Raw genomic sequence first — 53,600 nt, forward strand, 5'->3', positions numbered from 1 at the left:
CAGCAGATGATGAATATCTGCGCCGATGCCGACTACCAGGCGGCCGACGCCAAGCTCAATGCAACCTACAAGGGTCTTGTCGGCGATGGCGACGAGAAGTCCAACAAATTGCTGCAGGCGGCGCAGCGCGCCTGGATCACGTTCCGCGACGCGGAATGCGCCTATTCCGCCGCGGACAGCGAGGGCGGCTCCATCTACCCGATGGAGGTCTCGCAATGCCTGACGGAGCTGACCAATGAGCGCGTCAAACAGCTCACGTCCGGCCGCAACTGCCAGGAAGGCGACGCGAGCTGCGCCAGCCCGGACGAGGACGAAGACCAGGACATGCAGTAAGCCGGTGCTCAGCTTCGACGGCTGATCCGCGTGAAATGGCCCATCTTGCGGCCGGCGCGCGCCTCGGCCTTGCCGTAGAGATGCAACATCAGGTCGGGCTCGGCGAGCAAGGCCGGAACGCGGCTGACATCTTCGCCGATCAGGTTTTCCATGACGCAGTCCGAGTGGCGGCCGGGCGTGCCCAGCGGCAGGCCGGCAACGGCGCGGATATGCTGCTCGAACTGCGAGACCGTCGCGGCGGCCTCCGTCCAGTGGCCGGAATTGTGGACGCGCGGCGCCATCTCGTTGGCGATCAGCGAGCCGTCGGCGAGCACGAAGAACTCGACGCCGATGACGCCGACATAGTCGAGCGCCGCCAGCACCTTTGCCACCGCGGCCTGGGCGGCGGCCGCCGTTTCATGGCTGATCCCGGCCGGCAAGGTCGAAGTGTGCAGGATGCCGTCGCGATGGACATTCTCGGCCGGATCGTAGGCGGCGATGCTGCCGTCAAGGCCGCGCCCGGCGATCACCGATATCTCGCGCTCGAAGGCGACGAAGGATTCGAGGATCAGCGGCACATTGCCCATCGCCTCGCAGGTGCCGGAAAAGCCGCCGGTGTCCATGTTGCGGAAGACGCGCTGGCCCTTGCCGTCATAGCCCAGGCGCCGGGTCTTCAGGATGCCGCTGCCGCCGAATTCCTTCAGCGCGGCCGTCAGTTCGGCATCGTTGTCGATCGCGCGGAAATCGGCGGTCGAAATGCCGACGCCGTTGAGAAACTTCTTCTCGGCCAGCCGGTCCTGCGCCACTTCGAGGGCGCGCGCCGGCGGGTAGACCGGCACCTTGGCGGCCAGCGTGCTGGCGGCGGCCACCGGCACGTTCTCGAATTCGTAGGTGACGACGGCGCTGGCCGCGGCGAGTTCGGCGAGGGCCGCTGCATCGTCATAGGCGGCTGTTATCTGGCGGTTGGCGACCTGGGCCGCCGGGCAATCGGCCTGCGGTTCGAGCACCACGGTGCGATAGCCGAGACGGGCCGCGGCCATCGCCAGCATGCGGCCGAGCTGGCCGCCGCCGATGATGCCGATGGTCGATCCCGCAGGCAGGCTCATGGCGCGTCCGTCGGTTCGGCGGCAACCTTGGCGGTCTGGGCGGCGCGCCACGCGTCCAGCCGGGCGGCGAGCCGGTCGTCGTTCAGCGCCAGCACGGCGGCGGCGAGAAGAGCGGCATTCGCGGCACCCGCCTTGCCGATGGCGAGCGTGCCGACCGGAATGCCGGCCGGCATCTGGACGATGGAGAGCAGCGAATCCTGGCCGGACAGCGCCTTCGATTCCACCGGCACGCCGAAGACGGGAAGCGGCGTCATCGCCGCCGTCATGCCGGGCAGGTGCGCGGCGCCGCCGGCGCCGGCGATGATCACCTTGTAGCCGGCCGCCTTGGCGCCCTTGGCGAAATCATAGAGCCGGTCGGGCGTGCGGTGGGCGGAGACGATCAGCCGCTTGTGCGGAATGCCCAACGCCTCCAGTGTTTCGGCGGCGTGACGCATCGTCGCCCAGTCGGACTGGCTGCCCATGATGATGGCGACGTCGGCACGCTGATCGGTCAAAGTTTTCGCTCCCGGCGGCAAAGGCGCGCCTTAGCGGAATTCGCCGGCAACGGCAAGGACGCGCCAGCATCGCGAGGCCGGCGGCCATAAATCGGCTTACACGGCCGCCTTGCGGAAGCGGGCGACGAAGTCGTCGAGTTCGGGCCGCTCCATGTCCGAGATCGCCCAGTAGGAGAAGGCCCCGTCGCTCCAGTGGACCAGCGAGAAGCCGCCGGACGATAGGTCCTCGGGCTGGCTGACACTGCCACCCTGCTGCGGTTCGGCGACCAGCGTGATCAGGTGTTCGCGATGGCGATAGACCAATGCCGGCACGGGCCGGTCGGCGATCACTTCGACCCGGCCGCCGATCAGCGCATAGCCGTCCTGCGCGAGGTCGGGCGCCGGGGGCGACACGCCGATGCGGGCGTCGAGCCACGGCTTCACGGTGTGGCGGTCGGACGAAACGATGTCGATCGGGCTGGCGGCGAGCAGGCTGCGGCGATGGCCGCTGGCGACCGCCGCGGCAAAGCTGTCGGACGCGCCGTTGAACATCAGCCATTGCGTTGCGCCGCTGGCCAGCACCGCGCTGATCACAATCGACGCCGCCAGCGCCCGCCAATCGAACGAGCCAAAAAGGCGTGTCTTTGACGATGGCCGAGTCTGGAAGGGACGCGTCCCGGTTTCTCGCCTCTGGCCTCCGCCAGCGCCCGCAATCAATCTTGGTAGCGCCGGCGACGCACCCCGCTGCGGCTCCGCCGACTCGGCGGGCGCCTGCTGTTCGATGCCCGCCATGCCGATCGCCGCGATGCGGGCCCGAAAGGCATCGCTGACATCGGGACGCGGCAAGCGGCTGACCGCCGCTTGCAACGCGACGATGCGGGCATGCTCGGCGGCAAGCGCCGGGTCGGCGGCGATGCGCCGCTCCACGGCCAACGCCGCTGCCGCATCAAGTTCGCCATCCACCAGGGCATGGATCATCAGCCTGATACCTTCCGGATCGTTGGGCAGTCCGTCGTCATGTCCGGTCATGGCGCTCTCCCCAGTTCAGACACAAGCAGGCCGCGGGCGCGCGCCAGCCGCGACATCACGGTGCCGATCGGCACGCCGAGCATGGCCGCTATCTCGCGGTAGCTCAGGCCATTGATGTCGCGCAGCACCAGCGTCTCGCGGAACGGCTGCGCCAGTGCCGCTATCGCCGCCCCAAGTGCCGCCGTATCGGCCTTGGCGATGAGGCTCGCCTCGAGACCATTGTCATCCGGCAGGCCGGCGCCATGCGCCGCCGCCATCTCGTCGAGATCGCCGAGGTCGCCGACGGCGATCGTGCCGCGCGGCCGGTTGCGCGACATCCAGCTGTAGGCGGTGTTGCGCACGATTGTCAGCAGCCAGGCGCGGGCGTTGCCGCCGGCGTAGCCGGCAATGCCGGCATGCGCCTTGAGGCAGGCTTCCTGCACCACATCCTCGGCGTCTGCGGCGTTGCCGGTCAGCCAGCGGGCGAGCGCAAGCGCGTCGCCGAGATGGGGCAGCACCACCGCGCCGAAGCGCTCGGCCAGGGCCTTTTCGCTCAACACCGCACCATTGTCCGGCACTCTGGGCTGGGTCCGCCGCGCGCCTTCAGGGGGCGACGGTGATCCTGCCCTGCATGTGCGGGTGAAGCCCGCAGAAATAGGCAAAGTCGCCTGCTTTGGTGAAGGTGAATTCATATGTGTCACCGGTGTCAAGCGCCTTGGAGCGGAAGGAGGAATCGTTGGCGACGACCAGATGCGGGATGTCGTCGTCGTTGCGGAAGGTCACAGTGGTGCCGGGCTTGATCGTCAGCACCGGCGGCGTGAAGGCGAAGTTCTCGATCTTGACCATCGGCGCGTCCGCCGCGCTGAGCGGCTGGGAGGTCGCCGCGGTCAGGGCGAAGGCGGTCAGCATAGCGGCCATGTGCCGGGCCGGAAGGCGTATGCAGATCATGGTGGGCTCCTTTGCCGTTCAGGCGTCGGCCAGCGTCGAATCGATGATGGCGAGGTCCTGGCCGCCTTGCTTGACCATGACCCGGCTGGTGCCGAGCAGGCTGCGCAACTGGCCGGCCGGCACCGTCATCGGTCCGGGCGAGGCAGCGGTGCCGGGCGCCGGCTGCGGAAAAGCGGTCGAGCGCGCGGTGTGGAAGGTGACGTTGCCTTCCACCTTCTGCATGATCTGATGGATGTGGCCGTTGAGCACGGTGACCGAGCCGAAGCGCTTGAGCAGGCCGAGTGCTTGCGCCGCGTCGTCGGTGCCCCAGCCCCATTCTGGATAGACCGCCCACAGCGGAATATGGGCGAAGACGACGACCGGCGTCGAGGCGCTGACGGCCTTCAAATCGTCCGCCAGCCAGGCGAGTTGCTCGGCACCGAGGTTGCCGAGCCCGCCGGCTTTCAAGTTGACGACATTGACGAGGGCCACGAAATGCACGCCGTTCTGGTCGAACGAGTACCAGCCGGCACCTTTCGTGCCCTTGCCGTAGCGTTCGAGATAGGCCTGGCCGTTGCCCTCGTCGATCAGGTCATGCTCACCCGGGACGTAGTGCACGTCGAAGCCGGCGCCGCCGATGATCTGGGCGGCATTGTCGAACTGCGCCGGCTTGGAAAGATGGGTGATGTCGCCGGTGTGGATCAGGAAGGCGGGCTTTTGCGGCAACGCCTGGATCTTGCCCATCGCTTCCTTCAGCGTGTCGATGGCATGAGGATTGGCCGCTTTGTCGAAGCCGATATGGCTGTCGGAGATCTGCAGGAAGGTGAAGCCGGTGGCCATGGCCTCGGCGGCTTGAGCAGCCCCGAGCAGGTTGAGCGATACGGGCACGCCGCCCGAAATCGTCCACAGCACGCCGGTGCCGGCCCAGATCATGCATTCCAGCGCATGGCGGCGGCTGATGCCGTCGCCGCCGTCGTCATCGTGGTGATGGGTCATGTCGGTCTCCTCAACGCCCGAAGCGGCGTATGTCGAGGAGACCCATCATGCCGGCGGTTTATTCCCGCCCGGCGAAAACCCGGCCGTTCACACTGTCGTGATCGCGAATGCTAGTCCGGCCAGCGCAAGGCACCGGCTGAATCCTTGCGCGCCACCTTCATGGCGTCCGCCGGGCGGTCCTTGGCGGCCAGCACGGCGCGCAGGCGCTCGGCGACGATCTCGGCCTCGCCCGGATGGAGATTGCACGGATCGAGGAAGAAATGGCCGCGCTCGACCTCGTGGTTGCGCACGATGATCGGCGGTGAGCCGACGGCCAGCGCCGAGGCGAGGCCGGCGGCGGTGAAGCGGCTTTCGGGCGCGACGAATATCTGCAGGCGATCGAGCGGATTGGCGGTCGGATCGGGGATGATGCGCGCGACGATGCCGGGCAGGCCCTGCAGCGCGTCCTTCCACAGGTTGAGCGCCGCTTCCTCGCGCTTGCGGATGCCGGCATGGTCGCGCTTCTCCCACGCTTCCAGCGCGGCAATGGTGCCGGCGATGCTTTCCTTGCCGACCTTCATGGCGCGCGCCACGCCACGGTTCTGCAGATAGGCGGCGCGCACCAGGTCCTTGCGGCCGGTGACGATGCCGCTGGTCGGGCCGGAGAGGAATTTGTGGCCGCTGTAGACGACGATGTCGGCGCCGCGGGCGAGGAAGCTGCGCAGATCATATTCCGAGGCGGCGTCGACGATCACCGGCACGCCCTTGGCATGGCAGATCTCGCAGAACTCCTCCAGCGACAGCATGCCGTACTGCACGGTGTGATGGGCGACGACGTAGAGGGCGGCCGCCGTGCGCTCGTTGATCGCCTCGCGCACATGATAGTCCTGCGTGACGCTGACGGTGCCGGCCGGCACGACCCTGGCGCCGGCCAGCCGGATCGACTGGTCGATCGGCGCGCCGTAGTTGACGATGTGGCCGAGCTGGATGACGACCTCCGACTTCAGCCCTTCCGTATCGTCTGGCAGCCGCTCGATCGCCAGAAGGTTGGTGCCGGTCATCGCGCCGGCGATCGCCATGGTGATGCCTGAGGCGCAGCAGGCGGTGATGAATCCGGCCTCGCCGCCCGTCAGCCGCGCGACGACCGTGCTGGCAGCGCGCTGCAGGTCGTCCATCTCCACCCATTGCGAGGCGATCTCCGCCATTGCCGCGATCGCTTCCGGAACGATGATCGAGGCACCGAGCGTCGTCATCGTGCCGGAGACGTTGATGATCGGTCGCAGGCCGAGCCGTTCGCGGATTGTCATGTTGGAGATCGTCATCTTCTGGAATCCCGTATTGAAAAGACCTCAGGCGGCGATTTCGACCACCGCCTCGATTTCGACCGTGATGTTGCCCGGCAGCGAGCCGACGCCGATCGCAGAGCGGGCATGTCCGCCGATCTTATCAAAGACGTCGGCGAAAAGATCGGAGCAGCCATTGACCACCTTGGGGTGGTCGCTGAAGGTCGGCGTGGCGTTGACGAAGCCGAGCAGTTTCACCACGCGCACGATGCGGCCGAGGTCGCCGGCAGCGGCATGCATGACGGCAAGCAGGTTGAGGCCGGTGAGGCGGGCGTGCTCGTAGGCTTCCTCCACCGTCACGTCCTCGCCCACCTTGCCGGTGCACAGCGTGCCGTCGGCGCGCAACGGCCCCTGGCCGGAGAGGAAGATCAGCCGGCCGCTCTCGGCATGGGTGACGAAGTTGGCGATGGGCGTCGGCGGCTCGGGCAGCTTCAGGCCGAGTTCGGCGAGCCGGATATAGGGCGTCATGTAGTCTCCTTGCGGCTTCTCTTTGTTCTACGCAACTCCGGACGGAAAACCGCTTGCACTTTTCCTGGAGTTGCTTGGGTCGCCGCCCGATGTCAGAAATGCGAGGCGCGGAACCGCGCCAGGAAGCTGCGGAGACGCTCGTTGGTGGTCTCCGCCGCCAGGATCTCCTTCGGCGGGCCGACGGCACTGACCCCGCCATCGGCCATGAAGACGATGCGGCTGGACGCATCGCGGGCGAAAGCCATTTCATGCGTCACCATCAGCATGGTCATGCCGTCCTCGGCGAGGCTGCGCACGACGGCCAAGACCTCGCCGACCAGTTCCGGATCGAGCGCCGAGGTGATCTCGTCGAGAAGCAGGATCTTCGGCTCCATGGCGACCGCTCGCGCGATACCGACGCGCTGCTGCTGGCCGCCGGACAGCTCGGCCGGCAGGCTGTCGGCCTTGTGCGCAAGGCCAACGCGGCCGAGCCAGTGTTCGGCGATCGAGCGCGCCTCGGCCGCGCTCTTGCCGCGCACCTTGGTGAGGCCGAGCATGATGTTGCCGGCCGCCGTCAGATGCGGGAACAGGTTGAAGCCCTGGAACACCATGCCGGTCTCGGCGCGCATGCTGGCCAAGTCGCGCTCGCTGCGGCGCTGGCGCGTTGCGGCGTCGCGGTAGCCGACCTCCCTGCCGTCGATGCGGATCGAGCCGCTGTCGTAGCTTTCGAGGAAGTTGACGCAGCGCAGCAGCGTGGTCTTGCCGCTGCCTGACGGCCCGATGACCGTCACCACCTCGCCGCGCGTTACCTCGAGGCTGACGGAGCGCAGCACCGCGACGGCGCCGAAGGCCTTGGACACATCGCGGACTTCGAGCAGCGCGGGACGGGCGTTTGAGGCGTCGGACATCATGCTATTCCCGAATGAAGGAGAAGCGTCGCTCCAGCCGACGGCTGGCCAGCGAAAGCGCGTAATTGACGGCGAAGTAGACCAGCGCGCCGAGGATATAGAGCGGCATCGCCTCGTAGGTGCGGCCGATGACCTGGTTGATCGCCTGCATCAGGTCGGTGATGCCGAGCAGCGAGACCAGCGCGCTGCCCTTGACCGCGTCGGTGACGCCATTGATCCAGGGCGGCAGGAAGCGCCTGAAGGCCTGCGGAAAGATGACGTAGGTCAGCCGCTGGCGAAAGGTCAGCCCGATCGCCATCGCTGCTTCGGACTGGCCCTTGGGGATCGAGCCGACGGCGCCGCGCACATACTCGACCACCTGCGCCGTCTTGAACAGCGTCAGCGCCAGCACCGCGGCCCAGAAGGACTGCAGATGAAGCCCGACCGCCGGCATGCCGTAATAGACGAAGAACATCAGCACCAGGATCGGGATGCCACGGATGGTGTCGCTGAAGATGCGCACCGCCCAGCGCAGTGGGGCGGGGCCATAGACCAGGCCGACGCCCAACAGGACACCGGCGATGAGCGAAAGCACCACGACCAGCAGCGACACCCACAGGGTGATGGCGAAGCCTTGGGCGAGGAACGGGACGGCGTAGAGGATCTGGCTCAACATGTCAGCGCGCCGCCCTGAACCGGCGCTCGACGAGCCTGAGCGCGAAAAGCAGCGCATAGCCGGTGACCAGGTACATCGCGGTGGTGACCAGGTAGACCTCGACGATGCGGAAGGTGTTGAAGTTGATCCACTGCGCGCCGTAGGTGAGTTCGGGCACCGAGATGACCGAGGCGATCGAGGTGTCCTTGAACAACGAGATGAAGGTGTTGGAGAGCGCCGGCAGCGTGATGCGCAGCATCGTCGGCAGGCGCACATGGAGCAGCCGCTGCCAGGGCGTGAGGCCGATCGCCTTGCCGGCATCCAACTGGCCGCGCGGCACGGCCTCGAGGCCGGAGCGGAACACCTCGACCAGATAGGCGCCGCTATAGACCGACAGCGTGAGCACGAACGAGGTCGGCGCGCTGTAGGCGATGTCGATCACCGTCGGCAGGCCGTAGAAGACCAGATAGACGAGCAGGATCAGCGGTACGTTGCGGATGAACTCGACATAGGCGGCGATGATTGCCCGCACCGTGCGTCCGGCCGAAACGTACCAGACCGCCAGCACCAGCCCGATGACGATGCCGATGGCGATCGAGATCACGGCAAGCTCGAGGCTGAGCAGCAGCCCGCCCCAGAGCTTGTCGAAATGGCGCCAGATCAGGTTGAAGTTGAGCGCGTAGCCCATTTGCTGCAGCCCTCAAGACTTCCGCCGCGGCGCGAACAGGTCGCGCCGCGCTGGAAGAGAATGGAAGGGCGCGCCAGGCGCCCTTTCTGCGAACGGCATCAGATGACCGGGAAGCCCGGATGACGCGCCGGCGGCTCCAGCCCGAAATAGTCCTTAAACGCCGCGTCGTAGAGCGCGGTTTCGTGGCCGAACATGGCGATGGTGAAGGTCTGGTTGACGTAGGTCAGCCAGTCGAGATCGCCTTGCCGGAGTGCCGCGCCGTAGAGCATCGAGTACCAGCTCTTGCCGGCGTCGAAATATTTGTCGGGATTGCGCGAGGCGAGCCAGCGCACCGTGGAAAGATCGACGGCGGCGGCGTCGACGCGCTTGGATTCCAGCGCCTGCAGCACATTGGCCTGGGTGTCGATCTGCATCACCTGAGCATCTGGCAGGGCGAAATGGACCGAGGTCTCGGCATCGACGTTCTGCAGGATGGAAATGCGGGTCGCCGAGCCGGCGGCGAGCAGCTTGTCGAAGGTCTTGTTCTCGGCCGAAGGAAGCGTCAGCAGGGCGACGCCTTCGACGTAGTAGGGCCGCGAGAAGTTGATCAGCTGCGAGCGCTGCGCCGTCATGGTCATGAACTGGATTGTGATGTCGACCTTGTTGGTGGTCACGTTGGGAATGCGCTGCGCCGGGTCCTGCATGACGAACTCGACCTTGGTCGGGTCGTCGAACAGGCCCTTGGCCAGGATCCGGCCCATGGTGATGTCCATGCCGACAAGCTCGCCGGCATCGTTCTCGAAGTGCCAGGGCGCGTTGGTGCTGCCGGTGCCGACGATCAGCTTGCCGCGATCGAGCACGGTGCGCAGCAGGCTGTCGGGCGCCGCCTGAGCCGCCGCCTTCTTGGCGTCGACCGTTGCGGCCGCGGCTACCACGCCGGCCGTTGCCAACCCCGCCATTCCCAGTTTCAGAAAATCACGTCTTTTGGATGTGTCGTTCACGGCGACCTCCTTTCGTGTTGTGTTCCCCAGTGGACGAGCGATACACGCGTCGGTGATCGACAAGGCGATTGTCTCTTACAAGAGACGCGTGTATCCTGTACAAGACAATACTAACACCAGGAATCGACAATGCAAGATGGCGAAACTCTCGCGGAGTGGCAGACCGGAACGGACGAAGAGAAGCCCGCGAACTCACGCGAGAAGGGCCTCAACCGGGTGCTGCACATTCTGGACTTCCTGCACGCCACCCAGCGCGCGATCGGCATAGGCGAGCTGGCCAAGGGGGTGAATGCGCCGCGATCGACGACCTACACGCTGGTGCGCGAGCTGGTCGACGCCGGGCTGCTGGAGCTGGCCGGCGACGGCAACCGGGTCTATTTCGGCAAGAAGCTCTACCTCTATGGAATGGCCTACATGCGCGGCAACGACATGCTGCGGCGCGGGCGGCAGGAGGTCGACACGCTTTCGCACGAGACCGGCGAGACGTCCGAATTGTGCATGCTGCAGAGCGGCCGCTACACGATCATCCATTCCAGTCCCGGCACGAGGCCGTTCCGCATCAGCTCGGCCACCGGCCTGCAGATACCGCTCCCCTGGACCGCTTCCGGCAGGCTGCTGCTTGCGGGCTTCGACCGGGACCGGATCGAAGCCATGGTATCCGAGGCCGACCTCATCCTGCCGGATGGCCGCAAGCTCAAGCTCGACGATTTCATCGACGACATCGGCAAGGCGCGGGCCACCGGCTATTGCGTGACCTCCGGGCTCGTCGACGCCTACACCAAGTGCCTGGCAGCGCCGGTTTTTTCGGCGCCGGGCAAGGTCGAGGCAACGATGTGCCTTGTCGTTCCGATAGACACATCCGAGGAGCGGACAGCCGAACTCATCGCTCTGCTGCGCGAGCGCGCGGCACGGCTGTCGATCGCGGCGTGAGCCTATCGGGCTGGGACGCCCGGTCGCGCGTCAGGCGATGATGTCGGGGATGATGCGGTCTTCCAGCGCCATCAGCCGGTCCTTGAGGAAGAGTTTCTTCTTCTTCATGCGCTGAATCTGCAGGGGGTCGCAGCCGGTGGCGATCATCGCATTGATGGCGGCGTCGAAATCGGCGTGTTCCTGCTTCAGGCGGGAAAATTCGAGCCGGATCTCGGCCTGTTCCTGTTCGGACATTCTCTACCGTCTGCACGTCTGCGGCGCCCAAGAGATGGGCCTGATTGGGCGGGGCCGGTGGGATTTTGCAACCGGCGGGCCGCTCATATCACATTTCACATTGTCGTGGAATGCTACCACGCGGCATTCGACATCGAGATCGGTTGGTGGCAGAGTGTCATCGTGCTGTCACAGATGCGGACTGGCGGTGGGCGCATTTTGGCGGCTGCAATCGAGGAAAATCATGAAAGGGAGAACCAATCATGTCTCTTGCATCCCATCTTGATGAGTTGCAGCGGAAACACGGTGACATCGAGCGCGAGATCACCGATGCGATGAACCATCCGTCGGTCGACGACCTCGAAATCGTGAATCTCAAGCGGCGCAAGCTGGCAATCAAGGACGAGATTGAAAAGCTGAAGGCGAAACCGACGACGCACTGACGCTCCTTTAACAAAGCCGCGCCGCCTTCGGTGCGATCATCTCTCCGGTGGCAGCCTGTCGCCGGAGATGTTTCCTTCTTTAGCCCAATAAAGGTTCCCACGGCTTCAGGCATGCGGATCGCGTGCCTCGGGTGCCGTATATCGGACCGTTCTCGCCATTCATCTCGGCATGCGGGTGGCCGGCAGTCGGCCAACGCGGTGCGCGACGGCCGCATCGCCGCCCCGCCAATTTGCCGCTTCCGCTTGGACGTTGCCATTGACAAGCCATCTTTGCTCCTCCACCTCATGCCCGGACCCTTGAGCACGCTTTGCTCTGAGCAAAAGGCAGCCGGCATGACCGGATATTTTTCCTCTCCCTTCCCGCGCCGGACATCGGTCGGCGTTTCCGTCGGCGGCGTGGTCGTCGGTGGCGGCGCGCCGGTCGTCGTGCAGTCGATGACCAACACCGACACCGCCGACATCGACCAGACCGTCGCCCAGGTCGCGGCGCTGCACCGCGCCGGCTCCGAGATCGTGCGCATCACCGTCGATCGCGACGAAAGTGCCGCCGCCGTGCCGGCCATCCGCGACCGGCTGGCGCGGCTCGGCATCAATGTGCCGCTGGTCGGCGATTTCCACTATATCGGCCACAAGCTGCTCGCCGATCATCCCGCCTGCGCCGAGGCGCTGGCCAAATACCGCATCAATCCCGGCAATGTCGGCTTCAAAGACAAGAAGGACAGGCAGTTCGCGGCGATCGTCGAAATGGCGATCAAATACGACAAGCCGGTGCGCATCGGCGTCAACTGGGGCTCGCTCGACCAGGAGCTGCTGACGCGACTGATGGACGAGAACCAGACCCGGGGCTTTCCGCTGACCGCGCAGGAGGTGACGCGCGAGGCGATCGTGCAGTCGGCGATCCTGTCGGCCGAAATGGCCGAGGAGATCGGCCTTGGCCGCGACAAGATCATCCTGTCGGCCAAGGTCAGCGGCGTGCAGGACCTGATCGCCGTCTACGCCGAGCTTGCCACCCGCTCCAACCATGCGCTGCATCTCGGCCTGACCGAGGCCGGCATGGGCACCAAGGGCATCGTTGCCTCGTCCGCCGCCATGGGCATCCTTCTGCAGCAAGGCATCGGCGACACCATCCGCATCTCGCTGACGCCGGAGCCGAACGGCGACCGCACCCGCGAGGTGCAGGTGTCGCAGGAACTGCTGCAGACGATGGGCTTTCGCCAGTTCGTGCCGATCGTCGCGGCCTGCCCCGGCTGCGGCCGCACGACGTCCACCGTATTCCAGGAACTGGCCCAGAACATTCAGGCCGACCTGCGCAAGAACATGCCGGTGTGGCGCGAAAAGTATCCCGGCGTGGAAAACCTCAAGGTCGCGGTGATGGGCTGCATCGTCAACGGTCCGGGCGAATCCAAGCATGCCGATATCGGCATTTCGCTGCCCGGCACCGGCGAGACGCCGACGGCGCCGATATTCGTCGACGGCAAGAAGGCGGCGACCTTGCGCGGCCCGTCGATCGCCCAGGATTTCGAGAAGATGGTCGCCGACTATATCGAGCAGCGCTACGGACGCGGCAAGGCAGCGGCAGAGTAGATCCGATGCGGCGTTTCCTCAGGGCGACGCTGATCCTGTTGTGCGGGGCAGGCTGGGTGACCATCGCTCAAGCCGATCCGCCGCCGTCGGCCAAGCAGCGACTCATCGGCAAGGTCTGCAATCTGATCGAGGCGCATGCCGTCGGCAACGGCCTGCCCAAGGACTTCTTCGCCCGGCTGATCTGGAAGGAAAGCCGCTTCGATCCCAATGCGGTGAGCCCCGTCGGCGCCGAGGGCATTGCCCAGTTCATGCCGGGCACGGCCAAGATGCGGGGACTGGCCAACCCCTTCGACATCGAGCAGGCGATTCCCGCCTCCGCGAAATACCTCGCCGAGATGAAGGTCAGCTATGGCAATCTCGGCCTTGCGGCCGCCGCCTACAATGCCGGCGAGAACCGTGTGTCGCGCTGGCTCGGCTCCGGCGGTTTCCTGCCGATGGAGACCGAGAGCTATGTCTTCGACGTCATGGGCGAGCCGGTCGACAAATTCTCGGATGGTTCCTATGCCGGCAATATCGAGCCGCTCGACGCCAAGGCAAGCTTCGCCGTCGCCTGCCGCAAGCTGCCGGTGATCATGTCGCAGACCGTTGCCATGGCCTCGATCAACGTGAAGCCCTGGGGCGTGCAGGTGGCCGGCAATTTCCGCCGCAGCGCCGCGGTCGGCCAATGGCTTAGGGTCAGGAGCCGTTTCCCGGCCCTGCTTTCCAACCACGATCCGGTGGTCAGCCGGGTGCGTACGCCGATCGGCCGGCGCGGCATCTACGCGGTCCGGATCGGCGCCGACAGCCGGGGCGAGGCGAATGGCATCTGCCAGAAACTGCACGGCGTCGGCGGCGCCTGCCTGGTGGTGCGCAACCGATAGCCGGCCTTCAAAGAAGATATGAGACGCTAGCGGGAAGGAATTCGACGGGCGATCGTTGCGACCAGTTCCTCAACGGCGATCACGCCGTCTTCACCGCCACCGTCTCGCTGAGCCAGGTGCCGATCTTGCTGCCGAGGCGGTCGGGCGAGATCGGCTTCGGCAGATAGTCGTCCATGCCGGCCTCGATGCACTTTTCGCGGTCGCCCTTCAGCGCGTGCGCGGTGACGCCGATGATCGGCGTGTGGTTGCCGCTCTGCCGTTCGATCTGGCGGATGGCGCCGGTCGCCTCGTAGCCGTTCATCTCGGGCATGGAGACATCCATCAGGATCAGCCTTGGCCGCAGCGCCTTGTACATCTCGACGGCCGTGCGGCCATTGCCGGCGATGCGGTAGCTGAGGCCGAGACCGTTGAGGATCTGGCCGAAGACCAGCTGGTTCACGTCATTGTCCTCGGCGATCAGGATGTCGATCGGGCCGTTCGCGGCGGCAGCCGGTTCCGGTGCGGCGGGCGCCGGCATGGCCGGACCGCGGATGACGGTGAAGGCGGGTGCGGGCGCTGCTTGCGGGGCGACCGCCTCGCGGACGAAGCGTGCCTTGCCGACCTGCGAGCGCGCCTTCTGGATGACCGAGATGACGGTGCCGAGCAGGACGGCCGAGCGCGCCGGCTTGGTCAGATGCGCGGCAATGCCGAAATCGATGACCATCTTGCCGAAATCGACCTGGTCGACCGAGGTCAGGATGACCACCGGGATTGCGGACATGCGGCTGTCGGCGGCAATCGCCTTGGCGACGTCGGCGCCGTTCATGCCCGGCATTTGATAGTCGAGGATGATGCAGTCTACGGCGGCGCCGAGCTGGCTGGCGCGATCGAGGAAGGCAAGGCCGACGGCGCCGCTTTCGGCGGCGGCGCAGTCGAAGCTCCAGCTTCGCAACTGCTCCAGCAGAATCTCGCGGTTGACCGGGTTGTCGTCGATGACCAGCACGCGGGCGCCGGTGACGTCGACCGGCACGATCTCGTCGCGCGAGTCCTGGCTGTGCGCCGGCAGCGGCACGGCGAACCAGAACACCGAGCCGCGTCCGATCTCGCTCTCGACGCCGATCTTGCCGCCCATCAGGTCGACAAGGCGGGCGGCGATCGCCAGGCCGAGGCCGGTGCCCTCATGACGGCGCGTCGAGGAGCCGTCGACCTGCGCGAACTTCTCGAACACGTTCTGCAGCTTCTCGGCCGGAATGCCGATGCCAGTGTCCTCGACACGCACCTTGAGCTGGACGACGCCGTCCGTCACCTCGCCGCCGACATCGACCAGCACGTGGCCCTTCTCGGTGAACTTCACCGCGTTGCCGACCAGGTTGGTGACGATCTGGCGGAAGCGCCCGGCATCGCCGACGACGAAGGACGGCAGGCGCGGATCGACACGGACGATGAGCTCGATGTTCTTCTCGGCGACCCGCGCCGACACCAGCGTGGCCACATCCTCGACCGCTTCCGCCAGGCGGAAGGGCGCCGGGTCGAGCATCATCTGCCCGGCATTGATCTTGGAGAAGTCGAGGATGTCGTTGATGATGGTGAGTAGCGCGTTGCCGGATTTGACGATGACGTCGGTGAAGGTCTTCTGGCGCGTCGTCAGTTCGGTCTTGGCCAGAAGCTCGGCCATGCCGAGCACGCCGTTCATCGGCGTGCGGATCTCGTGGCTCATATTGGCCAGGAATTCCGACTTGGCGCGGTCGGCCGCCTCGGCCTTGAACAGCGAGGCGGCGGTCTCGGCGAAGGCGCGGCGGATCGCCTTTTCCATCGGCCTGAAGACCCAGAAGGCGACGATGGCGAGCACGGCGAACAACAGCCCGCTCGCCCACAGAAGCAGCCTGTCGCTGGCGGCGTCGGCCAGATGGCGCTCATTGTCCATCGCGGTGCGGACGCGAACCAGCATCGGCTGGGCAAACAGGTCGTTCTGGTTGCGGATCTCGCGGTAGCTCCATTCATCGACCTTCTGCGCCACCGACATCAGATTGAAGTTGCGCACCATGTCGCGTGCCGACCAGAACAGGTCGCCGTTGACGGACGTGGAATCGAGGTCGTTGAGGGTGCTCTTCGACAGGCGCGGTCTGATGGCGGCTAGCTGGGCGGTCAAGGCCTCGATCTCGCCGGAGAGCCGCTCGGAATGGCCGCGCGCCGACGCCACCAGCCCATCGCGCGTCTCGGCGCGCCAGGCGGTGCCGGTGGTCTCGGCGAAATTGGTGGCGTTGCGCAGATCGCGGCCGAAAATGACCAGATTGCTGCTCAGCGCGTCCACGTTGTGACGGAAAGAATTGACCCGGTTGAGCGCGAACATGACCGCGGTGGAGGCCAGCGCGAAAATCAGCAATCCCGAGAGATAACGGACCCGGATCGACCGGATGAAGGAAGAATATTCCGGCATGCGCAACCCCAACACATACGCATAATTTTAATTGTCGGGATTACGCTTGATTTACATTAAGATTTCGTTCGCGCGGCAGTCGCCGCGCAGTTTGCTGAGGACGTCAAAATGCGGGCATTGCGCTTTTCGGCGATCGGCTTCGCTTCTGTGCTGCTGTCGACCTTCGCCTGGTGGGTCGCCGCCCCAAGTGGCGCGGCGGCAGCCACGACCACGAACCTCCATGAATTGTGCCGACAGGTGAAGAACGACGACACGATCCGCCCCTATTCGCACGATCTCTACGACGGCACGGCCAAGGCTTTCAAAAAGCTGTTTCCGGACGCCAAAGCCGCGCCGCAGGAGTCCGAATTGCAGGCACAGGCCAGCTATCGCTGCATGAACGGCAAGGTGCTGGTCTGCTTCGTCGGCGCCACCTGCCTTGCGCCAGGATGAACGCCGCGCGCGACAATCCCGGCGCGGATGGATTCTGCAACGCCAACCCGAATGACGACGTCGTGCCGGCCTTCGCGACCGGCCACGACGCCGCCTATTCCTACAAATGCCGGAACGGCAAGGCGGAGGTCACCGGCAATCCGTGGCAGCTCGACAAGCGCGGTTTTGCCGCCAAGCTGTGGACCGTGCTTCCCGGCAACTGAAGCCGGCTAAACGGAAAGCATCACCTTGATCGCGCGGCGCTCGTCCATGGCGCGGTAGCCTTCGGCGACGTCCGCCAGCGGGAGCTGCAGGTCGAAGACCTTGCCGGGCTTGATCCTGCCCTTGAGCACGCGATCCATCAGGTCGGGCAGGAAGCGGCGGACCGGCGCCGGGCCGCCGAGCATGCGCTTCTGGCCGAAGAACAGGCGCTGTCCGTCCAGGGAAACGTCATGCGGCACGCCGACATAGCCGATGGTGCCGCCGGGTCGCGAGACGGCCAACGCCTGGTCGAAGGATTCGGCCGTGCCGACGCATTCCAGCACCGAGTCGGCGCCGACGCCTCTGGTAAGGTCCTTGATGCGCGCCACGCCTTCCTCGCCGCGCTCGGCCACGATGTCGGTGGCGCCGAACTCGCGTGCGAGTCTCTGGCGGCTTGCGTGGCGGCTCATGGCGATGATGCGCTCCGCGCCCATCTCCCTCGCCGCAAGAACGCCCATCAGGCCGACGGCGCCGTCACCGACCACGACCACGGTCGATCCTTGCCGCACCTCGGCCGCGTCGGCCGCATACCAGCCGGTGCCGAGCACGTCCGAGACGGCCAAGAGGTCAGGCACCAGTTCGGCCGGTGGAACCTCCGCGGTAGCCACCAGCGTGCCGTCGGCCTGCGCCACGCGGGCGTAAGGCGCTTGCGCGCCCGACATGAACTCGCGCTGCACGCAGGAAGACTGGAAGCCGAAGCGGCAATGCGGGCAGGTGTTGTCGGAGAGGCAGAACGAGCCGACGACGAACTGGCCGGGGCGGACGTTACGCACCTCTGCGCCGACCTCGACGACGATGCCGCAATATTCGTGGCCCATGTGCATCGGGCCGTCCACCGGCTGCAGCCCGCGATAGGGCCACAGATCCGAACCGCAGATGCAACTCGCCGACAGCTTGATAATGGCGTCCGTCGGGTGAAGGATTTTCGGATCGGCGACCTCCTCGCAGCGGATGTCGCCGGGCTTGTGGAGAACGGTTGCGAGCATTTTTCTTCCTTTCGTTCGATCGGGATCAGGCGCCGTAATCGGCGTCGCTGACATGTTCCAGCCAGTCCACGGTCTTGCCGTCCCTGGGCTCCTGGACCGCGATGTGGACCATCGCGGTGTTGGGCGACGCGCCGTGCCAGTGTTTTTCGTCGGGCGCGAACCAGACGACATCGCCCGGCCGGATCTCTTCGACCGGACCGCCTTCGCGCTGCACACGGCCGAAGCCGGAGACGACGATCAGCGTCTGTCCCAGCGGATGCGTGTGCCATGCGGTGCGGGCGCCCGGCTCGAAGGTCACCTGAGCGCCCTGCACCCGCGCGGCATCGAAGGGATTGAAGAGCGAATCGATACGGACCGTGCCGGTGAACCAGTCCGAGGGGCCGTTGGCGGAGGGTCTCGTGCCGGCGCGAATAATGTCCATGGTGATCTCTCGTCTGATGCGTTCAATGTGGGCGGCCGCAGGGCGGTTGAGGGATCTTCGACCCAGTCGGCCGAGCCCGACCGGCGCGCCGGAGAGCCTCCTGCGCCGACTTGCGGGGAACATATTGCGGTCGACCTCGTTCGAATAGGCGATATAATCCGCATGGACTTATCGAGATCTGATATAAATCTGGTACAAGGAAGCGATGCAGCGCGACGGCATGAAGGATCTGCTCTGGTTCGTGGCGGTTGCGCGCGAGCGCAGCTTCACCAGGGCGGCGGCGAAGCTCGGAACCTCGCAGTCGACGCTCAGCCACACGATCAAGGAGCTGGAAGCGCGGCTGGGTGTTCGGCTGCTGACGCGCACGACGCGAAGCGTCGCGCCGACCGATGCGGGCGAGCGGCTCTACCAGTCGCTCGTGCCGCGTTTCGAAGAGATCGAAGCTGACCTCGCAAGCCTGGTGGCCTTTCGCGACAAGCCGTCGGGAACGGTCCGCATCACGCTCTCCGACCATGCGCTGCAGTCGACCGTCTGGCCAAAGCTCGAGCCGATGCTGCGCGACTATCCCGACCTCAATGTCGAGCTCTATAGCGACAACGGCATGCGCAACATCGTCGAGGAGCGCTTCGATGCCGGCGTGCGGCTCGGCGAGAGCATCGACAAGGACATGATCGCGGTGCGGATCGGCCCGGACTGGCGGCTGGTGGCCGTCGCCTCGCCAGACTATTTCGCTCGCCGCCCGGTGCCCAGGACGCCGCAGGATCTGGTCGCGCACGACTGCATCAACCTGCGGCTGACGACGTTCGGGGGCCTCTATACGTGGGAATTCGCCAAGGACGGCCGCGACCTCAGGGTCCGGGTGGAGGGCCAACTCACCTTCAACTCGACCATCCCGATGGTCGACGCCGCGATCAGCGGCTCAGGCATCGCCTATGTGCCGGAAAGCCTTGTCAGCCGCCACATCGCCGAGGGACGGCTGACGCTGGTGCTCGGCGACTGGAGCCCGCCCTTCGCCGGCTATCATCTCTACTATCCGAGTCGGCGGCAGCTCTCGCCGGCATTGGCGGTGATCGTCGAGGCGCTGCGGCACCGGAGCTGAGGGGCAGGAGCGCTTGTTGGCCAAATCAGCCGCTGCCCGCCGTCGATGGTCTCGCCGGTCATGAACTCGCGCGGTCGACCCTTTCGGGTCATTGCCGCTCAGATCCGCGAGCGCACTTCGCCAGGGGACAGGCCGGCGAGGGTCTCCGCCGGTCAGCCGTCGCGGGTCGCCATCAATGCAGAGGCGATCCGCCAAGGTGCGCGCGTTTCGGGACTGGCTGTTAGCGAGATAGCGCCGTAGCGGGAGCGGGGCCGCGGCGATCGGCAGGATATCCGGCCGGAATTGTCGCATATGTCTCGGGCCGCGCTTTTGTTTGCGATTGCACCGCATCCGTGCAAGATTCACACCATGCCGGGAACGCAGACGGTCCCCGCTGGGTGATCCCCGGCCATGCATTTTTGACGGGCGACATGGCCAAAGAACCAAGCAAGAAGCCAGGCAGTTCGGGAAGCGGCACGCGGGCAAACCGAACGCACGCCGCCGAGGAAGACGGCATTGAACGCCGCCCGAACGACGCGATTCCCGTCGTCGGGATCGGCGCCTCGGCAGGCGGCATCGAGGCGCTGGGCAGCTTCTTCGATGCCATGTCGGCCGACAGTGGTTGCGCCTTCGTCGTGGTGCTGCATCTCGACCCAAAGCGCGAAAGCGAGATGGCCCGGATTTTGAGCGGCCGCACCAGGATGCCGGTGGTGCAGGTCGAGGACGGCATGGCGATCGCCCCCGACCATGTCTATGTGATCGCCCCCGATACCGACCTCAAACTGGTGAAGGGCGGTTTGAAGGTATCGAAGCCGTCGCAGCCTCGCGGCCAGCGGCATCCGGTCGATGTCTTGTTTGCCTCGATCGCCACCGAGCAGCGCGAGCGTTCGGTGGCGATCGTGCTTTCCGGCACCGGCAGCAATGGCACGGAAGGATTGAAGGAGATCCGGGCCGAAGGCGGCATGAGCCTGGTCCAGGCGCCGGAGACGGCCAAGTTCGACGGCATGCCACGCAGCGCGATCGCCGCCGGCCTTGCCGACCACGTGCTGGCCCCGGAAAAGATGCCGGCGACGCTGCTCGCCTATGTCCATCATGGCTATGTCTCCGCCCCGGCCGAGGTCGAGCCGGTCGTCCCGAGGGGCGAAGCAACGATCGAGGACGTTCTGGAGATCCTGCGCGCCCGCGACGGACACGATTTCAGCAGCTACAAGCGCAACACGCTCAGGCGGCGCGTCCATCGTCGCATGGGACTGCGGAACATCGAGAAACTTGCCGATTACCTCGACGACCTGCGAACCAGTTCGGAAGAGGTGACCATGGTGGTCGCCGATCTGATGATCAGCGTCACCGGCTTCTTCCGCGACGCCGAGGCATGGAAGGCGCTGGGCGAGCTGGTGATCGCGCCTCTCGTAGCTGAGCGGGCGAGTGGCGAGTCGGTGCGTGTCTGGGTGCCCGCCTGCGCTACGGGCGAGGAAGCCTATTCGGTAGCCATGCTGATTGCCGAGCATGCGGAAGCCGCCGGCAAGCGCTTCGACCTGAAGGTGTTCGCCACGGACGCCCAGGAAGGCAATTTGCGCAAGGCGCGCGACGGCATCTACCCGACGGCGGCGCTGGCGGGTTTTCCGCCAGAGCGGGTCCGCCGCTTCTTCGAAAGGCTCGAAGGGTCCTTTCAGGTCAGCAAGGACCTTCGCGACATGGTGGTGTTCGCCGCGCAGAACCTGCTGCGCGATCCGCCGTTCTCGCGATTGGACATCATTTCGTGCCGCAATTTCCTGATTTACCTGGAACCGGAGGCGCAGCAACGCGTCCTCGGCCAGTTTCATTTCGCCTTGCGTCCCGATGGGCACCTGTTTCTCGGCAATGCCGAGACAATCGGGCGGCATGACGATCTGTTCGAAACAGTTTCGAAGAAGTGGCGGATATACCGCCGGCTCGGGCCTACGCGGCACGACCTCATCGACTATCGGCTGCCGCGCGGAGCGATCGGAACCGGCGCAGGGGCCGCCGCGCCGCCGCCCATGCCAGCGGAAAATGCCTCCGCACCTGTCGTCGACATTGCGCGCCGCGCCTTGCTGGAACGCTACGCTCCGGCCTCGGTGCTGATCGACCAGAAGGGGCGTGTCGTCTACTTCCACGGAACGACGCGCGACTATCTGGAACAGCCATCCGGGGAGCCGACCAGGGACATTCTGGCCATGGCGCGGGACGGGCTGGCGATCAACCTTCGCAGCGCGATACGCGACGCCTTGAAGAGCGACAAGAGCGTCACCGTCCAGGGCCGCCTGCACAGGAGCGGGTCGACGGATGTCGCCATGACAGTGGTGCCGCTGGCGGCTCAACCGCATGGCGGCAGATTCGCCCTGGTGAGCTTCGAGCCGGCTGCGCCAGCTGGCGAGTCCAGGCAGCCGCCCGTTCGCGAAGATGCCAGCGAAACATCCTCCGGCGAGCGCGCGCTCCAGGAGGAGCTGGTTTCGATGCGCGCCGAGTTGCGCAACACCATCGAACATCTGGAGACCGCCAACGAGGAATTGAAGGCCTCGAACGAGGAAGCGACCTCGATGAACGAGGAGCTTCAGTCCACCAACGAAGAACTGGAAACCTCCAAGGAGGAGCTGCAGTCCTTCAACGAGGAACTGAACACCGTCAACAGCCAGCTCCAGCACAAGATCGCGGAGCTGGAGCGCAGTTCGAACGACCTCAACAATCTGCTGGCAGGGTCGGAGACGGCGACGTTGTTCCTCGACAACAAGCTGGCGATCAACTGGTTCGCGCCGGCGACAAAGGAACTTTTCGATCTGGTGACATCGGACGTCGGCCGGCCGATCGCCCACTTCGCCCGGAAATTCTCCGACGACAAGCTTTTGTCGGACGCCGAGACGGTGCTGAGGAAACTCACCACCATCGAGGCCGAGGTCCCGAGCGATGCGGGGCGCTGGTATCTGCGGCGCATGCTTCCCTACCGGACGCGCGACAATCACATCGCCGGCGTCGTGATCACCTTCAACGACATCACCGAACAGGGCAGCCGCCGAGGCGGTCAACGAGGCGAGGATCTATGCCGAGGCGATCGTCGGCACGGTGCGGCAGCCCTTGCTGGTCCTGAACGCCGAACTTCACGTCCAGTCGGCCAATGCGGCTTTCTATGAGCTGTTCAGGGTTGCGGCGAAGGACACCCTAGGCAGCCTGCTGTACGGTCTCGGCAATGGACAATGGGACATCCCCGCGCTGCGAACGCTTCTCGACGAGGTGCTGTCGAAAAATCAGGAGGTGACTGACTACGAGGTAGAGCATGAATTTCGCGATATCGGGCGGCGCTCCATGCTGCTCAATGCCCGCAAACTGTCCCAGGCAGCCGGACGCGAGGAGCTTATCCTGCTCGCCATCGAGGACATTACCGAGCGCAGGCAGTCGGAAAGACATCGCAAAACGCTCATGTCCGAACTCAACCACCGCGTCAAAAATACGCTGGCGGTGGTCCAGTCCATCGCTTCCCAGACCCTCGGCCACGCCTCGACGCTGGACGAAGCGCGGGAAGCGTTCGGCGCGCGGCTCATCAATCTCGCAAACGCGCAGAACATCTTGACGCGCGAAAACTGGCAGAGCGCGGATCTCGGCGACATCGTCTCCGATACGGTCAAGCCGCATGCGGGCGGAGAAAACCGCTTCCGGATCGAAGGTCCCCCCGTCCGGCTGGCGCCAGGCGCGGCGCTTGCAGTCTCCATGGCACTGCACGAACTCACCACCAACGCCGCCAAGTACGGCGCATTGTCGTCCGAGGAAGGCGATGTCGTGATCGTGTGGCAGGTAGAAGGCGAGAATGCCGATCGCCGGCTCGTCCTGCATTGGCAAGAGAGCGGCGGCCCTCCGGTTGCCAAACCGAAGAACAAGGGCTTCGGTTCGCGCCTGATAGAACGCGCCCTGGCGTCGGAACTCGGCGGCGAAGTGCGCGTTGACTACGCGTCGACTGGAATTGTGTGTACAATGATTGCCCCGCTACCCGCCGGGCAGATGCTTGGAGCACAGGGTGACCGGGCAGGCGAAACGGGTTCTGATTCTCGAGGATGAATTCCTCGTCGCCATGCTTTTGGAAGATCTTCTGCTCGAAATGGGACACCAGGTGGTAGGATCGCTTGCCCAGGTGGGCGAGGCCATGACGTTCGCCGACCAGGCGGATATCGACCTGGCCATCCTCGACATAAACCTCGCCGGCACAAAGTCGTTTCCCGTGGCTGAAGTCCTGCGTCGGCGCGGCATCCCGTTCGTGTTCGCCACCGGCTACGGCTCCGACGGACTGACGGGCGATTTCGAAAACGAACTCACGCTCCAGAAGCCATACGACCCTGACGAGCTGATGCGGACGATCGAGGAAGCGTCAGCGCGGGCCGGACACCGGCAACACATCGAACCCTAGGGCCGTTCACCGTTTCACGGAAACGGCCGGCCAGTTGCCAGGTCAATCGCCCGCCAGGGGAAACTCATTGGCGATAGTGACATGGTGGTGGATGCGGCCCTCGAAATATCGCGACAGCACCGCTTCGGTCGCGGCGCGCGATTCGGCGCGGGCGGGGCTGGCGAGGGCCGCGTCGACCGCCGCCATGTCGCGGTAGTTGATCGCCAGGATCATCGGGTATTCCGGCGCGCCGTCGTCGCGCTTCTCGGCGAAGGAGACGCGGACATCGAGCGCGCCCGGGAAGGCTTTCCATTTGGGCAGGACGGTCTCGATCACGTCCCTGCGGAACGCTTCCGTCTGGCCGTCCTTCACCTTGCCTTCGAACAGTGCGTAGCGCGTGATCATTTGCCGTCCTCTTTGCGTTGGAAGAATTCCATCAGTGCGGCCTGGTCCTCGCCGCCCAGTCCGGCGGCGGTCAGCAGCCGGTGCACCTCGGCGCAGAGCGCCGTCAGCGGCATCGCCGTATGCGTGCGCCGCGCCAAGTCCTGGGCGGCGTTGAGGTCTTTGACCATGTTGTCGATGCGGCCGGTGCGGCGGTAGTCGCGGGTGGCGAAGCGCGGCAGGTATTCCTGCAGGATGGCGCTGTCGGCGCGACCGCCCTTGAGCGCTTGCGGGATCTTGAGCGCATCCACGCCGGCGTCGAGCGCCAGCCGGGTCGCCTCCGCCACAGCCATGAAATTCAGCGCGCACAGCACCTGGTTGATGAGCTTGGTCGTCTGGCCGGCGCCGGCTGGGCCCATATGCGTGTAATTGGCAGCGACGTCGCGCAGCACGGTATGGGCATCCGCGACATCCTTCTCCTCGCCGCCGGCCATCAGCGTCAATGCGCCGATCAGCGCCTTCGGCGCACCGCCGGAGAGTGGGCTGTCGACCCAGCGCAGACCTCTATCGCTGGCGTCGGCGGCGAGCTGGCGCGTCGCGTCGGGATCGATTGACGACATGTCGATGATCAGCGTGCCGGGCTTCGCGCCGGCGGCCACACCGGCATCGCCGAACACGGCGCGGCGCACGATCGCCGCTGAATTGAGGCTGAGGATGACGTAGTCGGCGGCGCCGGCAGCCTCGGCCGCGCTCGCCATCGCGGTCGCGCCCTTGGCGACCAGCACTTCCACCTTGGTCTTGTCGAGGTCGAACACGGCGAGGCGATTGCCGGTGGCGAGCAGGCGCTCGCCGATCGCTCCACCCATGGCGCCGGCGCCAATCAGTGCCACTTTGTTGGTCATGTCGGTCCTCCCGCGAACCTGGCTGCTATGTCGGCGACGATCTCATCGAGCTCCGCGTCGATTGTCACCGCGATCGCATTCTCGTCCTTGCCCGGCACCTCCAACGTCGCGAACTGGCTGTCGAGCAGGCTGGTGGGCATGAAGTGGCCGGTACGCTCATGCATGCGCTGCGAGATCAGCGCGCGCGACCCGTCGAGATAGATGAACAGCACCGGCGCGCCCGCCTGCTCGGTGATGAAATCGCGATAGGCGCGTTTCAGCGCCGAGCAGCCGACAATGACCGGCGTGGGCCGTTGCCGCAGCGTTGCGCCGACCTTGGCCAACCAGGGCCACCTGTCGGCATCGTCGAGCGGAATGCCGGCGCTCATCTTGGCGATGTTGGCCTGCGGGTGCAGCTTGTCGCCATCCACATATGTCGCCGAGATCGCATCGGCGAGCGCCTCGCCGACCGTCGTCTTGCCGGAACCGGTGACGCCCATGACCACCATGCGCGGTGGGGGATCAGATCGAAGCCGTGATGCCGCCATCGACATAGAGAATGTGTCCGTTGACAAAGGATGACGCCTCGGAGGCCAGGAAGACGCAGGCGCCGACCAGTTCCTCGACCTTGCCCCAGCGGCCGGCCGGCGTGCGTTTTTCGAGCCAGGCGCTGAATGCCGGGTCGGCGACGAGGGCTGCATTGAGCGGCGTGTCGAAATAGCCGGGCGCAATGGCATTGCATTGCAACCCGTGCTTGGCCCAGTCGGTCGCCATGCCCTTGGTCAAATTGCCGACCGCGCCCTTGGTCGCGGTGTAGGGCGCGATGCCGGGGCGGGCGAGCGCGGTCTGGACGCTGGCGATGTTGATGATCTTGCCGCGGCCGCGCCCGATCATGTGCCGCGCCACGGCCTGGCCGACATGGAAGACGCTGGCGACATTGGTCTGCAGCAGGCGCTCGAAGGCGTCGGCGGGAAAGTCCTCGAGCGGCGTGCGGAACTGCATGCCGGCATTGTTGACCAGGATGTCGATCGACCCGCCGGCAAGCTCGAAAGCGTCGATGGCGGCACGGACCGCATCATGGTCGGTCGCGTCGAAGGCGAGCGTCGCGGCGCCCGGAATGTCCGCTGCCGCGGCACGCAGCTTAGCTTCGTCGCGGCCATTGAGGACCACTTTGGCGCCAGCTTCGGCGAGGCCCTTGGCCAAGGCAAAGCCGATGCCTTGCGACGAGCCGGTTACGAGCGCGGTGCGCCCGCTGAGATCGAACAGTTTGGACGACATTTTCCTGATTGCCTCTCGTCGCTGAGCGTCTTATGTTATCGATAACATCATCTGTCAAGTCAAGTGGAGCGAATACGATGCAGCGGCCTCACATCCTTCAGGTTGGACCCTATCCCGCATGGGACGAGGAGCCGCTCAACGAAGCCTTCACGGTGCACCGCTATTTCGCGGCCGACGACAAGCCGGCCTTTCTCGCCGAGGTCGGACCGCTCGTGCGCGGCATTGCCACGCGCGGCGAGCTTGGCGCCAACCGCGCCATGATCGAGGCCTGCCCGTCGCTCGAACTCGTTTCCGTCTATGGCGTCGGTTTCGACGCGGTCGATCTCGTGGCCTGCCGGGAGCGCGGCGTGCGCGTCACCAACACGCCGGACGTGCTGACCAATGACGTCGCCGATCTCGGCATCGCCATGATGCTGTGCCTGTCGCGCGGCATGATCGGCGCGGAGCGCTGGGTGCGCGACGGCAGCTGGGCGGCGAAGGGGCTCTATCCGCTCAAGCGCCGGGTCTGGGGACGGCGGGCCGGCGTGCTCGGCCTCGGCCGCATCGGCTATGAGGTGGCCAAGCGCCTTGCCGGCTTCGGCATGGAGATCGCCTACAGCGACGTGGCGCCAAAGGACTTTGCCGCCGATTGGGAGTTCCTCGCCGATCCCGTCGCGCTGGCCAGGCGTTCGGACTTCCTGTTCGTGACGCTTGCCGCTTCCGCCGCGACGCGCCACATCGTGAACAGCGAGGTGATCGCGGCGCTCGGCGAGGAAGGCATGCTGATCAACATCTCGCGCGCCTCCAACATCGACGAGGACGCGCTGCTCGACGCGCTCGAGAAGAAGGGGCTCGGCTCGGCCGCGCTCGACGTCTTCGAAGGCGAGCCGAAGCTCAATCCACGCTTCCTGGAGCTCGACAACGTGCTTTTGCAGCCGCACCATGCCTCGGGCACGGTCGAAACGCGCAAGGCGATGGGCAGACTGGTGCGCGACAACCTCGCCGCTCATTTCGCCGGCCAGCCACTCATCTCGCCGGTGCTTTAGCTTACGCAATCCCGGACGGAAAACCGTCATCCACTTTTCCTGGTATTGCTCGAGGAGTTCGCCCACCATGAAGTCGATCGTCATCCACGCCGCCAAGGACCTGCGCATCGAGGACCGTCCCGTCGAGGAGCCGGGACCGGGCCAGGTGCTGTTGCGTCTTGCCGCCGGCGGTATCTGCGGCAGCGACCTGCACTACTACAATCATGGCGGCTTCGGAACGGTGCGTCTGAAGGAGCCGATGATCCTCGGCCACGAGGTCTCCGGCGTGATCGAGAAGCTTGGTCCCGGCGTCAGCGGGCTGGAGCCTGGCCAACTGGTCGCTGTCTCGCCGTCGCGGCCCTGCTACAGCTGCCGCTACTGCCGCGAGGGGATGCACAACCAGTGCCTCAACATGCGATTCTACGGCAGCGCCATGCCGTTCCCGCACATCCAGGGCGCGTTCCGCGAAATGCTGGTGGCCGACGCGCCGCAATGCGTGCCGGCCGACGGCTTGAGCGCCGGCGAAGCGGCGATGGCCGAACCGCTGGCGGTCTGCCTCCACGCCACGCGCCGGGCCGGCGAGATGCTGGGCAAGCGCGTGCTGGTGACCGGCTGCGGGCCGATCGGCCTGTTGTCGATCCTCAGTGCCCGGCGCGCGGGCGCGGCCGAGATCGTCGCCGTCGACCTCGCCGATTTCACCCTGTCGATGGCGCTGCGCGCCGGCGCCGACAAAGCGATCAACACGCGGACAGATCCGGAGGGGCTGGCGCCCTATCTCGCCGACAAGGGGACGTTCGACATCCTCTACGAATGCTCGGGCGCGGCGGCGGCGCTGGCGCAAGGCATCGCGGCGACGCGTCCGCGCGGCACGATCGTGCAGCTCGGCCTCGGCGGCGCCGAGATGGCGCTGCCGATGTCGACGGTCACCGCCAAGGAACTGTCGATCAACGGCTCGTTCCGCTTCCATCCGGAATTCGCCGTCGGCGTCGGCCTGATGCGCAAGAGGCTGATCGACGTCAAGCCGCTGATCACCCACACGGTGGCCTTCGACGAGGCGCTTGCCGGCTTCGAGCTTGCCAACGACCGAAGCCGGGCGATGAAGGTCCAGATCGCCTTTGCATAAGCGTCGGCGGCGCGTTGCATTCCGTTGTGATATCGATAACGTACGGCCATGCAGTCCTCGCCCAAACGCCCGACCATGGCCGATGTCGCGCATCGCGCCAACGTCTCGACGATGACCGTCTCGCGCGCCTTCAAGCGCGACGCCTCGGTCAGCGCCGACACGCGAGACCGCATCCTGCAGGCGGCCGAAGAGCTCGGCTATGTCTTCGACAGCATCGCCGCCAACCTTTCCTCGCGGCGCTCCGGCTTCGTCGCGGTGACGATACCATCGATCAACAATGCCAACTTCGCCGACACGGTGCGCGGCATGACCGAGGGCCTGCGCGACAGCGGGCTGGAAATCCTGCTCGGCTTCACCGACTACAATGTCCAGGAGGAAGAGCGCCTGGTCGGGCAGTTGCTGCAGCGGCGGCCGGAAGCGATCATCGTCACCGGCGGCAGGCACACGCCGCGCTGCCGCAAGATGCTGGCCAATGCCGGCGTGCCGGTGGTGGAGACCTGGGATCTGCCGAGCGATCCGATCGGCCACGTCGTCGGCTTCTCCAACGCCGAGGCCGGGCGGCTGATGGTCGATCATCTCGTCGCGCGCGGTTATTCGCGGCTCGGCTTCATCGGCGGCGACACTTCGCGCGACACGCGCGGCCTCGACCGCCGGCGCGGCTTCGTGGCGGCGCTGCAGGACCGCGGCCTCGACGCCTCGCGCGTCATCGCCTCCGGCGTGCCGCCGATCTCGATGCGCGAGGGCGCTGCCGCCATGGTCGAGATGATCTCGCGCTGGCCGGACACCCAGGCGGTGATGTGCGTGTCGGACCTTTCCGCCTTCGGCGCGCTGATGGAATGCCTGCGGCGCGGCATCCGCGTTCCCGACGACGTCGCAATCGCCGGCTTCGGCGCCTATGACCTTGCCGAGCAGTCGGTGCCGTCGATCACCACGATCGACGTCGGCGCGCATGAGATCGGCATCCGCGTCGCGGAACTGGTGCTTGACCTGCTCAATGGGCGGCGGGAACCCGACGACCGGGTCGTGGTCGGCATGACGCCCAAGGTGATCGCACGCCACACGGCTTGATTGGAAAGAGCAACGGCCGGCGGGATCCCGCCGGCCGTTGGCTTTTCCGACAGAGATGCTGGCGAAGCTTATTTGCCCCAGATCTTCTTGTATTCGTCGCGGTAGCCGTTGCCGGGGTCGAAGCGGTTGTCCGGACCGCCGTCGAACTCGACATTGTCCGAGGTCACCACATGCAGCGGCGAGATGTAACCCGACCATTTCTCGCCGGCCATGGCGCGGTTGAGCTCGTCCACCAGCTGCCAGCCCTGCAGGTTCAGCGGCTCGGCCACCGTCACCTTCTGGAACTGGCTGGAGCGGATGCGCTGATAGGCCGATTCCGAGCCATCGCCGGCCGCGACGTTGATCGGCGCGTCGGTGCCCGACTTGCCTGCGGCCGCCAGCGACGGACCCATGAAGTCGAAATAGAGATCGTTGATGGCCAGCGAATGGGTCCAGGCGTCGCCGTATTTCTGCAGCAGCGAGGTGGTGAGCTGCGGCATGCGCTGCGAGGTCTCGGCGATCGGCGTGTCGACATATTCGAGCACCTTGCCGCCGAGATCCTCGATCTCCTTCTTCATCCGATCCGCCTTGGCAATGGCGATCTGGTAGGTGGAATCGGTGAAGATGATGACGCCGGGCTTGCCCTTGGCGTCGACGAAGGCCCAGTCGGCGGCCGCCTTCGACACTTCCATCGGATCGGTCGAGACGTTGGCGATGATGCCGAGGTCGTCGATCGGGCCTACCGTCGGTGCCGCGTGCCATGCCGCCATCGGGATCTTGGCCGCCTTGGCCTGCTCCATCGCCGGCTTCTGCTCGACGGCGTCAAAGCCGTTGATGATGATGCCGTCCGGGTTGAGCGCCAGCGCCTGGCCGAAGGCGGCGGTGCGGCCGCCTATGGAGCCGGCGCCGTCAAGCGTCTTGACCGTCCAGCCGAGCGCCGCCGCAGCCTCTTCGACGCCCTTGGTGACGCCGAGAATGCCGCCGTTCTTCATGTCGGCGCCGAGCACGACGATGGTCTTGCCCGCGGCCCCCTTCGGCCCCGACGTCGGTCCGTCCCATTTCTCGACCTTGCTGGCGTATTTGTCGACGACCGCCTTGGCGTCGGCCATCGGATCGGCGAGCGCGGTCGAGGCGATGCCGAGCGCCAGGCAGGCGACGCCAAGCTGAAGGACTGTTCTGCGATGCATATTGTTTCTCCCATTAAGCATTGTTGGTTGTCTTTGTTGGTTGGCTGGTGGCTGGTTGATTGGTGGCGGGCGGCACGACCGCGCCGCGGCGCCGCTGCGCGTAGCCGGCAATGCCGATCGCGACGAGCAGGGTGACGCCGTTGAACAGCGGCTCGACCCAGAACGAGCCGCCGAACTGCTGGATGCCTGAAATGCCGACAGCGAGGATGACGACGCCGATGATGGTGCCCCACACATTGACGCGGCCGGGCTTGATGGTGGTCGATCCGAGGAAGGCGCCGACCAGCGCCGGCAGCAGATATTCGAGGCCGACGCTGGCCTGGCCGATGCGGAGCTTCGAGGCGAGCAGCACCCCGCCCAGCGCGGTCAGCGCACCGGAGGCGACGAAGGCGCCCATGACGAATTTCTGCACCGGGATGCCGTTGAGCGCAGCGGCCTTCGGATTGGCGCCGATGGCGTAGAGGTAGCGGCCGATCGGCAGGTATTCGAGCACGAGCCACATCGCCAGCGCCAGGACGACCACGTAGTAGCCGGTGATCGGCAAGCCGAACAGCATCGTGCCGTTGAGGGAGAGGAAGCCCTCGGGCAGCACGCCGACGACCTGGCGGCCGCCGGTGTACCACATGGCCAAAGCGTACAGCACGGTGCCGGTGCCGAGCGTGGCGATGAAGGAATCGATGCGCGCCACCTCGACCAGCCAGCCATTGATGAAGCCGGTAAGCACGCCGAGCAGGATGACGATCAGCACCGCGATCGGCCACGGGATGCCGAAGGCCGTCTGCAGGCTGATGGCCAGGATGTGCCACAGCACGATGCCGTAGCCCACCGTCAGGTCGATGCGGCCCGAGGCCATCGGGATCATCGCCGCCAGCGACAGCATCGCGATGATCGCCTTGTCGGAGATGATCGAGCGCAAATTGAGCAGCGTCGGGAACGTCCGCGGCAACAGCAGCGAGAACAGCAGGATGAGCAGCAGCGTCAGGATCGGCAGGCCGTAGACCGGCAGGTAGCGCGAAGCCTTCTGGCCGAGGCTCAGCCCGGAAAGTTCCGACCGGGTCGGCTCAAGCGCCGTCGATTTGATCGAATTCATGGGGTCCTCCTAGAGCATGATGCCGAAAAGTGTGAGGCGGATTTCGGACGACATCATGCTCTATCTCTTTGATTTAGAACCGGATTCAGATTTCAGGTCGATTCGACCTGAAATCATCCGGCTCTAGGCGGCTTCGGACACGGAGGCGGCACGAATGAGCGCAGCCGTCGTCAAGGCATCGCCGGCCAGCTCGCGCACGATGCGGTTATGCGAGAAGACGAGGGCGCGATGGCAGATATGGGCGACCTCCTCGAAATCGGTGGAGACGACGATGACCGCCAGCCCTGCCTCGACGGCCGCCGCGATCAGCCGGTAGATCTCGGCCTTGGCGCCGACATCGACGCCGGCCGTCGGGTCCTCGGCGATCAGAAGCTTGCGGCCCGTCGCCAGCCAGCGGCCGACGACCACCTTCTGCTGGTTGCCGCCTGAAAGCGCTTCGATCGGCAGATGCGGATCGTTGGGCCTCAGCCCCAGCCGCGCGCCGAGTTCCTGCGTGAGCTCGCTCTCGTGCGCCGGCTTCATGAAGGAGAACAGCCCGCGACCGACCGCCGACGGATTGAGATACATGTTCTCGCGCACGGAAAGCGACAGCGCGACCGATTCCTCGGTGCGGTCGCGCGCGATGAGGCCGACGCCGGCGGCAAGGGCGGCGCCGACCGATGACAGGTCGAGGCGCTTGCCGTCGAGCGAGACCGTTCCCTCGAAACGCTCGGCGCCGAACAGCGCGCGGCCTACAGCCTCCTGTCCGGCGCCGCGCAGGCCGACCAGCCCGAGCAATTCGCCGGAGCGCGCCTCGAAGGTGACTGGGCCGACGTTGCCGCAAGTGAGGTTTTCGACCTTGAGCCGCTCCGGCCCGTCCTGCCATTGCGACTTGGCGAACATCTGGTGCGCCGGCCGGCCGACGATCAGGTCGACCAGTTCCTGCGGCGTGGTCTCGACCACCGGCTTCACCGCGACCATGCGGCCGTCGCGCATGACGGCGACGCGATCGGCGATGCGGAACACCTCGTCCAGCCGGTGCGAGACATAGATCATGCCGACGCCGCGCTCGCGCAACGGCCGCAGCGCCTCGAACAGGCGCTCGACCTCGTCCGCCGGCAGGCTCGCCGTCGGCTCGTCGAGCACCAGCACGTCGGCCTCAGTCGCCAGCGCGCGGGCGATCGCCACCAGCGACTTTTCGGTGCGGGAAAGATCCTGGACGCGCGTCGCCGGATCGAAGGCGCAGCCGACCAGCGCCAGCGCGCGCTCGGCGCGGCGCTCGGTGTCGCGCCAGTCGATCAGGCCGGAGCGGCGCGAAAAACCTTGCGCCATGCCGACATTCTCGGCCACCGTCATCCATTCGATGAGGCCGAGGTCCTGATGGATGAAGGCGACCTTCTGCGGCTGGTTGGGACGCGGCGGGCGGTGGTGGTAGTCCTCGCCGCGAAAGCGGATCGTGCCTTGGTCGCGCTTGTGGATGCCGGCGAGCGTCTTGATGAGCGTCGACTTGCCGGCGCCGTTCTCGCCGAGCAGGGCGACGATCTCGCCCTCGTGGATGTCGAGCGACACCGACTTCAGCGCCAGGGTGCCGCCGAAGCGCTTGGAGATGTCGATGAATTCGATGAGCTTGGGCCGCATCTATGGCCCTCCCAAGCCAAGCAAACGGACTGAATTGGCACCGATGTTATCGCTAACATTTTTGCAGGTCAAGTCTTGAAAACAGCTCGCCGCGAAGGCTATCGATAACCCGTTTTCGCGGAGGAAGAAGCATGTTCGGAGACATAGAGGGCGCCGGCTTCGAGGTCCTCGACGAGCGGTTCGAAAGCTGCTTCGTCGGCCATGTGGCGGTCGAGCGGCTGTGGACCGGCGGGCGCTGGCTGGAAGGCCCGGCATGGTTCGCGGCCGGGCGCTATCTGGTCTTCTCCGACATCCCCAACGACCGCATCATGCGCTACGACGAGACCAATGGCGTGGTTTCGGTGTTCCGGGCGCCGGCAAACAATGCCAACGGCAACACGGTCGATACAGAGGGACGGCTGGTCACCTGCGAGCATCGGGCGCGCCGCGTCACGCGCACCGAGCATGACGGATCGATCACGGTGATCGCCGACCGTTTCGACGGCAAGCGCCTGAATTCGCCTAACGACGTCGTGGTGCGCTCGGATGGCACAGTGTGGTTTTCCGATCCGCCCTACGGCATCGCGACCGACTATGAGGGCGACCGCGCCGAACAGGAGATCGAGGGCTGCCACGTCTACCGCGCCGATCCCGCGACCGGCGCGGTGGCGCGGGTCGTCTCGACGATGGCGAAGCCCAACGGTCTCGCCTTCTCGCCGGACGAGAGCGTCCTCTATGTCGGCGACACCGGCATCACGCATCAGAAGGACGGGCCGCGGCACATCCGCAAGTTTGCCGTCGAAGGCAATTCGCTGGGGGAAATCGGCGTTTTCGCAACCTGCACGGCCGGCCTGTTCGACGGCTTCAGGGTGGATACGGCCGGCCGTGTCTGGGCAGGCGCCGGCGACGGCGTGCATTGCTTCGACCCCGACGGCACGCTGATCGGCAAGATCCGCATCCCTGAAACGGTGGCGAACCTCACCTTCGGCGGCGCCAAGCGCAACCGCCTGTTCATCACGGCGCGGCAGTCGCTCTATGCGGTGTTCGTGGTCGCCAACGCGGCCGCAAGAGGCTGAGGTCCGACTTGCATTGCTCGAAAGGCGAGCCGCTCGACAAGCGGCCCGCCTTGTCCATGTCAGGCACCATCCTTTGCCCGATAGGCATCGGGAAGGACGAAGACTTCATCGGCGCGGCCGTAGCCTCCATCAGGAACTTCTTCGATCAGCACCATGGTGTAGGGGCGCACACCCTCGCCGAAATAGTCGACGAACATCTGCGTGGTCTTGTGGACGAGGTCTTCCTTCTGCGCTTTTGTGAGGGCGGCCTCGGGCATCTTGAAGTTGGCAAAGGGCATTTGCAGGTTCCTTTCGGTGGATTCATGGCGTTGCTTGGCGAGGCTGATGACGACGGTCGCGCCGTCATCGGGCGGATATAGATTGCCGCAGAAGTCGGATAATCACCCCGCTGCTGGCAGCACTATTCGGAAAGAGCGAACAATCGAAGCCGACGTCGGCGCCCTATCCGCAGCTCGCTCAGCAGTGCGCGCTTTGCTGGAATGGCATCCAGCATTTCGCGCTGGCAGGGTTGTGAAGATCGGACTGGTGGCGAGCCGGCGTCGTCCGCCTGTGCAACAGGTCAGCTGTTGCGCGTCGCCACGAATGTCGCCGCTTCCTTCAGCAAGGCCGCGCGCTCGCCATAGGGATCCAGCAGCGCATGCGCTTGGCCGACGAGGCCGCTGAGCTGCTTGCGCGCCCAGTCGGCGCCGTGCAGGGCGACCAGCGTCGCCTTGCCGGCGGCGGCGTCCTTGCCGGTCGCCTTGCCCATCTGGTGCGCATCCGCCGTCAGGTCGAGCAAGTCGTCGGCAAGCTGGAAGGCGAGCCCGATCGCCGAGCCGAATTCGGCCAGCCGCTCGCGGTCTTCCGGCGGCGCGCCGGCGACGATGGCGCCGGCCTCGCAGGCAAAGCGGATCAAGGCGCCGGTCTTCATCGCCTGCAGCCGGATGATGCCGGCCTCGTCCGGTGGATTGCGGCCGGCATCGAGATCGAGCATCTGCCCGCCGACCATGCCGCCAACGCCGGCGGCGCGGGCAAGTGCCAGCACCAGCGCTGCCCGGCGTTCCACGGGCAGCACGGTCGCCTCGTCGGCGAGGATGTCGAAGGCAAGCGTCAGCAGCGCGTCGCCGGCGAGGATGGCGGTGGCATCGTCGAAGGCCCGGTGCACGGTCGGCTGGCCGCGGCGCAGATCGTCATTGTCCATGGCCGGCAGATCGTCATGGATCAGCGAATAGCAATGCACGCATTCGAGCGCCGCCGCGACGCGCGATGCCGCCTCGCCATCGGCGGAAAAGAGCGCCGCGCTTTCCATGACCAGAAACGGACGCAGGCGCTTGCCGCCGTTCAACACGCCATGGCGCATGGCCGCCATCAGCCGCTTCGGCCGGGCGATCTCGCCGGACAGCGCGCGCTGGTCGAGAAGCCGCCTGAGCAGCGCCTCGATTGCCGCTGCGCGCATCAGAAGTGCGGTTTCGAACGCGATTTCTTCGTCTTTCGCCATGGCCGGGAGCGGTAGCCGACACTCAGACATTGCGCAAGAAGCCGCGCGCCACTATGCCGGTTGAGCTGATGGCACGGGTGGGGCGGCTTGACGGAACCGATCGTCGATCATGAAATCGAAGGACTGGACATGGCGCGGCCGAGGCGCCTGAACCGCGCCGGCCTCAAGCGCCTGGGCCGGCGCTCCCTGGTCGTTGCCGCCATCCTGGCGGTGATACCGGTGGTGCTGACCTTCCTCTATCTGCCGTCCTTCGTGCATCCGGTGTCGACGCTGATGCTGAAGGACCTCGCGACCTTCTCCGGCTACGACCGGCGCTGGGTTTCCATCGACGACGTGTCACCGGTGTTGGCGCATTCGGTGGTCATGTCGGAGGATGGGCAGTTCTGCTTCCACCGCGGCGTCGATCTCGGCGAATTGCGCGGCGTCGTCGACGACGCGCTGGCCGGCGAGGCAACGCGCGGCGCCTCGACCATCACCATGCAGACGGTGAAGAATCTCTTCCTCTGGTCGCGGCCGCTGGGCACGGTGCGCAAGGTGGTCGAACTGCCGCTCGCCGTCTATTTCGACGCGGTGATGTCGAAGCGGCGGATCATGGAGATCTACCTCAACATCGCCGAATGGGGGCCGGGCATCTATGGCATCGAGGCCGCCGCCCAGCATCATTTCGGCGTCTCGGCAAAGCAGCTGTCGCGTCGGCAGGCGGCGCTGCTTGCCGTCACGCTGCCCAACCCGATCGCCCGCAATCCCGCCAAGCCGGGGCCTGGCCTGCGACGGCTGGCGGCGCTGATCGAGCGACGCGCTGGCAGATCGGGCGCCTATATAGGCTGCCTGGACTGAAGTGCAGCTTCATGCTGCTTTCCTGCTCCGGCAAAAAAATTTGCCGCGGTGCTGGCCAAAACGGCGCAGGGCGTGTATAGGCACCCGACTTTCTCAGATTATGGCCCCAGACATGGCCCTTTCACGAGGGTTGCCGGGGCATTTTGACCATGTAGTGGAGCATATCCGTGGCCGTTCCGAAACGAAAAACCTCTCCGTCGAAGCGCGGCATGCGCCGCTCGGCCGACGCCCTCAAGGCCCCGACCTATGTCGAGGACAAGAATTCCGGCGAAATGCGCCGCCCGCACCATATCGACCTGAAGACCGGCATGTATCGTGGCCGCCAGGTTCTGGAGCCGAAGGAAAGCTGAGAAGCTTCCGGCGGTTTGCGACTTCCAAAAGACCGGCCATTGGCCGGTCTTTTTGCGTTTGGCCTCGCCAATCGCTCCAGCGTCGCGGTTCGATACCGACTCTGCCGACGGACCCTGCGCGCCGGTCTTTGTGGCCTGACAGGCGCGGGAGGAACCCCCGCTAGGGCGGTTCAGCGTTTCATGGAATCGCCGAACCGCCCCAAGTTTTTGTTTTGACGCAATTCCGGACGGAAAACCGCTGCGCACTTTTCCTGGAATTGCTCTGACATGCTTGTTTCGCGCGGTCTTCGAGCGTGTTAGCGGCGACGCATGAAACTTCTTGACGAGGAAGGCCGGCGGGCTGCAACTGAAGGAAGCTCAATCGGAGTCGCCAGATGTTCGGTGCCATCCCCCTGCTGATCGTGCCCTTCGTGCTCTACAATCTCGGGCTGCTCGGGATATTCGGCAGCGGCGACGATCCCTGGGCCAACGAGATGTTCTCGTTCCGCATGATGTCCGGTGGCGTGTTCTCGATGACGCTCGGCGACCTGATGGTGCTGATCGGCCTGTTCTTCCTGTTCGTCGAGATCTCAAAATCGGTGCGCACCACCAACGCCTCGATCCTCGACCATCTGTTGTCGACGCTGGTCTTCATCGCCTTCCTGGTCGAGTTCCTGCTGGTGAAGGGCGCGGCGCATTCGGTCTTCTTCACCCTGATGGTCATCGCGCTGTTCGACGTGCTCGCCGGCTTCTCGGTGTCGATGCGGTCGGCAAGCCGGGATATCAACCTGAACTAGGATGTGCCGATATTCAGTTGAGACCGGTGTGCAAATGCAGGTTTCCTGCGCTTCCGGTGCTCACGTACGCTCCGCTCCGGTTCTCGGAACCAACATTTTCGACTCGGCCTGACTTGAATCTCGACACATCCTCCCGCTGATCCGTCTCAGCCCGGATCGGCAGCGAAGCCGGCGGCTTCGATGCCGGCGATCGCGGCGGCCTCGTCATTGTCCGACGTGTCGCCGGAGATGCCGACCGCGCCGATGACGGCGCCGGCATGATCGCGGATCAGCACGCCGCCGACGACAGGCAGGACACGACCGCCGGAGACGTCGGAGATGCCGGCCATCAGATGCGGCCGTTCCTTGGCGAAGGCTTCGACGCGGCGCGAGCCCATGCCGATGGCGAGCGCGCCATAGGCCTTGCCGGCCGACATTTGCGGACGCAGGAACGAGGCGCCGTCCTGGCGCTGGAAGGCGACTAGGTGGGCGCCGGCATCGAGCACCGATACGCCCAGCGGCCTGAGCTTCAGCTCTGCACCCCTGGCGAAGGCGGCGTCGATGATTTGCTTGGCTTTCTCGAGCGTCAGCGCGGTCATGGCAGTCTCCTGTTGAAAGGCCGCGATCATCGTCGACGAGACGCAGGATACAATCCCGGCGGCGGTTGAAACTGATTTTCAGGAAGTGGCGAAACGCCGCGCCCTGTCTAGCCGGCGGCAGCCTCAGCCTTGCGGGCGACCACTGCCTCGTAGCCGGCCTGCAGGGTTGCCCGAACGGTTGGCCCCTCCTGGTCGATCGCCGCGCCGAGGTGTTCATGGCGCAATTCGTCCATGAAGCGCTCCCATAAGGGTGGGCCGCCGTTTTCCAAAAGCTCGGCGCGGATCGAGAGCTCCTCGCTGACCGGCAGCCAGACACGGCCCCAGGCGCCGAGATGCGCCATGATCGGCACCAGGGTGATGGCCATCTCGGTCAGGCTGTAGATCGCCTTCTGCTTGTGGGAGGGATCGTCGGCCTTTGTCAGCATGCCCAGCTCCATCAGCCGCTTCAGCCGGTCGGCAAGGATGTTGGACGCGATGCCCTCGATCGATCCGTTGAGCATTTCGCGAAAATGGCGCCGGCCGCCGAAGATCATGTCGCGCAGGATGATCAGGCTCCAGCGATCGCCGAACACTTCGAGCGACAGATTGATCGGGCAGCCGGAACGGTGATCGGTGTTCATGTGCAAAGTCTCCAGAAAAACCGGTTGCATTATCGTATCAGTCTGATTATCGTGCAACTGATTGCAAAATGCAATCGGATTGCAGAGGAGGAAGCGACCATGAAGACGAAAGAGCAGCCCCGGATCGTTTCCGAAACTTTCGGCAGTCCCGCCGATCCCGCGGTTCTGCTGATCATGGGCGCCATGGCGTCGATGCTGTGGTGGCCGGAAGCGTTCTGCCGGAAGCTGGCCGGCGAGGGTCTGTTCGTGATCCGCTACGACAATCGCGATACCGGCCACTCGAGCAAATACGTGCCGGGCGAGCCGCCCTACACATTCGATGACATGGCCGACGATGCCATCCGCGTGCTCGACGATCATGAGGTCGTGAGGGCGCATGTGGTCGGCATGTCGATGGGCGGCATGATCGCGCAGCTGGTGGCGCTGAAACACCCGTCGCGCGTCACGGCGCTGACCGGGATCAGCACGTCGCCAGTCGGCATCGACACCTCGCATCTGCCGGGAATGTCCGAGAGCTACAAAGAGCACGCGGCGGCAGGCGAGAAGGTCGATTGGTCGGATCGCGAGCAGGTGATCGACTTCATCGTTAGCGAGGCCCGCGTCATCGCGAGCACCGTGCATCCGTTCGACGAGAAGCTGACAAGGGCGTTCGTCGAGCGGGACTATGACCGGTCGGGAGGCCTGCTCAGCGCGACTAACCACTTCCTGCTCAAGAGCGGCGGAGACTGGAATGACCGTCTTCGGAAGATGCGGATTGCGCTGCTCGTCATCCACGGCACGACGGATCCGATCTTTCCGGTCGAGCATGGCGCAGCGCTCGCCGAGGCGGTTGCCGGTGCGAAGCTGGTGCGTATCGAGGGTGGCGGCCACGAACTGCATCCGGACGACTGGGGCGTCATGATCGCCGCCATCGCGGCGCATGACCGGGCAGCGCGGGCCGCCTGACCCGCCGTCTGCCGTGACATCGCCGCACGGAATGCGCCACTATCGAAATCGGGCCAATCCACGCCGAACGGAAGCGAGCACCCAATGTCCCTGACCATGCACCTCCACCCCCTGGCATCCTTCTGCTGGAAGCCGCTGATCGCGCTCTATGAGAACGGCACGCCTTTCGATGTCGTCATCGTCGATCTCGGCAACGAGCAGTCGCGCGCGGCGTTCCTGAGACTGTCGCCGGCGGGCAAGATGCCGGTGCTGCGCGACGAGGCGCGCGGGCAGACGGTGCCGGAATCGACCATCGTGATCGAGTATCTGGCCGTCCACTATCCTGGCCCGACCGCGCTGATTCCGGACGATGCCGACCTCGCCCGCCAGGTCCGGACCGCCGATCGCTTCTACGATTTCTATGTGCAGGAGCCGATGCAGAAGATCGTCGGCGACCGGCTGCGGCCGCAGGGCCAGACCGATCCGTTCGGTGTCGAGCAGGCGCGGGCGCAGTTGCGTGCCTCCTACGCCATCGTCGAAACCGAAATGCAGTCGAGGATTTGGGCGGTTGGCGAAACCTTCACCATGGCCGACTGCGCGGCGGCGCCGGCGCTGTTCTACGCCAACAAGGTCGAGCCGTTCGGCGACAGGTTCCCCGCGGTCAGGCGTTATCACGATCGACTGGTCGAACGACCGTCCTTCGCCCGCGTGATCGAGGAAGCCCAGCCCTACTTCAAATTCTTCCCCTACAACGACGGCTGACATCAGTACTTAGCGATCGGAGGCGAGCGGTCCTGCTCACCTGGCCTTGCATCGCTGCTATGGCTCGATCACCTTCTTGCGGCCTTCCGGTTCCACCATCTCGAGCCGGGTTTCGGGACCATCCGCCTCGAGCAAAATGTAGCTTGCATCGTCGCCGCCGACGAAACTCAGGCCGGCGCTTGCGGTCGAGGCGCTGATCTTGACCGAAGGCTGGCCATTCTCCGCGATGAGGCGGAACAGAACGGTTTCGGCCTCGCCGGCCGTCGCCGGCAGCACGGAGATGCTGGAGCGCACCCGGCCCTGACTATCGACAATCTGAAGCCCGCTTCCGCGCAGCATGCCTGTGCCGTCCTGCGCCTTCGCCGGCAGGATCTGCATCAGCCCCATGCCAGCGAGCAGAACCAGATTGATCGCCGTCAGAGCGCCAAGTACCGCTTCGCGTCCCATGGGTTCCTCCTCCACAGCCAGAAAAAGCGCAGAACGGAATCGCATGAAGCAAGTGCCGGACCGGTCATGCCGCCCAGAGGTCACTCGCCGGGCAATGCTTCCCAGAACTGGTCGAGCCAGATGTTCAACCGCAGGAAGCCGGCACTGCTGACCGTGTAGACACGCCGCGTGCCTTCCGCCTTGGCGTTGACCAGGCCGGCCTCGAGCAGAACCTTCAGGTGCTGCGAGACGGCTGGGCGTGAAACTGGCAGTCCGGCCGCCAGTTCGTTGACGGTCTTCGGGCCGCGCCGGAGCTCTTCGAGAAGATAGCGCCGGTTGGGATCGGCAATCGCCACAAAGGCATCAGAAAACATCATGCGTCATTTTAGAGGCAAAGTTTCCCAAATCTCAACCATTGGTTTCAGCCTTTCTGCGCGGATCGAGCCGCAAGGCTTCCGGCGTCACCGAACGGTCGGCCGGCTGGGTCTTGAAGGCGTCGCGGTTTTCGATCGGCACCGGGGCGCGGCGGCTGATGCGCAGCAGGGTGTAGCCCGCCAGGCAAAGATGGGCGAGCGCGGTGGCCAGGAACAGGCCCTCGGGACGCAGCGAACCCATCAGGCCGGCAGCGAGCAGGGGCCCGATCATGGTGCCGAAGCCGTAGAGCAGCAGAAGGCCGCCCGAAACCTTGACGAAATCCTCCGCCCGCGCGTGGTCGTTGGCATGCGCCACTGCGATCGAATAGAGCGTGTAGGCGAAGGCGCCATAGGAGGCGGTCAGGACAAGGACGAAGACGCCGGAGCGCGGCTCGAACAGGAAGACGACGATGGCGAACAAGGCCGCGCCGAAGGCGGCGCCCGCCAGCACGAAACGGCGGTCGGTCTTGTCCGAGAGGCGCCCGGCCGGAAGCTGCATGGCCGCGCCGGCGACCACCACCAGGCTCATCATCAGCGCGATCTCGGCCGTGGAAATGCCGATGCGGGCGCCATAGACGGCGCCGAGCGTGCCCCAGGCGCCGTTGGCGATGCCGATCAGCAGGCAGGCAACAGCGGACACCGGCGAATTGGCGTAGAGCCCTTTGACATCCAGCTTGACGTCCTGCAGCGGCTTCGGATGCGACTGCGTCGAGACGGCGGTCGGGAGCAGCGACAGGCAGAACAGGATGCCGGTGATCATGAACAGCGAAGCCGACTTCACGTCGCCGCCGGCGACGATCATCTGGCCGCCCATGATCGATGCATAGGTGACCATCATGTAGAGGCCGAAGACGGTGCCGCGATTCTCGTTGGTCGCCTTCTCGTTCAGCCAGCTTTCGATGACCATGAAGGCGCCGGCCATGGTGAAGCCGGTAAAGGCGCGCAGCAGGATCCAGACATACTCATCGATGATGAGGCCGGTGAGCAAGGCGACGATGGCGCCCGACGCGGCAAAGGCGCCGAAGGCCCGGACATGGCCGGCGCGGCGAACCAGGCGGGGCGCAAAGAAGCAGCCGGTGACGAAGCCGCCCGCCCAGGCCGTGCCCATCAGGCCGAGCGATGCCGTGGAAAAGCCCTCCAACTGGCCACGCAACGGCAAAAGCAGCCCGTGCAGGCCGGACGCCGCGAGCAGGAAGGCGGTGCCGCGAAGCAAGGAGAGGATCGGTCGGTAGGTTGCAAACATTGTCTGATCCGGCTTGGGGTTCGTGGCGCCGGTCTGACAGGCGCATTCGGGCTTTTCGGCGGCAAGCGTTGCCGTCGTCAACGCTAGCCGCGGCGGAACAGCGCCTCGGCTGCCGATTTGGTCGCGCCCTTGGCCTTGAGCTCGGCTTCCAGCCGGGCGATCTCGTCGCGCAGCATGCCGATCCGCTCGGACAATTCGTCGGCCGAAAGCAGGGCCAGATCCTGCCCGATCTCATGCGGGCGCGCTTTCTTTACGGGTTCGTCGTCGAAGCTCGCCATCGTCGCTCCTCCCTGATTTGCCATTTGCCGGATTCGACAATGAGCATACATAGGGCAGGGGCGCTGATGCAAATTGCCGGCCAGACCGGCCGAAGGAGGACGGGACAGTTCATGGCGAGCGGACAGAAGATTCCGGCGAAGATGACGGCGATCGCGATCTCGGAGCCCGGCGGGCCGCGGGTGCTGAAGCCGGAAACGCGCGACGTGCCCGTGCCGGGACCGGGCGAGGTGCTGATCCGGGTGCGTGCCGCCGGCGTCAACCGGCCGGATGTGCTGCAGCGCAAGGGCGCCTATCCGCCGCCGCCCGGCGCGTCCGACCTGCCGGGTCTCGAAGTCTCGGGCGAGGTCGCGGCACTGGGCGACCAGATATCGCGCTGGCGCATCGGCGACCGGGTCTGCGCGCTCACCCCCGGCGGCGGCTATGCCGAATATGTCAAGGTGCATGCCGGCAGCGTGCTGCCGCTGCCGGCCGGCTTCACCCACACCGAAGCGGCGGCGGTGCCGGAAACCTATTTCACCGTCTGGCACAATGTATTCGAGCGCGGCGGCTTGAAGAGCGGCGAAACACTGCTGGTGCATGGCGGCTCGTCCGGCATCGGCACCACGGCGATCCAGCTGGCGGCGGCCTTCGGCGCTTATGTCGTCACCACCGCCGGCAGCAAGGAGAAATGCGACGCCTGCCTGAAGCTCGGCGCCGACCGCGCGATCAACTATCGCGAGGAGGACTTCGTCGCCGCGGTCAAGGACGCGACCGCCGGCCGGGGCGCCAACGTCATCCTCGACATGGTCGCCGGAGACTATGTGACGCGCAATTACGAGGCCGCGGCGGTGGAAGGCCGCATCGTGCAGATCGCCGTGCAGGGCGGGGCGGCGGCGAGTGTCGATTTCTCCAAGCTGATGGTCAAGCGGCTCACCCATACCGGCTCGACGCTGAGGCCGCGCACGGTCGAGTTCAAGGCGGCGATCGCGGCAGCGCTCGAGGCGCAGGTTTGGCCGCTGCTCGGCAGCCGCAAGATTGCGCCGGTGATGGACACGATCCTGCCGCTCAGCGAAGCCTGGCGGGCGCATGAGCGGATGGAGGATGGGGAGCATATCGGCAAGATCGTGCTCGACGTCGGCTAGGATATTCAGGTGAGGCCGGCCTGCAAACCTGCGCTTCCGGGGCTCACGTAGTTTCCTTGCTGCCGCATGTCCTTGTCGGAAAACCGGGAGCACTTTTCCGGGACATGCGGAGGTGCGCTCCGCGCCGGTTCTCGGAAACCACCGTTTTGGTCGCTCCGCGCCCGTCTTCGACTCCGGCTTGGCCTGACCTGAATCTCGACGCGCCCTGGTGCGTAAATCGCCTGCGGAAAACCTGAACGAGAGCTTAATGCTGCAATGCACAAAACGCATTGCCGCCATGCAAAAGCGTCCGTTCAATTCTTAGGCGGCGGTGCCTATTTACACGGCATCGAACAAATCAACCAACGACTGGAGAACCACCATGAACCCGATCCGCGCTTTCCGTAACTGGCGCATGTACAATGAGACCGTGCGCGAGCTGAACAAGCTCAACGCCCGTCAGCTGAGCGACCTCGGCATCAACCGCGCCGACATCGAGCGTATCGCCCGCCAGGCTCTTTGATTGCAAACGCGACCCGGCCGAAAGGCCGGGGCCGCGTCAAGAAGCCAGAGCCGTCGTAGACGCTTGCTCGTCTCCGGTTCCAAACCCGCTGGACCCAGTCCGGCGGGTTTTGTCTTTCCAAGCCGCGCTTGTGCCCGGCCTCTCCCTTCGGGGCCTTCCAAAAACATTGCGAAATGGTGACGGAGCGGTTATACAGACCGCGAATTTCCCATTTTGGTGGCTCTAAAACCACCGCCCGCGCGGGAACGCGGGCGAACGAGAAGGATTTTTGGAAATGGCCAATACGCTGCTGATGCCCAAGGCGACCGCCGTGTGGCTGGTCGACAACACCGCGCTCTCCTTCGAGCAGATCGCGCAGTTCTGCGGGCTGCATCCGCTCGAGGTCAAGGCGATCGCCGACGGCGAATCGGCGCAAGGCATCAAGGGCATGGACCCGATCATGACCGGCCAGCTGACCCGCGACGAGATCGCGCGCGCCGAGAAGGACCAGAACCATCGGCTGAAGCTGTCCGACCCCAAGGTGAGGGTGCCGGAATCCAAGCGCAAGGGCCCGCGCTACACGCCGCTGTCGAAGCGTCAGGACCGGCCGAATGCCATCCTCTGGCTGGTACGCAACCATCCCGAACTGAAGGACGCGCAGATTGCCCGTCTTGTAGGCACCACCAAGTCGACGATCGAGCAGATCCGCGAGCGCAAGCATTGGAATTCGGCCAATCTGCAGCCGATGGATCCGGTGACGCTGGGCCTCGCCTCGCAGATCGACCTCGACCTGGAAGTCAACCGCGCCTCGCGCGGCCGCGAGCAGGCGCCGCCGGTCGGCGACACACTGCTGCCGGCGGCGCTGACGGAACGGCTGGTCCCGGCGCCGGAAAAGCCGAAGGACGAGGACGCCGAGCTCGACGCCAACGCCGTCTTCGCCAAGCTCTCGGCGCTGAAGTCGAAGGACAAGGACACGGACGACGAGGAGTAGAATTCTCGGCATGCCAATAAAAAAGCCCGCTTCGAGCGGGCTTTTTTATTGGCTTTCGAGGCTTCAGTTGCGCGCCGCCCGGTCCGGCGTCATGCCATAGTCCTCGCTGCGCTCCACCGCGCGGTAGAAATCGGCGAGCTGCTTGCCGCGCTCCGGCTTGTAGACGCGGCCGGCGATCACCACCGAGGCAATGCGGTCGATGCGGAAGGCGCGGAAATCGTCGCGCATCTCGCACCAGGCGACCAGTGTCCACACCTTGCCCCAGAACCACAGGCCGAGCGGCCGGATGTCGCGCGCGGTGCCGCGCCCGGCCTCGTCCGAATAGTCGATGGTCAGGACCTGGCGTTTCTCGATCGCGCGCTCGATCAGGTCGATCGCCTCGCGCGCGGCATCGCTCACCACCCACATCGGCGTGTGGATCTCGGTGCGGGCGATGCGGTCCTTCTCGGTATCGGGCAGCACGGCGCCGATCTTGACCAGCGCCTCGTCCGCGGCCCGCGCCATGGCGGCGCCGCCAAAGGCGCGCACCATGCGGGCGCCGGCGACCAGCGCCACGATCTCGTCACGCGTGAACATCAGCGGCGGAAGGTCGAAACCCTCCCTCATCATGTAGCCGACGCCCGCCTCGCCGTCGATCGGCACGCCGGTCGACTGCAGGTCGGCGATGTCGCGATAGATCGTGCGCTCGGAAACCTCGAGCCACGTACCCAGCTTCTGGGCGGTGACCAGACGGCCGCCGCGCAAATGCTGCACGATCTGGAAGAGCCTGTCGGCACGACGCATCGTATGGTTCCTCGATGTTGTTTCTATGCATGTCGTGGCCCCAAAACCGGTTGCCACTTCTGGGCGACATGCACGTTGTTTCTACGCATGTCGTGGTTCCCAAAACCGGTTCCCACTTTTGGGCGACATGCACTATGGCTTCAGCCCTTCGCGCTTGCGCTGCACGGCGACGAACTCCGTGCCGAAGGACGGTTTCCTCGTTGTCGGCGTCCTGGCGTCCAGCACCCGCCAGAACGGCGCGATCTCGCTCAGCGCCATGCCGTGCTCGAGATCCTCGCCGGCCGCCTCGGCCACGGTGCGCAAATGATAGCCGATGGCGACCGGGCATGTCACTTCAGCCCCGTGCTCGATGGCCAGCGCGCTGCGCAGCGCGCGGACGTCCATCTCGACGCCTTCCGGGATCGAGCGGATGAAATCATCGACCTGGCGCGCCGTCGGCACCAGCATCGGCTGGCCTTCGACGACGTCGGCAAAGCTCCGCGGCGACGGCTTGATGCCATTGACGCCCGGCGTGTTCAGCCTGTCGTTCCAGCTCCTCACCATGCGAAGCTCACTCTCTACTCCTGCCACACCATGACACGACCCTCCTGACAGCATACTGTCAGGAGGGTTCAGCATATCCGCCGACGCTTCTAGATCTGGGCACCGCGGTGTCCGCATCCAAGCGCGGCACGCAAAAAAAGCTCATTGGTCGATGTGGCGGCCGTTGGCGTACATATCCGGCCAGCCGATGTCCTTGCGAATGTCCGCCGGCAAGCCATTCATGAAACGCTGGGTGCGGATCTCGTTGCGCATCGTGCGGATCTTGCCGACATAGTGCTGCACACCGCGCAGTATCTGGTAACCGGTCACGGCTAGTCTCCTCTTCTTTGATGAGGACACTATCGCACACCCCTGCTGACAGCAGTCTGTCAGGAGGATGGCAGCCTTTCGAAGGAGATTGCGGTCAGTCTGGCCGGCACACGGAGAAGCGGCTGTCCTGCCCGGTTCCGCCCGGCTTCAAAGCAACGATACCGGCTTTGACAGCCGGCCGCGATGCTGCTCAAAAGCGGCATGTCGAAACTCCTCGCGCTCGTCATCATTGGCATCATGGTCATCCAGCTGATCAAGCCGCTCGGCTGGCCGGGGCTGAGGCGGCGCAGCGATTTCTGGAAGCTGGCGCTGCTTGCCATGGCGGCGATCTCGCTCACCGCGGTGCTCGGGCACTGGGGCTAGAGCCGCGACGTCACCCCATCGGGTGCCTAAGCCTGGGGCTGCTCGCCCAGAACGGGAGCAAGCAGATGCTCCGCCCAGGCGCGGTAGCCGGCTTCCGAGGCATGGAATCCGTCAACGGCAAAGCCGGCCTGCGGATCGAGGATCGGCAGCCGCGACGCAGGCACCGCGCCGCGCTCCAGGCAGAGGCGCTTGCCCATCCGATTCATCTCGGCAGCCCTGATCTCGAGGATCCTGCCAAGCAGGGAGGGCATCGCCGGCGCCCGGGTGAACTCCAGCACCGGCGACCACACCACACGCGCCTCCGGCCATTTGGCGCGCAGTGCGTAAAGCAGGCCGCCGAACTCCTTCTTGAAGCGTGGCACCGAGTGGAAGTTCTTGGTGTCGTTGGTGCCGATGGCGAGCACGATATGCGTCCACGGATCGGCAGACAAATTGGGCAGGACATGGTCGCGCACCTGGCCGGAGGTCGCCGAATTGAAGCCGGCCGCCCGCCAGCGCACGGAGCTGCCCGTTCGCTCTGAAATCAGGATGGCAAGCTGCGCCGCGAGCCCGTTCTCGGAATGGCCGATGCCGACCGAGGCGGCGGAGGAATCGCCCAGCACCAGCAGCGTGATCGCCGGCGCCTTGCCCGGCATCTCATGGATGACCGGACCGCGCGCCGGCAGCATGCGGCTGGTGCGACGGCGCACGCCGAGCCCCTGCCAGACGTAGACGGGAAAGGCGAGCCAGGTGAGGAGGGCGAGCAGGCGCTGCATGGCTCATGCCCTTAGCGCATATTGTTGTGCGGGTGAACGATCTAACTAAAGCGCGTCGCGCCTGAACGGCCTCATGCGACGCGCTTTAGCTCATTGTTTTATGCATGTCGTTTTCCCAAAACCGGGGCCACTTTTGGGCGACATGCATTAGCCGCCGGTTCAGTCGCAACAGGCCGGCGGCGGCTCGGGGCCGTCCTCGTACTCGTCATGCAGCCGCACCCAGTCCATCAGGCCGCCATAGGGGCCGGTCTCGTTGCGGCCCTTCGGCGTCATGTCGAGATAGTGATAGGCGCCGATCAGCGGATCGCCGCCGCGGGCGCGCGACGTGAAGGTGAGGAAGATGTCGCCGGCCCCGTCGCGGTAGAACACGCTGATGCCGGGCAGGTCCTTCGACGTGCGCGCGCGCCTTTCGAAGTTGTAGGTGGTGTCGCCGGCGGCGATCTGCTTGTCGGTGAAGGAAACCTGCATGTCGAAGTTGAAGTCGGACGCATAGGACGACACCCAGTCGAACCGCCAGCCCATGCGCTGCTTGTAGGGCAACAGCTCGGCCAGCGGCGCGCGCGCCACCACGACCAGCGACACGTCGTGGTGCTGGAGATGCAGATTGGCGCCGTCGATATGGTCGGCAAGGAAGGAGCAGCCCTCGCAGCGATGGTTCGAGCCGGGCGCCAGCATGAAGTGATAGACGATCAGCTGGCTGTTTTCGCCAAAGAGCCCGGCCAGCCGCTTCGGGCCTTGCTCGCTCTCGAAGACGTAGTCCTTGCGGATCTTCAGCCAGGGCAATTCGCGGCGCTCGGCGGCGATCTTGTCGCGCAGCCGCGTCAGTTCCTTCTCGCGATCGAGGTGCCTTTTGTGCGCCTCGAACCAGTCTTCCCGCGAAACGACGGCATTGCGATGCATGACGATCTCCTGTCCTCTCCTGCCAAGGACGTTCGATATCGGCGCGATCCGACATGGCCGACGCGCTTTTCCGCGCAGTCCCAGAAGTGGGGATGCCGCCGGCGAAAAACAAAACCCGGGCAGTGAGCCCGGGTTTTTCGTCGCGTCTGAAGAAACGTGTCAGGCGGCCTTTTCCAGCGCCGGCTGCCATTTGCCGAGCGCCGCCAGATGGTTCATGTGGGCGCGATGGACAAAGGCGGCCTGGCCGGCGGCGACGTTCGCCGCCTTGCCGCTCCAGGCCTTCTGCGCGGCGGCCTGCAGGGCACGGCCGTAGGAGAAGGTCAGCTTCCACGGATGCGGGCCGATGGCGTTGATGGCATTGAGGTTGGCGGTCGCCTCCTCGTCCGATTGGCCGCCGGAGAGGAAGGCAATGCCCGCAACCGCCGCCGGCACCGTCTCGCGGAACAGTTTGATCGTCTTTTCGGCGACGATCTCTGGACTATCCAGCTTGCCGGATTTCTTGCCCGATATGACCATGTTCGGCTTCAGGATGGTGCCTTCGAGCACGACGCGCGCGGCATAGAGCTCGTCATAGAGCTTGAGCAGCGTCGCCTTGCTGATCTCGTAGCAGGTGTCGATGCCGTGGGCGCCGTCCATCAGCACCTCCGGCTCGACGATCGGCACGATGCCGGCCTCCTGGCAGAGCGCGGCGTAGCGGGCGAGCGCGTGTGCGTTCGAGCCGATCGAGGTCTGAGACGGCACGCCCTTGGCGATGTCGATATCGATCACCGCGCGCCATTTGGCGAAGCGGGCGCCGAGCTTGTAGTAGTCGGCAAGCCGCTCGCGCAGGCCGTCGAGGCCCTCGGTGACGGTGTCGCCGGGAAAGCCGGCCAGCGGCTTGGCGCCGGCGTCGACCTTGATGCCGGGGATGGCGCCGGATGCCTTGATGATGTCGACCAGCGGCGTGCCGTCAGCAGCCTTCTGGCGGATGGTCTCGTCATAGAGGATGACGCCGGAGATGTAGCGCGTCATCGCGTCCTTGGCGCGGAACATCATCTCGCGATAGTCGCGGCGGCTGTCGGCAGTCGATTCGACGCCGATGACGTCGAAGCGCTTCTTGATGGTGCCGGAGCTTTCATCGGCGGCCAGCAGGCCCTTGCCGTCGGCCACGATCGCGGCGGCAATGTCTTCGAGACGTTCGCTCATTGTGCTTCCTCCTGACAGTGGTTTTCCGCGGTTCACGGAACTCTACCGCCAAAGGAATGATGCCGGAAAGCGCGAAATCGATTGAAAGTCGCGCCGCGGGGCCGGCTCGCCGAGTCTTGATCGGGTCAATCGCTCCGGTCGCATTTCCGCAACGCCAAGCATCGCCGCCTGGATGCAAATGCTTTGCTCCGCCCAGTTCCAGGAATACCGCTGCACGGTTTTCCTGGAATTGCTTCAGCGCTTCAGCACCTCGACGCCGGGCAGCGGCTTGCCTTCCATCCACTCCAGGAAGGCGCCGCCGGCGGTCGAGACATAGGTGAAGTCGTCGGCGACGCCGGCGTGATTGAGCGCGGCCACCGTATCGCCGCCGCCGGCCACCGAGACCAGCTTGCCGGCCTTGGTGCGTTCGGCGGCGTGCTTTGCAGCCGCCACCGTGGCGCGGTCGAAAGGCTCGATCTCGAAGGCGCCGAGCGGGCCGTTCCAGACCAACGTGGCGGCGCGGTCGATCCAGTCGCCGACGGCCTTCACGGTCTTTTCGCCGACGTCGAGGATCATGCCGTCGGCCGGCACGTCCGATATGGCGACGGTCCCGCTGGCGGCGCCGGCCTTGAACTCCTTCGCCACGACGCCGTCGGCCGGCAGGATGATGGCGCAGCCGGCTTCGGCCGCCTCGATCATGATCTGCTTGGCAGTGGCGGCAAGATCATGCTCGCAGAGCGACTTGCCGACGGCGGTGCCGCGCGCGGCCAGGAAGGTGTTGGCCATGCCGCCGCCGATGACCAGCGCGTCGACCTTCTTCACCAGGTTCATCAAGAGGTCGATCTTGGTCGAGACCTTGGCGCCGCCGACGATGGCGACGACCGGGCGGACGGGATTGCCGAGGCCCTTTTCCAGCGCATCGAGCTCGGCCTGCATGGTGCGGCCGGCGAAGGCCGGCAACAGATGCGCCAGGCCTTCGGTCGAGGAATGGGCGCGGTGCGCGGCGGAAAAGGCGTCGTTGACGAAGATGTCGCCGTTGGCGGCGAGCTTCTCGGTGAAGGCCGGGTCGTTCTTCTCCTCGGCCTTGTAGAAGCGGGTGTTTTCCAAAAGCAGCACATCGCCCTTGTCCATGGCGGCGACGGCGCTGCCCGCTACGTCGCCGATGCAGTCGGCGGCGAAGCCGACGGGCCGGCCGAGCACGTGCGCCGTGGCGCCGGCGATCGGCTCCAGCGAGAATTCGGGCGTGGGTCCGTCCTTGGGACGGCCGAAATGGGCAAGCAGGATGACCTTGGCGCCCTTGCCGGACAGTTCGGCGATGGTCGGCGCGATGCGCTCGATGCGGGTGACGTCGGTGACCTTGCCGTCGGCGACGGGAACGTTGAGGTCGACGCGCACCAGCACGCGCTTGCCGGAGATGTTGCCGATGTCGTCCAGTGTCTTGAAGCCGGCCATGCTGGTCCCTTTCCGCGAAAATCGCGGGGACCTTACCCGCCAACGGCGACGATGCAAGGCCCGCGTGGAAGCGCGCGCGCAAAATGATGTAGGCGCGTAAGATCAGCTTTCGCTTGTTGCCTTTTGCGCAGCCGGTTCGGGCGTCGAGGGCTGTTCGGGCGGCGCTTCGACGGCAGGCGCCTGCGCCGGCTTGCGCCAGCCGCGGACGAAGGCGGCGATGCGGTCGCGGATCTCGCCGGCGCTCAGGAACACCGGTACGCGCGCCACCGGCGCGGTCGGCTCGAAGGACAGGCCGAGGCCGATGATCCGCCCCTTGTCGTCGACGTCGCGCACGATGAGCTCGATCGGTCCGATCAGCACCCGGTCGGCATATTCGGGATGGCCGCCGAGCCGCTCCGTCACCAGGGCGCCGACGGTCAGCTTGCGCTCGGCCTCGGTCAGGCCCGGCCCATAGGCAGCCTCCAGTTCCTCGGCCAAGCGCGTCGGATCGAGCGCGAAGGCGCCGAAGAAGTCCGCGTCCTCCGGATCGACCACGGCGCGGCTGGCGAACAGCTTGTCGAGCAGGCGCGGATAGCGGTCCGGCACGAAGATGTAGACCTGGTCGCCGGCGGCCAGCCGGCCCATGTCCTGGAAGCGCATCGAGCGGCCGTCGCGCAGCACCAGCGAGGGCCGCGCCCAGCGCGGGATGCGCTCGCCGCGCGCCACCGGGCTGCCCGGCGCCACGCGATAGGCGAGCAGCTCGTGATGGGCCGAGCCCGGCAGTTCGAGCTCGACCTTGTCGAGCGGCCCGAGCCGCGCCGGCACGATGAGGCCGAGGCGGCGCGCCAGCGGCCCGACGGTCCAGCCCTGCACGACCAGCGATACCAGCACGATGATGAAGGCGGTGTTGAAGATGACGCGGCCGTTTTCCAGGCCGCCGAGCAGCGGCGTGATGGCAAGCAGGATAGAGACCGCGCCGCGCAGTCCGACCCAGGAGACGAAAGCCACCTCGGGCCGCGGCAGGCGGAACGGGACAAGGCAAAGCCAGACGGCGACCGGCCGCGCCACGAAGATCAGGAACAGGCCGAGCAGGACCGCCGGCACCAGGATCGCCGGAAACTGCGAGGGCGTGGCGAACAGGCCGAGGATCAGGAACATGATGATCTGCGCCAGCCATGACATGCCGTCCTGGAAGCGCTTGAGGATGGTGACGGCGCGGATGTCGGAATTGCCCGCTATCAGGCCGGCGAGGTAGACCGCCAGGAAACCGGAGCCGCCAATGGCGCCGGCGGCGGCGAACACCATCAGCGACAGCGTCAGCACGAAGATCGGCAGCAGGCCGTGGTCGAGGTTCAGCCGCTCGACAAGGCGCACGATGGCGAGGCCGCCGAGAATGCCGACGACGGCGCCGACACCCATGTTGAGCAAGAAGCCGAGCGCGAGGTTGGTGACCAGCACATTGGCCTCGGGATTGGCGTGGGCGGCGATGATCTCGACCAGGGTGATGGTGAGGAAGATGGCGATCGGGTCATTGGTGCCCGATTCCACCTCGAGCGTCGCGCGCACGCGCTCGCGCAAATTGATCTCGCCGGCGCGCAGCAGAAAGAACACCGCAGC

General features: G+C 65.6%; 63 protein-coding genes (2 of these 63 cut by a window edge). 24 read left to right on the plus strand and 39 right to left on the minus strand.

The window, feature by feature from the left end:
• Positions 1-333: the 3' portion of a lysozyme inhibitor LprI family protein gene (locus EN857_RS28610; RefSeq protein WP_127393586.1), read on the plus strand. It extends 90 nt beyond the left edge of the window; the window shows 333 of its 423 coding nt (coding positions 91-423); the start codon falls outside the window, past its left edge; its stop codon occupies positions 331-333.
• Between the two features lie 8 nt (positions 334-341).
• Here EN857_RS28610 and EN857_RS28615 read toward each other — a convergent pair whose 3' ends face one another.
• From EN857_RS28615 to EN857_RS28670, 12 genes are all read right to left on the minus strand, one after another.
• The gene (locus tag EN857_RS28615) at positions 342-1,418 is read right to left on the minus strand and encodes a 5-(carboxyamino)imidazole ribonucleotide synthase (protein WP_127393585.1); all 1,077 of its coding nucleotides are present in this window, start codon (positions 1,416-1,418) and stop codon (positions 342-344) included.
• Positions 1,415-1,912, minus strand: a complete 498-nt coding sequence (gene purE / locus EN857_RS28620) for a 5-(carboxyamino)imidazole ribonucleotide mutase (RefSeq protein ID WP_128346974.1) — start codon at positions 1,910-1,912, stop codon at positions 1,415-1,417. The genes EN857_RS28615 and purE overlap by 4 nt, the downstream gene beginning before the upstream one ends.
• Before the next feature lie 96 nt (positions 1,913-2,008).
• Entirely contained in the window at positions 2,009-2,920 is a 912-nt protein-coding gene (locus tag EN857_RS28625; RefSeq protein WP_127394314.1) for an anti-sigma factor, read from the minus strand.
• On the minus strand, positions 2,917-3,456 hold the full coding sequence (locus EN857_RS28630) for a sigma-70 family RNA polymerase sigma factor (protein ID WP_128346802.1): 540 nt from the start codon (positions 3,454-3,456) through the stop codon (positions 2,917-2,919). Before EN857_RS28630 ends, EN857_RS28625 begins: the two co-directional genes overlap by 4 nt.
• A 46-nt stretch (positions 3,457-3,502) precedes the next feature.
• Positions 3,503-3,847 (minus strand): cupredoxin family copper-binding protein, encoded by a 345-nt coding sequence (locus EN857_RS28635; protein ID WP_127287105.1) that lies wholly within the window; start codon positions 3,845-3,847, stop codon positions 3,503-3,505.
• Between the two features lie 18 nt (positions 3,848-3,865).
• A complete protein-coding gene (locus EN857_RS28640) occupies positions 3,866-4,822 on the minus strand; it encodes a metallophosphoesterase (RefSeq protein WP_127394210.1) in 957 nt (318 codons plus the stop codon).
• A gap of 110 nt (positions 4,823-4,932) precedes the next feature.
• Complete coding sequence (locus EN857_RS28645; protein WP_245493488.1) at positions 4,933-6,108, minus strand: aminotransferase class V-fold PLP-dependent enzyme; 1,176 nt, start codon at positions 6,106-6,108, stop codon at positions 4,933-4,935.
• 42 nt (positions 6,109-6,150) lie between these two features.
• Positions 6,151-6,612 (minus strand): RidA family protein, encoded by a 462-nt coding sequence (locus EN857_RS28650; RefSeq protein ID WP_127394310.1) that lies wholly within the window; start codon positions 6,610-6,612, stop codon positions 6,151-6,153.
• Between the two features lie 92 nt (positions 6,613-6,704).
• A complete protein-coding gene (locus EN857_RS28655) occupies positions 6,705-7,499 on the minus strand; it encodes an amino acid ABC transporter ATP-binding protein (protein ID WP_128346799.1) in 795 nt (264 codons plus the stop codon).
• 4 nt (positions 7,500-7,503) lie between these two features.
• On the minus strand, positions 7,504-8,154 hold the full coding sequence (locus EN857_RS28660) for an amino acid ABC transporter permease (protein ID WP_127287158.1): 651 nt from the start codon (positions 8,152-8,154) through the stop codon (positions 7,504-7,506).
• Position 8,155: 1 nt separating this feature from the next.
• Positions 8,156-8,821, minus strand: coding sequence for an amino acid ABC transporter permease (locus EN857_RS28665; protein ID WP_126057930.1), 666 nt, complete (start codon positions 8,819-8,821; stop codon positions 8,156-8,158).
• Between the two features lie 98 nt (positions 8,822-8,919).
• The gene (locus EN857_RS28670; protein ID WP_127391567.1) at positions 8,920-9,801 is read right to left on the minus strand and encodes a transporter substrate-binding domain-containing protein; all 882 of its coding nucleotides are present in this window, start codon (positions 9,799-9,801) and stop codon (positions 8,920-8,922) included.
• 129 nt (positions 9,802-9,930) lie between these two features.
• On the opposite strand from EN857_RS28670, the gene EN857_RS28675 reads away from it, so the two are divergent.
• Positions 9,931-10,731: an IclR family transcriptional regulator gene (locus EN857_RS28675; RefSeq protein ID WP_127391568.1), complete on the plus strand. Its 801-nt coding sequence runs from the start codon at positions 9,931-9,933 to the stop codon at positions 10,729-10,731.
• A 30-nt stretch (positions 10,732-10,761) separates the two neighbouring features.
• Here EN857_RS28675 and EN857_RS28680 read toward each other — a convergent pair whose 3' ends face one another.
• On the minus strand, positions 10,762-10,965 hold the full coding sequence (locus tag EN857_RS28680; RefSeq protein ID WP_126057933.1) for a YdcH family protein: 204 nt from the start codon (positions 10,963-10,965) through the stop codon (positions 10,762-10,764).
• Positions 10,966-11,207: 242 nt separating this feature from the next.
• On the opposite strand from EN857_RS28680, the gene EN857_RS28685 reads away from it, so the two are divergent.
• The 3 genes from EN857_RS28685 to EN857_RS28695 all read left to right on the plus strand — a co-directional run bounded on the left by EN857_RS28685 (position 11,208) and on the right by EN857_RS28695 (position 13,831).
• The gene (locus EN857_RS28685) at positions 11,208-11,387 is read left to right on the plus strand and encodes a YdcH family protein (protein ID WP_006203778.1); all 180 of its coding nucleotides are present in this window, start codon (positions 11,208-11,210) and stop codon (positions 11,385-11,387) included.
• Between the two features lie 333 nt (positions 11,388-11,720).
• On the plus strand, positions 11,721-12,971 hold the full coding sequence (gene ispG / locus EN857_RS28690) for a flavodoxin-dependent (E)-4-hydroxy-3-methylbut-2-enyl-diphosphate synthase (RefSeq protein WP_127391569.1): 1,251 nt from the start codon (positions 11,721-11,723) through the stop codon (positions 12,969-12,971).
• A 5-nt stretch (positions 12,972-12,976) separates the two neighbouring features.
• Positions 12,977-13,831, plus strand: a complete 855-nt coding sequence (locus tag EN857_RS28695; RefSeq protein WP_127391570.1) for a lytic transglycosylase domain-containing protein — start codon at positions 12,977-12,979, stop codon at positions 13,829-13,831.
• A gap of 79 nt (positions 13,832-13,910) precedes the next feature.
• On the opposite strand, the gene EN857_RS28700 is transcribed toward EN857_RS28695, so the two are convergent.
• Positions 13,911-16,247, minus strand: a complete 2,337-nt coding sequence (locus EN857_RS28700) for a response regulator (protein WP_127391571.1) — start codon at positions 16,245-16,247, stop codon at positions 13,911-13,913.
• A 108-nt stretch (positions 16,248-16,355) separates the two neighbouring features.
• On the opposite strand from EN857_RS28700, the gene EN857_RS28705 reads away from it, so the two are divergent.
• Together EN857_RS28705 and EN857_RS28710 are read left to right on the plus strand one after the other, a co-directional pair.
• Positions 16,356-16,679, plus strand: a complete 324-nt coding sequence (locus EN857_RS28705; protein WP_127391572.1) for a hypothetical protein — start codon at positions 16,356-16,358, stop codon at positions 16,677-16,679.
• A complete protein-coding gene (locus EN857_RS28710) occupies positions 16,676-16,882 on the plus strand; it encodes a hypothetical protein (RefSeq protein WP_135859437.1) in 207 nt (68 codons plus the stop codon). The genes EN857_RS28705 and EN857_RS28710 overlap by 4 nt, the downstream gene beginning before the upstream one ends.
• Positions 16,883-16,888: 6 nt before the next feature.
• Here the strand turns inward: EN857_RS28710 and EN857_RS28715 are convergent, their stop codons facing one another.
• Together EN857_RS28715 and EN857_RS28720 are read right to left on the minus strand one after the other, a co-directional pair.
• The gene (locus EN857_RS28715) at positions 16,889-17,905 is read right to left on the minus strand and encodes a zinc-dependent alcohol dehydrogenase family protein (protein ID WP_127391574.1); all 1,017 of its coding nucleotides are present in this window, start codon (positions 17,903-17,905) and stop codon (positions 16,889-16,891) included.
• Positions 17,906-17,930: 25 nt separating this feature from the next.
• Entirely contained in the window at positions 17,931-18,326 is a 396-nt protein-coding gene (locus tag EN857_RS28720; protein WP_127391575.1) for a cupin domain-containing protein, read from the minus strand.
• A gap of 205 nt (positions 18,327-18,531) precedes the next feature.
• On the opposite strand from EN857_RS28720, the gene EN857_RS28725 reads away from it, so the two are divergent.
• The 4 genes from EN857_RS28725 (at position 18,532) to EN857_RS28740 (ending at position 23,815) form a co-directional block, all read left to right on the plus strand.
• Entirely contained in the window at positions 18,532-19,425 is an 894-nt protein-coding gene (locus tag EN857_RS28725) for a LysR family transcriptional regulator (protein ID WP_127283435.1), read from the plus strand.
• 410 nt (positions 19,426-19,835) lie between these two features.
• A complete protein-coding gene (locus EN857_RS28730; RefSeq protein WP_135859438.1) occupies positions 19,836-22,550 on the plus strand; it encodes a chemotaxis protein CheB in 2,715 nt (904 codons plus the stop codon).
• On the plus strand, positions 22,495-23,469 hold the full coding sequence (locus tag EN857_RS28735; protein ID WP_135859439.1) for a PAS domain-containing sensor histidine kinase: 975 nt from the start codon (positions 22,495-22,497) through the stop codon (positions 23,467-23,469). The genes EN857_RS28730 and EN857_RS28735 overlap by 56 nt, the downstream gene beginning before the upstream one ends.
• A complete protein-coding gene (locus EN857_RS28740) occupies positions 23,429-23,815 on the plus strand; it encodes a response regulator (RefSeq protein WP_127391578.1) in 387 nt (128 codons plus the stop codon). The genes EN857_RS28735 and EN857_RS28740 overlap by 41 nt, the downstream gene beginning before the upstream one ends.
• A 42-nt stretch (positions 23,816-23,857) precedes the next feature.
• Here the strand turns inward: EN857_RS28740 and EN857_RS28745 are convergent, their stop codons facing one another.
• From EN857_RS28745 to EN857_RS28760, 4 genes are read right to left on the minus strand one after another with little or no spacing between them, the layout of a single operon-like run.
• Entirely contained in the window at positions 23,858-24,199 is a 342-nt protein-coding gene (locus tag EN857_RS28745; RefSeq protein ID WP_127391579.1) for a hypothetical protein, read from the minus strand.
• On the minus strand, positions 24,196-25,077 hold the full coding sequence (locus EN857_RS28750; RefSeq protein WP_127391580.1) for an NAD(P)-dependent oxidoreductase: 882 nt from the start codon (positions 25,075-25,077) through the stop codon (positions 24,196-24,198). The genes EN857_RS28745 and EN857_RS28750 overlap by 4 nt, the downstream gene beginning before the upstream one ends.
• Entirely contained in the window at positions 25,074-25,565 is a 492-nt protein-coding gene (locus EN857_RS28755; RefSeq protein ID WP_245493435.1) for a gluconokinase, read from the minus strand. Before EN857_RS28755 ends, EN857_RS28750 begins: the two co-directional genes overlap by 4 nt.
• A 13-nt stretch (positions 25,566-25,578) precedes the next feature.
• Entirely contained in the window at positions 25,579-26,334 is a 756-nt protein-coding gene (locus tag EN857_RS28760; RefSeq protein WP_127283429.1) for an SDR family oxidoreductase, read from the minus strand.
• Between the two features lie 77 nt (positions 26,335-26,411).
• Between EN857_RS28760 and EN857_RS28765 the strand changes: the two genes are divergently transcribed.
• The 3 genes from EN857_RS28765 (at position 26,412) to EN857_RS28775 (ending at position 29,529) form a co-directional block, all read left to right on the plus strand.
• Positions 26,412-27,359 carry a 2-hydroxyacid dehydrogenase gene (locus EN857_RS28765; protein ID WP_127393359.1) on the plus strand — a complete coding sequence of 316 codons (948 nt, stop codon included), beginning with the start codon at positions 26,412-26,414 and terminating at the stop codon, positions 27,357-27,359.
• Positions 27,360-27,426: 67 nt separating this feature from the next.
• Positions 27,427-28,461 (plus strand): L-idonate 5-dehydrogenase, encoded by a 1,035-nt coding sequence (locus EN857_RS28770; RefSeq protein WP_127393360.1) that lies wholly within the window; start codon positions 27,427-27,429, stop codon positions 28,459-28,461.
• A 48-nt stretch (positions 28,462-28,509) separates the two neighbouring features.
• Positions 28,510-29,529, plus strand: coding sequence for a LacI family DNA-binding transcriptional regulator (locus tag EN857_RS28775; protein ID WP_187331440.1), 1,020 nt, complete (start codon positions 28,510-28,512; stop codon positions 29,527-29,529).
• A gap of 68 nt (positions 29,530-29,597) precedes the next feature.
• Here the strand turns inward: EN857_RS28775 and EN857_RS28780 are convergent, their stop codons facing one another.
• From EN857_RS28780 to EN857_RS28790, 3 genes are all read right to left on the minus strand, one after another.
• Positions 29,598-30,695: a substrate-binding domain-containing protein gene (locus EN857_RS28780; RefSeq protein WP_127393361.1), complete on the minus strand. Its 1,098-nt coding sequence runs from the start codon at positions 30,693-30,695 to the stop codon at positions 29,598-29,600.
• Between the two features lie 13 nt (positions 30,696-30,708).
• On the minus strand, positions 30,709-31,785 hold the full coding sequence (locus tag EN857_RS28785; protein ID WP_127393362.1) for an ABC transporter permease: 1,077 nt from the start codon (positions 31,783-31,785) through the stop codon (positions 30,709-30,711).
• 123 nt (positions 31,786-31,908) lie between these two features.
• On the minus strand, positions 31,909-33,402 hold the full coding sequence (locus tag EN857_RS28790; RefSeq protein ID WP_127393877.1) for a sugar ABC transporter ATP-binding protein: 1,494 nt from the start codon (positions 33,400-33,402) through the stop codon (positions 31,909-31,911).
• A 131-nt stretch (positions 33,403-33,533) separates the two neighbouring features.
• On the opposite strand from EN857_RS28790, the gene EN857_RS28795 reads away from it, so the two are divergent.
• Entirely contained in the window at positions 33,534-34,457 is a 924-nt protein-coding gene (locus EN857_RS28795; RefSeq protein WP_127311377.1) for an SMP-30/gluconolactonase/LRE family protein, read from the plus strand.
• 59 nt (positions 34,458-34,516) lie between these two features.
• On the opposite strand, the gene EN857_RS28800 is transcribed toward EN857_RS28795, so the two are convergent.
• Together EN857_RS28800 and EN857_RS28805 are read right to left on the minus strand one after the other, a co-directional pair.
• Entirely contained in the window at positions 34,517-34,735 is a 219-nt protein-coding gene (locus tag EN857_RS28800) for a 4-oxalocrotonate tautomerase family protein (protein WP_127393878.1), read from the minus strand.
• Positions 34,736-35,016: 281 nt separating this feature from the next.
• Positions 35,017-35,934, minus strand: a complete 918-nt coding sequence (locus EN857_RS28805) for a polyprenyl synthetase family protein (protein WP_127393879.1) — start codon at positions 35,932-35,934, stop codon at positions 35,017-35,019.
• Between the two features lie 129 nt (positions 35,935-36,063).
• On the opposite strand from EN857_RS28805, the gene EN857_RS28810 reads away from it, so the two are divergent.
• From EN857_RS28810 to EN857_RS28820, 3 genes are all read left to right on the plus strand, one after another.
• Entirely contained in the window at positions 36,064-36,771 is a 708-nt protein-coding gene (locus EN857_RS28810) for a transglycosylase domain-containing protein (protein ID WP_127311378.1), read from the plus strand.
• Positions 36,772-36,938: 167 nt separating this feature from the next.
• Positions 36,939-37,121 carry a 50S ribosomal protein L32 gene (rpmF, locus tag EN857_RS28815; protein WP_006203806.1) on the plus strand — a complete coding sequence of 61 codons (183 nt, stop codon included), beginning with the start codon at positions 36,939-36,941 and terminating at the stop codon, positions 37,119-37,121.
• 374 nt (positions 37,122-37,495) lie between these two features.
• On the plus strand, positions 37,496-37,897 hold the full coding sequence (locus tag EN857_RS28820; protein WP_127311374.1) for a hypothetical protein: 402 nt from the start codon (positions 37,496-37,498) through the stop codon (positions 37,895-37,897).
• Between the two features lie 146 nt (positions 37,898-38,043).
• On the opposite strand, the gene EN857_RS28825 is transcribed toward EN857_RS28820, so the two are convergent.
• Both EN857_RS28825 and EN857_RS28830 read right to left on the minus strand, forming a co-directional pair.
• Positions 38,044-38,475, minus strand: a complete 432-nt coding sequence (locus tag EN857_RS28825; protein ID WP_127393798.1) for a heme-binding protein — start codon at positions 38,473-38,475, stop codon at positions 38,044-38,046.
• A 107-nt stretch (positions 38,476-38,582) separates the two neighbouring features.
• Positions 38,583-39,095, minus strand: coding sequence for a helix-turn-helix domain-containing protein (locus EN857_RS28830; RefSeq protein WP_127311372.1), 513 nt, complete (start codon positions 39,093-39,095; stop codon positions 38,583-38,585).
• Positions 39,096-39,194: 99 nt separating this feature from the next.
• Between EN857_RS28830 and EN857_RS28835 the strand changes: the two genes are divergently transcribed.
• Both EN857_RS28835 and EN857_RS28840 read left to right on the plus strand, forming a co-directional pair.
• A complete protein-coding gene (locus EN857_RS28835) occupies positions 39,195-40,040 on the plus strand; it encodes an alpha/beta hydrolase (protein WP_127393797.1) in 846 nt (281 codons plus the stop codon).
• Between the two features lie 84 nt (positions 40,041-40,124).
• Positions 40,125-40,781 carry a glutathione S-transferase family protein gene (locus EN857_RS28840; protein WP_127311741.1) on the plus strand — a complete coding sequence of 219 codons (657 nt, stop codon included), beginning with the start codon at positions 40,125-40,127 and terminating at the stop codon, positions 40,779-40,781.
• A 57-nt stretch (positions 40,782-40,838) separates the two neighbouring features.
• On the opposite strand, the gene EN857_RS28845 is transcribed toward EN857_RS28840, so the two are convergent.
• From EN857_RS28845 to EN857_RS28860, 4 genes are all read right to left on the minus strand, one after another.
• Complete coding sequence (locus EN857_RS28845; protein WP_127285982.1) at positions 40,839-41,228, minus strand: hypothetical protein; 390 nt, start codon at positions 41,226-41,228, stop codon at positions 40,839-40,841.
• A gap of 80 nt (positions 41,229-41,308) precedes the next feature.
• Positions 41,309-41,584, minus strand: coding sequence for a metalloregulator ArsR/SmtB family transcription factor (locus tag EN857_RS28850; protein ID WP_126057959.1), 276 nt, complete (start codon positions 41,582-41,584; stop codon positions 41,309-41,311).
• A 31-nt stretch (positions 41,585-41,615) separates the two neighbouring features.
• On the minus strand, positions 41,616-42,863 hold the full coding sequence (locus tag EN857_RS28855) for an MFS transporter (protein ID WP_127285983.1): 1,248 nt from the start codon (positions 42,861-42,863) through the stop codon (positions 41,616-41,618).
• 83 nt (positions 42,864-42,946) lie between these two features.
• On the minus strand, positions 42,947-43,141 hold the full coding sequence (locus tag EN857_RS28860) for a DUF1192 domain-containing protein (protein WP_127285984.1): 195 nt from the start codon (positions 43,139-43,141) through the stop codon (positions 42,947-42,949).
• A 111-nt stretch (positions 43,142-43,252) separates the two neighbouring features.
• Here EN857_RS28860 and EN857_RS28865 point away from each other — a divergent pair, with 111 nt between their 5' ends.
• The 3 genes from EN857_RS28865 to EN857_RS28875 all read left to right on the plus strand — a co-directional run bounded on the left by EN857_RS28865 (position 43,253) and on the right by EN857_RS28875 (position 45,735).
• Positions 43,253-44,263 (plus strand): NAD(P)H-quinone oxidoreductase, encoded by a 1,011-nt coding sequence (locus tag EN857_RS28865; protein WP_127285988.1) that lies wholly within the window; start codon positions 43,253-43,255, stop codon positions 44,261-44,263.
• 361 nt (positions 44,264-44,624) lie between these two features.
• A complete protein-coding gene (locus tag EN857_RS28870) occupies positions 44,625-44,765 on the plus strand; it encodes a DUF1127 domain-containing protein (protein WP_127285985.1) in 141 nt (46 codons plus the stop codon).
• A gap of 274 nt (positions 44,766-45,039) precedes the next feature.
• The gene (locus EN857_RS28875) at positions 45,040-45,735 is read left to right on the plus strand and encodes a DUF1013 domain-containing protein (RefSeq protein WP_127392383.1); all 696 of its coding nucleotides are present in this window, start codon (positions 45,040-45,042) and stop codon (positions 45,733-45,735) included.
• 63 nt (positions 45,736-45,798) lie between these two features.
• On the opposite strand, the gene EN857_RS28880 is transcribed toward EN857_RS28875, so the two are convergent.
• The 3 genes from EN857_RS28880 to EN857_RS28890 form a co-directional block, all read right to left on the minus strand.
• On the minus strand, positions 45,799-46,518 hold the full coding sequence (locus EN857_RS28880; protein ID WP_126057965.1) for a YafY family protein: 720 nt from the start codon (positions 46,516-46,518) through the stop codon (positions 45,799-45,801).
• A 132-nt stretch (positions 46,519-46,650) separates the two neighbouring features.
• The gene (locus tag EN857_RS28885; protein ID WP_189379757.1) at positions 46,651-47,061 is read right to left on the minus strand and encodes a hypothetical protein; all 411 of its coding nucleotides are present in this window, start codon (positions 47,059-47,061) and stop codon (positions 46,651-46,653) included.
• A 141-nt stretch (positions 47,062-47,202) separates the two neighbouring features.
• Complete coding sequence (locus EN857_RS28890) at positions 47,203-47,370, minus strand: hypothetical protein (RefSeq protein WP_127282773.1); 168 nt, start codon at positions 47,368-47,370, stop codon at positions 47,203-47,205.
• 201 nt (positions 47,371-47,571) lie between these two features.
• Here EN857_RS28890 and EN857_RS28895 point away from each other — a divergent pair, with 201 nt between their 5' ends.
• Positions 47,572-47,733: a hypothetical protein gene (locus EN857_RS28895; protein ID WP_127310283.1), complete on the plus strand. Its 162-nt coding sequence runs from the start codon at positions 47,572-47,574 to the stop codon at positions 47,731-47,733.
• Between the two features lie 26 nt (positions 47,734-47,759).
• Here EN857_RS28895 and EN857_RS28900 read toward each other — a convergent pair whose 3' ends face one another.
• From EN857_RS28900 to EN857_RS28920, 5 genes are all read right to left on the minus strand, one after another.
• Entirely contained in the window at positions 47,760-48,488 is a 729-nt protein-coding gene (locus tag EN857_RS28900; protein ID WP_127310281.1) for an SGNH/GDSL hydrolase family protein, read from the minus strand.
• A gap of 159 nt (positions 48,489-48,647) precedes the next feature.
• On the minus strand, positions 48,648-49,388 hold the full coding sequence (locus tag EN857_RS28905; RefSeq protein WP_127392384.1) for a thioredoxin family protein: 741 nt from the start codon (positions 49,386-49,388) through the stop codon (positions 48,648-48,650).
• A gap of 159 nt (positions 49,389-49,547) precedes the next feature.
• On the minus strand, positions 49,548-50,573 hold the full coding sequence (locus EN857_RS28910) for a class I fructose-bisphosphate aldolase (RefSeq protein ID WP_127310280.1): 1,026 nt from the start codon (positions 50,571-50,573) through the stop codon (positions 49,548-49,550).
• A 234-nt stretch (positions 50,574-50,807) separates the two neighbouring features.
• Positions 50,808-52,004 (minus strand): phosphoglycerate kinase, encoded by a 1,197-nt coding sequence (locus tag EN857_RS28915; protein ID WP_127392385.1) that lies wholly within the window; start codon positions 52,002-52,004, stop codon positions 50,808-50,810.
• Between the two features lie 102 nt (positions 52,005-52,106).
• A protein-coding gene (locus EN857_RS28920; protein ID WP_128346083.1) for a potassium/proton antiporter crosses the window boundary here: on the minus strand, positions 52,107-53,600 show its 3' portion. 396 nt of this gene lie beyond the right edge of the window; the window shows 1,494 of its 1,890 coding nt (coding positions 397-1,890); the start codon falls outside the window, past its right edge; it ends in the stop codon at positions 52,107-52,109.

This window comes from Mesorhizobium sp. M4B.F.Ca.ET.214.01.1.1, assembly GCF_004791545.1.
GTDB lineage: Bacteria > Pseudomonadota > Alphaproteobacteria > Rhizobiales > Rhizobiaceae > Mesorhizobium > Mesorhizobium abyssinicae.

Excerpts from the sequence above, each read along its gene's own strand:
- EN857_RS28810 (WP_127311378.1), top strand. The coding sequence starts at position 36,064 with ATGGCGCGGCCGAGGCGCCTGAACCGCGCCGGCCTCAAGCGCCTGGGC.
- EN857_RS28710 (WP_135859437.1), top strand. The coding sequence starts at position 16,676 with ATGAACGCCGCGCGCGACAATCCCGGCGCGGATGGATTCTGCAACGCC.
- EN857_RS28640 (WP_127394210.1), bottom strand. The coding sequence starts at position 4,822 with ATGACCCATCACCACGATGACGACGGCGGCGACGGCATCAGCCGCCGC.
- EN857_RS28805 (WP_127393879.1), bottom strand. The coding sequence starts at position 35,934 with ATGGCGAAAGACGAAGAAATCGCGTTCGAAACCGCACTTCTGATGCGC.
- EN857_RS28655 (WP_128346799.1), bottom strand. The coding sequence starts at position 7,499 with ATGTCCGACGCCTCAAACGCCCGTCCCGCGCTGCTCGAAGTCCGCGAT.
- EN857_RS28835 (WP_127393797.1), top strand. The coding sequence starts at position 39,195 with ATGAAGACGAAAGAGCAGCCCCGGATCGTTTCCGAAACTTTCGGCAGT.
- EN857_RS28895 (WP_127310283.1), top strand. The coding sequence starts at position 47,572 with ATGTCGAAACTCCTCGCGCTCGTCATCATTGGCATCATGGTCATCCAG.
- EN857_RS28775 (WP_187331440.1), top strand. The coding sequence starts at position 28,510 with ATGCAGTCCTCGCCCAAACGCCCGACCATGGCCGATGTCGCGCATCGC.
- EN857_RS28705 (WP_127391572.1), top strand. The coding sequence starts at position 16,356 with ATGCGGGCATTGCGCTTTTCGGCGATCGGCTTCGCTTCTGTGCTGCTG.
- EN857_RS28840 (WP_127311741.1), top strand. The coding sequence starts at position 40,125 with ATGTCCCTGACCATGCACCTCCACCCCCTGGCATCCTTCTGCTGGAAG.
- EN857_RS28915 (WP_127392385.1), bottom strand. The coding sequence starts at position 52,004 with ATGGCCGGCTTCAAGACACTGGACGACATCGGCAACATCTCCGGCAAG.
- EN857_RS28745 (WP_127391579.1), bottom strand. The coding sequence starts at position 24,199 with ATGATCACGCGCTACGCACTGTTCGAAGGCAAGGTGAAGGACGGCCAG.
- EN857_RS28885 (WP_189379757.1), bottom strand. The coding sequence starts at position 47,061 with ATGGTGAGGAGCTGGAACGACAGGCTGAACACGCCGGGCGTCAATGGC.
- EN857_RS28865 (WP_127285988.1), top strand. The coding sequence starts at position 43,253 with ATGGCGAGCGGACAGAAGATTCCGGCGAAGATGACGGCGATCGCGATC.
- EN857_RS28820 (WP_127311374.1), top strand. The coding sequence starts at position 37,496 with ATGTTCGGTGCCATCCCCCTGCTGATCGTGCCCTTCGTGCTCTACAAT.
- EN857_RS28700 (WP_127391571.1), bottom strand. The coding sequence starts at position 16,247 with ATGCCGGAATATTCTTCCTTCATCCGGTCGATCCGGGTCCGTTATCTC.
- EN857_RS28880 (WP_126057965.1), bottom strand. The coding sequence starts at position 46,518 with ATGCGTCGTGCCGACAGGCTCTTCCAGATCGTGCAGCATTTGCGCGGC.
- EN857_RS28790 (WP_127393877.1), bottom strand. The coding sequence starts at position 33,402 with ATGCGGCCCAAGCTCATCGAATTCATCGACATCTCCAAGCGCTTCGGC.
- EN857_RS28905 (WP_127392384.1), bottom strand. The coding sequence starts at position 49,388 with ATGCATCGCAATGCCGTCGTTTCGCGGGAAGACTGGTTCGAGGCGCAC.
- EN857_RS28780 (WP_127393361.1), bottom strand. The coding sequence starts at position 30,695 with ATGCATCGCAGAACAGTCCTTCAGCTTGGCGTCGCCTGCCTGGCGCTC.
- EN857_RS28660 (WP_127287158.1), bottom strand. The coding sequence starts at position 8,154 with ATGTTGAGCCAGATCCTCTACGCCGTCCCGTTCCTCGCCCAAGGCTTC.
- EN857_RS28825 (WP_127393798.1), bottom strand. The coding sequence starts at position 38,475 with ATGACCGCGCTGACGCTCGAGAAAGCCAAGCAAATCATCGACGCCGCC.
- EN857_RS28785 (WP_127393362.1), bottom strand. The coding sequence starts at position 31,785 with ATGAATTCGATCAAATCGACGGCGCTTGAGCCGACCCGGTCGGAACTT.
- EN857_RS28770 (WP_127393360.1), top strand. The coding sequence starts at position 27,427 with ATGAAGTCGATCGTCATCCACGCCGCCAAGGACCTGCGCATCGAGGAC.
- EN857_RS28730 (WP_135859438.1), top strand. The coding sequence starts at position 19,836 with ATGGCCAAAGAACCAAGCAAGAAGCCAGGCAGTTCGGGAAGCGGCACG.
- EN857_RS28635 (WP_127287105.1), bottom strand. The coding sequence starts at position 3,847 with ATGATCTGCATACGCCTTCCGGCCCGGCACATGGCCGCTATGCTGACC.
- EN857_RS28665 (WP_126057930.1), bottom strand. The coding sequence starts at position 8,821 with ATGGGCTACGCGCTCAACTTCAACCTGATCTGGCGCCATTTCGACAAG.
- EN857_RS28685 (WP_006203778.1), top strand. The coding sequence starts at position 11,208 with ATGTCTCTTGCATCCCATCTTGATGAGTTGCAGCGGAAACACGGTGAC.
- EN857_RS28715 (WP_127391574.1), bottom strand. The coding sequence starts at position 17,905 with ATGCTCGCAACCGTTCTCCACAAGCCCGGCGACATCCGCTGCGAGGAG.
- EN857_RS28675 (WP_127391568.1), top strand. The coding sequence starts at position 9,931 with ATGCAAGATGGCGAAACTCTCGCGGAGTGGCAGACCGGAACGGACGAA.
- EN857_RS28650 (WP_127394310.1), bottom strand. The coding sequence starts at position 6,612 with ATGACGCCCTATATCCGGCTCGCCGAACTCGGCCTGAAGCTGCCCGAG.
- EN857_RS28695 (WP_127391570.1), top strand. The coding sequence starts at position 12,977 with ATGCGGCGTTTCCTCAGGGCGACGCTGATCCTGTTGTGCGGGGCAGGC.
- EN857_RS28645 (WP_245493488.1), bottom strand. The coding sequence starts at position 6,108 with ATGACAATCCGCGAACGGCTCGGCCTGCGACCGATCATCAACGTCTCC.
- EN857_RS28910 (WP_127310280.1), bottom strand. The coding sequence starts at position 50,573 with ATGAGCGAACGTCTCGAAGACATTGCCGCCGCGATCGTGGCCGACGGC.
- EN857_RS28870 (WP_127285985.1), top strand. The coding sequence starts at position 44,625 with ATGAACCCGATCCGCGCTTTCCGTAACTGGCGCATGTACAATGAGACC.
- EN857_RS28830 (WP_127311372.1), bottom strand. The coding sequence starts at position 39,095 with ATGAACACCGATCACCGTTCCGGCTGCCCGATCAATCTGTCGCTCGAA.
- EN857_RS28845 (WP_127285982.1), bottom strand. The coding sequence starts at position 41,228 with ATGGGACGCGAAGCGGTACTTGGCGCTCTGACGGCGATCAATCTGGTT.
- EN857_RS28725 (WP_127283435.1), top strand. The coding sequence starts at position 18,532 with ATGCAGCGCGACGGCATGAAGGATCTGCTCTGGTTCGTGGCGGTTGCG.
- EN857_RS28720 (WP_127391575.1), bottom strand. The coding sequence starts at position 18,326 with ATGGACATTATTCGCGCCGGCACGAGACCCTCCGCCAACGGCCCCTCG.
- EN857_RS28900 (WP_127310281.1), bottom strand. The coding sequence starts at position 48,488 with ATGCAGCGCCTGCTCGCCCTCCTCACCTGGCTCGCCTTTCCCGTCTAC.
- EN857_RS28850 (WP_126057959.1), bottom strand. The coding sequence starts at position 41,584 with ATGATGTTTTCTGATGCCTTTGTGGCGATTGCCGATCCCAACCGGCGC.
- EN857_RS28615 (WP_127393585.1), bottom strand. The coding sequence starts at position 1,418 with ATGAGCCTGCCTGCGGGATCGACCATCGGCATCATCGGCGGCGGCCAG.
- EN857_RS28860 (WP_127285984.1), bottom strand. The coding sequence starts at position 43,141 with ATGGCGAGCTTCGACGACGAACCCGTAAAGAAAGCGCGCCCGCATGAG.
- EN857_RS28855 (WP_127285983.1), bottom strand. The coding sequence starts at position 42,863 with ATGTTTGCAACCTACCGACCGATCCTCTCCTTGCTTCGCGGCACCGCC.
- EN857_RS28755 (WP_245493435.1), bottom strand. The coding sequence starts at position 25,565 with ATGGTGGTCATGGGCGTCACCGGTTCCGGCAAGACGACGGTCGGCGAG.
- EN857_RS28760 (WP_127283429.1), bottom strand. The coding sequence starts at position 26,334 with ATGTCGTCCAAACTGTTCGATCTCAGCGGGCGCACCGCGCTCGTAACC.
- EN857_RS28750 (WP_127391580.1), bottom strand. The coding sequence starts at position 25,077 with ATGACCAACAAAGTGGCACTGATTGGCGCCGGCGCCATGGGTGGAGCG.
- EN857_RS28680 (WP_126057933.1), bottom strand. The coding sequence starts at position 10,965 with ATGTCCGAACAGGAACAGGCCGAGATCCGGCTCGAATTTTCCCGCCTG.
- EN857_RS28765 (WP_127393359.1), top strand. The coding sequence starts at position 26,412 with ATGCAGCGGCCTCACATCCTTCAGGTTGGACCCTATCCCGCATGGGAC.
- EN857_RS28875 (WP_127392383.1), top strand. The coding sequence starts at position 45,040 with ATGGCCAATACGCTGCTGATGCCCAAGGCGACCGCCGTGTGGCTGGTC.
- EN857_RS28625 (WP_127394314.1), bottom strand. The coding sequence starts at position 2,920 with ATGACCGGACATGACGACGGACTGCCCAACGATCCGGAAGGTATCAGG.
- EN857_RS28800 (WP_127393878.1), bottom strand. The coding sequence starts at position 34,735 with ATGCCCTTTGCCAACTTCAAGATGCCCGAGGCCGCCCTCACAAAAGCG.
- ispG (WP_127391569.1), top strand. The coding sequence starts at position 11,721 with ATGACCGGATATTTTTCCTCTCCCTTCCCGCGCCGGACATCGGTCGGC.
- EN857_RS28795 (WP_127311377.1), top strand. The coding sequence starts at position 33,534 with ATGTTCGGAGACATAGAGGGCGCCGGCTTCGAGGTCCTCGACGAGCGG.